Here is a 57671-nt window from a genome sequence, read left to right as displayed (position 1 = left end):
GCCGAACCTGCGTCGCGCTCAGCCGATCGTGCAGCAGTTCTGCCAGGAGAAGGGTGTGTCGTACAGCCAGACGGGGTGGCTGCGGTCCTACCGCTACGTGCTGGAGTACCTGCACTCGCTGGGTGCGCCGCTGCGCGGGCAGGCTGCCTGAGCCAGCTGGGGTGATCCTTCGGGTCACCACCGCGGGACAGGACGACCGGAGACAGTCTGTGCGGTCCTTCGGGCCGCTCGGTCAGGCCGCCCGAGCCGGCCGGGGCGCTCGCGCTTCGGGCCTCCGGGGTCTTCCGGTGGCCCGTCGCACCCGTCCGCCGGCCCGTTCGTGCACTCGTTCGGTGGACGATCGCGGGCGCGGGGCGGCAAGGCCGTTTATCGTCACCGCCGTGGCTGACGACAAGAGCGCGGTCATCGCCGAACTGGACCTGACCAAGGCCCGCTGGCAGCGCCCGGACGGCGGGGAACCGCGTCCCGGCGAGGTCGCGCTGGCCTTCGTGCCGCACACCGACGGCCAGGTTTACGTGGCGATGCGGCAGGACGACACCACGCTGGTGTTCACCCCGACGGAATGGGACGCGTTCGTCAAAGGAACCAAAAAGGGCGAATTCGACCAGCCCTGGTAGCAAATTCCCCACCGCCGTCTCAGCATGTGGTCGAAATTCGGCGACGTGGCGCACATCATCCCAGGTCATGACGTATGCCGGCGATGCGCTCGATAGACTGCGGGCTCAGCAAAGACACGACCTTTCGGAGTCTGTTTCGTGACCACTGGTGATCGTCCCGTAGTTCTTCTCGCCGAAAAGCTTGCTCCGTCCGTGCACGACGTCCTCGGTGACGAGGTCGAGATTCGCCAGGTCGACGGCACCGACCGTCCGGCGCTGCTGGAAGCGGTGCGCTCCGCCGACGCGCTGCTCGTCCGGTCCGCCACGCAGGTCGACGCCGAGGTGCTGGCCGCGGCCCCGAAGCTGAAGGTCGTCGCGCGTGCCGGTGTCGGGTTGGACAACGTCGAGGTGCCCGCGGCCACCGACCGCGGTGTGCTGGTCGTCAACGCCCCGACGTCCAACATTGTCTCGGCCGCCGAACACGCCGTCGGCTTGCTGCTGAGTGTGCTGCGCCGGATTCCGGCGGCCAACCAGAGCCTGCAGGGCGGCGAGTGGAAGCGCAGCTCGTTCACCGGTGTCGAGTTGAACGGCAAGACGGTCGGGGTGATCGGCCTCGGCAAGATCGGACAGCTGTTCGCGCAGCGCGTGGCGGCCTTCGGTGTCGAGCTGATCGCCTACGACCCGTACGTCTCGCCCGCTCGCGCCGCGCAGCTGGGTATCGAGCTGGTGGAGCTGGACGAGCTGCTCGGCCGGGCCGACGTCATCTCCATCCACTTGCCCAAGACGCCGGAGACGCAGGGCCTGATCGACGCCGACGCGCTGGCCAAGACCAAGAAGGGCGTCGTCCTGATCAATGCCGCTCGTGGTGGCCTGGTCGACGAGGAGGCGCTGGCCAAGGCGATCACCGACGGGCACGTCGGCGGCGCAGGCGTGGACGTGTTCGTGACCGAGCCGACGACCTCCAGCCCGCTGTTCGGGCTGCCGAACGTCGTGGTCACCCCGCACCTGGGCGCCTCCACCCGAGAGGCGCAGGACCGGGCGGGCACCGATGTCGCCAAGTCGGTCCTGCTCGCGCTGCGCGGCGACTTCGTGCCGGACGCGGTCAACGTGGCCAGCGGCAAGGTCAGCGACGAGCTGCGCCCGTTCCTGCCGCTCACCCAGAAGCTGGGCATCGTGCTGGCCGCGTTCTCCAGCCAGCCGCCGTCATCGGTGACCGTCGAGGTGCGCGGTGAGCTCGCCTCCGAGGACGCCAGTGTGCTGTCGCTGGCCGCGCTGCGCGGTGTGTTCGACGCGGTGGTGGAGGACCAGGTCACGTTCGTCAACGCGCAGCGGCTGGCGGACGACCTCGGGGTGCAGGTCGCCGTGAAGACCGAGCCGGAGAGCCGGATCTACCGCAGCGAGGTCACGGTCCGCGCGGTGCACGCCGACGGGACGTCGCTGTCGGTGTCCGGTGCCATCACCGGCTTGGACGAGGTGGAGAAGATCGTCGAGGTCAACGGCAGGCACTTCGACATCCGCGCCGAAGGCAATATGCTCCTGCTGGAGTACCCGGACCGTCCGGGCGTCATGGGCAGCGTCGGCACGCTGCTCGGCAAGGCGGGCGTCAACATCGAGGCCGCCCAGATCAGCCAGACCACCGACCGCGCGGACGCGGTCATGCTGCTGCGGGTCGACCGCCCGGTGAAGCAGGACGTGCTGGAACCGATCGGCAACAGCGTCGGCGCGCGGACGGTGCGCGCGGTGACGTTCCCCCGCTGACCCTCGAACGGTCCGACACGGTGATCAATGTCGCCGTGGCAGGGCCGATAGGGGTGGCGAGATTACGCAATGTGGTGCCTGCCGGTAACCTGCCCCCGGCGGGGTAAGGCCCGGTAGTACCCGGAGTAAACCGGCGTACGTGCGAAGACGGAGGTATCGGATGCGGCTCGCGGTGATCCCCGGTGACGGGATCGGTCCCGAGGTCGTGACAGAGGCCCTCAAGGTGTTGGCGGAAGTCGCACCGGGCACCGAGATCACCAACTACGACCTGGGCGCCGCACGATGGCACTCGACCGGGGAACTGCTTCCGGAGTCGGTGCTCAACGAATTGCGGGAGCAGGACGCGATCCTGCTCGGCGCGGTGGGTGACCCGTCGGTGCCGAGCGGCATCCTCGAGCGTGGTCTGCTGCTGCGGCTGCGATTCGAGCTGGATCACCACGTGAACCTGCGTCCGGCTCGGCTCTACCCGGGCGTCGGGAGCCCGCTGTCGGCGCCGGGCGAGGTCGACATGGTGGTGGTGCGGGAAGGCACCGAGGGCCCCTACGTGGGCAACGGCGGCATCCTGCGCAAGGACACCGAGCACGAGGTCGCCACCGAGGTCTCGCTGAACACGGCGTTCGGGGTCAAGCGCGTGGTGGCCGACGCGTTCGACCGGGCGGCCCAGCGGCCGCGCAAGCGCCTGACGCTGGTGCACAAGACCAATGTGCTGACCCACGCGGGTTCGCTGTGGTCGCGTGTGGTCGAGGAGGTCTCGCTGCAGTACCCGGACGTCACGGTCGACTACATGCACGTGGACGCCGCGACGATCCACCTGGTCAACGACCCGTCCCGGTTCGACGTGATCGTCACCGACAACCTGTTCGGCGACATCATCACCGACCTGGCCGCGGCCATCACCGGCGGCATCGGGCTGGCCGCGAGCGGGAACCTGGACGTGACCAGGCAGAACCCGAGCATGTTCGAGCCGGTGCACGGCTCCGCGCCGGACATCGCCGGGCAGGGCATCGCCGACCCGACGGCCGCCGTGCTGTCGGTGGCGCTGTTGCTCGATCACCTCGGCGAGCGGGAGGCCGCCCGCCGTATCGAGGCCTCTGTGGCCTTCGACCTGGCCACCCGCGACCAGAAGAACCCCGGCACCACCCGGGCGATCGGCGACCGGCTCGCGGCCCTGGTCTCGTCGAACAACAAGGTTGCCGGCTGACCAGCGCGCAAGACGACCGACGGCGCCCCGTTCCGATGGTGGAGCGGGGCGCCGTCGTATGTGCAGGGCCGAACCGCCGCGGTGTTCCAGATACTGAGATGGGGGACCGGGTTATGAGATCGCGCCGGGTTGTGGCATGATGCAGCACATGGCTTTCGCCGTGATCATTATTGGCAGGCGCGCCGAGTAGCGCTCGATCATCGAGCTACCGGCGCGCAAACCCTTCGCATCCGTGCGAGGGGTTTTTTGTTTGCCGACCACCGCTCGTCCATCCGGGAGTTGACCAGAAGTGAACCGCACAGTCCCCGCAGGAACACCGCTCGGCGACGCATTCCACGTCTACGACACGACGCTGCGCGATGGGGCACAGCGGGAGGGCATTTCGTACTCGATCGCCGACAAGCTGGCGGTCGCCCGGCTGCTGGACGAGCTCGGGGTCGGCTTCATCGAAGGGGGCTGGCCCGGCGCTTTGCCCAAGGACACCGAGTTCTTCGCCAGGGCGGCGCGGGGTGAGCTGACGCTCAAGCACGCGGTGCTGGTGGCGTTCGGCTCCACGCGCAAGGCAGGCACGGCCGCGGCCGAGGACCCGCAGGTACGGGCGCTGCTGGAGTCCCAGGCGCCGGTCATCACGCTGGTGGCCAAGTCCGACCGCAGGCACATCGAGCGGGCGCTGAAGGTCGACGTCGACGAGGCGTGCGCGATGGTTCGCGACACCGTCTCGTTCCTCGTCGGCGAGGGGCGCAGGGTCTTCTTGGACGCCGAGCACTTCTTCGACGGCTACGCGTTCGACCCGGAGACCGCGGTGCGCGTGCTGGAAGCCGCGGGCGAAGGCGGGGCGGACGTCGTGGTGTTGTGCGACACCAACGGCGGCCAGCTGCCACTGGGCATCGCGGAGACCGTCGCCGAGGTCAAGGAGCGGACCGGGCTGAGGCTGGGCATCCATTGTCAGGACGACACGAGCTGCGCGGTGGCCAACACCGTCGCTGCGGTGCAGGCGGGTGCGACGCACGCGCAGTGCACCGCGAACGGCTACGGCGAGCGGGCAGGCAACGCCGATTTGTTCGCCGTGCTGGGGAACTTGGTGACCAAGCTCGGCATGGAGGTGCTTCCTACCGGGGGCGCCGCCGAGCTGACCCGCGTCTCCCATGCCATTGCCGAGATCGCCAACATCGCACCCGACACCCACCAGGCCTACGTCGGGTCGTCGGCTTTCGCCCACAAGGCGGGGCTGCACGCGAGCGCGATCAAGGTCGACCCGTTGCTGTACAACCACATCGATCCCGGGGTCGTCGGCAATGACATGCGGGTGCTGGTCACCGAGATGGCAGGCAAGGCCAGCCTCGAGCTCAAGGGGCGTGAGCTCGGGGTGGACCTTGCCAGCCGGCCCGCCGCGCTCAGCGGTGTGGTGGAGCAGGTGAAGACGCTGGAGGCGGGCGGCTGGTCGTTCGAGGCGGCGGACGCGTCGCTGGAGTTGTTGCTGCGGCGGGCGATGGACGCCGACGCGGGCGAGGACGACGAGCGGCTGGCCCCGGAGGCGCCGTTCGAGCTGGAGTCCTACCGCGTGGTGCTGGACCACCACAGCGACGGCAGGGTGATCTCCGAGGCCACGGTGAAGGTGCATGTGGCAGGGGAGCGGGTCATCGCGACCGCGGAGGGGAACGGTCCGGTGCACGCACTGGACGCCGCACTGCGCAAGGCGTTGACGCCGTACCTGACCTGGCTGGACGAGGTCGACCTGGCCGACTACAAGGTCCGCATCCTCAGCGGCACGCACGGCACCAACGCGGTCACCCGGGTGCTGGTCGACAGCACCGACGGCGAGCGGGAATGGACCACGGTCGGTGTGCACGAGAACATCGTGGAGGCCAGCTGGCTGGCGCTGTGCGACGCGCTGGTGCACAAGTCGATGCGGGTCTGAGCGAAGCCGTTCCCGGCGGGTGTGCTCGCCGCGCTGACCGATCGCGGCGGGTGCGCCCGCCGAGTCGTGCGACGGGTGTGCCTGCGGGCTCGCGCGGGGTAGGTCTGCCGGCTCATGCGTCGGGCACGCCCGCCAGCTCGCGGGCTAGGTCCGGTGGCTCAGGCGTCGGGCACGCCTGCCGGCTGGCGCGGCGGGACGATCCCGGTCAGGTGCTGATCAGCCCGCGCACCCCGCCCCGGTAGTGTGCGGGGTATGCGTCTGGCTCGAATCGCACATCCCTCTGGTGTCGCCTTCGCCGCGATCGAGGGCGACGAGGTCGCGGAGATCGCTGAGCACCCGTTCGGCCAGCCCCAGTTCACCGGGAAGCGCTGGCCGTTGGCCGACGTCCGGCTGCTGGCGCCGATCCTGCCGACCAAGCTCATCGGGGTCGGCAAGAACTACGCCGCGCACGCCGCCGAGATGGGCGGGGAGGCGCCGAGTACGCCGCTGCTGTTCCTCAAGCCGTCCACCACGGTGATCGGACCCGGCGCGGCGATCAAGCGCCCGCCGAACTCGCAGCGCGTCGACTACGAGGGCGAGCTGGCCGTGGTCATCGGCCAGCCGATCCGCAACGTCCCGGCAAGCCGCGCGCTGGAGGTCATTCGCGGTTACACGATCGCCAACGACGTGACCGCACGCGACCAGCAGCAGGCCGACGTGCAGTTCACCCGCGCCAAGAGCTACGACACGTTCTGCCCGCTCGGACCGTGGATCGAGACCGACCTGGACCCGTCCGACGTGCGCATCCGCACCACGCTGGACGGCGAGACCAAGCAGGACGGCAGCACCGCGCAGATGGTGCACACGGTCGCCGACCTGGTCGCGTTCGTCTCCGAGATCATGACGCTGCTGCCCGGCGACGTCATCCTGACCGGCACCCCGGAAGGGGTCGGTCCGATGCAGGCGGGCCAGGAAGTCTCGGTCACCGTCGACGGCATCGGCACGTTGACCAACCCGGTCGTCGACGCCTGAGTCACCGTCTGGCGAAATCCGGGGCGTGCTCGGGCCGGAAGCCGATCCCGATCAGGCGCGCCGGGACGTAGGACAGCCACGGCGCGCGCCGCATGAGCCGCACCGCGATTTCCGGCGGCCCGGCGACCTCACCGCGCATCACCGGCGCCACGAGCTGCTGCTGCATGGTGCGCTGCATCGTCTGCACCGCAACGGTCGGCAGCCACCTTCTGCGCCGCACCTTCGCCAGATCCGCGGTGGTCAGCCGGCCCTCGCGGAGCGGCTTGGCCAGCAGCGTTGCGGCGGCGACGGCGTCCTGCACCGCCAGGTTGATGCCGACGCCGCCGATCGGGCTCATCGCGTGCGCGGCGTCCCCGATGCACAGCAACCCCGGCCGATGCCACTGCTTGAGCCGGTTGAGTCGCACGTCGAGGTGTTTGACGTCGTCCAGGGAGGCGATCTCGCCGGTCCGTTCGGCGGCCCACGGGAACGCCTTGCCGACCCGTTTCCGGAACTTCTCGATGCCTGCGGCGCGCAGCCGCTCGTCGGTGCCCTTGGGGCCGATGATGGCCATTTGGTAGTAGCCCTCGCGCGGAATGGCCAGCGCGAACTCGCCGTCCTGCAGACCGGGGCTGAGCGCGGTCTGCGGGTCCTCGGGATAGCGCGGTAGCCGGAACCACCACACGTCGAACGGTACCGGGAACTCCGCCACCGGGAGCCCGGCTGCGGCGCGCACGATCGACCAACGGCCGTCGGCGGCGACCGTCAACGTCGCGTACAGCTCGCGCTCCTCGTCGGTCGTCCGGTCGACGAACCGCACGCCGTTGACGGCGCCGTTCTTCGCCCGCAGTACGTCCGTGACCTCGGCGTTGTGCAGCAGGGTGAATCCCGGCTCCTCGGCCGCGGCGTCGGCGAGCAGATCGAGCAGGTCCCACTGCGGAACCATGGCGATGTACGGGTAGCGAACCCGCAGCCGTTTCAGATCCGCCACCACGACGTGGTCGTCGTCCTCGGTGGGGAAGGCGATCTCGGTGATCTTGCTCTGCGGCAGTTTGCCGAACCGCTCGCCGAGCCCCAGCTCGTCCAGCAGCGTCAACGTCGACGGGTGCACGGTGTCGCCCCGGAAATCCCGCAGGAAGTCCGCGTGCTTCTCCAGCACGGTGACCTCGACGCCTGCCCTGGCCAACAGCAAGCCGAGCACCATGCCCGCTGGTCCGCCGCCGACGATGGCGACCGTCGTGGTCAGCTTCATTCCGGCTCACCGCCTTATTCATCGTTTGTTGAATAACTCCACGATGCCCCGACGGATGCCGTGGCGTCAAGCGATTCGCCGCCGGATACCCTGATGGGCGCTATGGCTGAGCTCTCACGTCCGGTTCGCGTTCGCTTCTGCCCGTCCCCGACGGGTACCCCGCACGTCGGCCTGATCCGCACCGCGTTGTTCAACTGGGCCTTCGCCCGGCATCACGGCGGCAAGCTGGTGTTCCGTATCGAGGACACCGACGCCGCCCGTGATTCCGAGGAGTCCTACCAGGCATTGCTCGAGGCGCTGCGCTGGCTCGGGCTGGACTGGGACGAAGGGCCGGAGGTCGGCGGCGAGTACGGGCCGTACCGGCAGAGCGAGCGCCGGGAGATCTACGCCGACGTGATCGCCAAGCTGCTCGACGCGGGTGAGCTCTACGAGGCGTTCTCCACGGCGGAAGAGGTCGAGCAGCGCCGCCGGGAGGCGGGCGAGGACCCGAAGAAGGGCTACGACAACTACGACCGCACGCTCACCGACGAGCAGAAGGCGGCCTTCCGCGCCGAAGGGCGCAAGCCGGTGCTGCGGCTGCGCATGCCGGAGGGCGAGCTGTCCTGGACGGATCTGGTGCGTGGCGAGATCACGTTCCAGGCGGAGACGATCCCGGACCCGGTGCTGGTTCGCGCGAACGGCGACCCGCTGTACACGCTCACCAACCCGGTGGACGACGCGCTGATGGGCATCACGCACGTCCTGCGGGGCGAGGACCTGCTGCCGTCCACGCCGCGGCAGATCGCGCTCTACCAGGCGATGCAGCGGGTCGGCATCACCGATTTCGTCCCCGAGTTCGGCCACTTGCCCTATGTGCTCGGCGAAGGCAACAAGAAGCTGTCCAAGCGGGACCCGCAGTCGAACCTGTTCAACTACCGCGACCGTGGGTTCATCCGTGAGGGTCTGCTGAACTACCTGGCGCTGCTCGGCTGGTCGATCGCGCCGGACCGGGACATCTTCACGGTGGACGAGCTGGTGGAGGCGTTCGACATCGCCGACGTGAGCGCCAACCCGGCACGGTTCGACCAGAAGAAGGCCGAGGCCATCAATGGCACCCACGTGCGCGCGCTCGCGGTGGAGGACTTCACCGAGCGGGTGGTGCCGTACCTGGTCGACGCGGGCGTGCTGCCTAAGGAGCCGAGCCGGCAGCAGCTGGACGTCCTGGCAGCCATCGCGCCGCTGGTGCAGGAACGCGTCGCCGTTCTCGCCGACGCCGTTCCGATGGTGCGGTTTCTGTTCGCCGAGGACGACTTCGAGGTGGAGGAGGCCTCCGCAGCGAAGGCGTTCAAGGGTGACGCGGCGGAGGTGCTCAGGGCCTCGCTGTCCGCGTTGCAGGAGCTCGAGACGTGGGATGCGGCAGGCATCGAAAGCGCGCTGCACAAGTCGCTCATCGAAGGCCTGGGGCTCAAGCCGCGCAAGGCGTTCGCGCCGGTGCGGGTCGCCGTGACCGGCCGCACTGTGTCACCGCCGCTGTACGAGTCGATGGAGCTGTTGGGCCGGGAGAGGTCGCTGCAGCGGCTCACCGACGCGCTCGCGCGCCTCGAAGAGTGAACGAAACCGCCAACCGGCGGCACGGTATTCACACCGTTGGCAGAGTCGCCCGATGGGGTTGAACCTTTAACCTCACGTGGTGGAGTTCGCGCTTGCCCCGACCAGGCCGCGAAACGGAGGGAGCCTTCCCGACCAGGGGGAGGGCTCCGTCGTGCGCGCGGTGTTTCTCGACATCGACGACACGCTTGTCGATTTCACCTCGGCCAGCCGTGCCGCGCTGACGGCGATGATCGGCCGCTCGGACATGTGGTCGCTGTGGGAGCGCATAACCGACGAGTACGTGGGCCGCGTGGTCGACGGGGAGCTGGACTACCCGACCATGCACCGTCGTCGCACAGCGGCCTTCCTGGACGCCCTGGGGGTGGCCGTCGACGAGGCGGACGCGGCGCGTTTCGAGCGGCGACGTGCGGCTGGGATGCGCGCCCGCTTCCGCCTGTTCGACGACGTGCTGCCGTGCTTGACACGGTTGCGCGCCAACGGCCTGCGCATCGCCGCGGTGACCAACGCCTCGGGGAACCACCAGCGCACCAAGCTGGAGGATCTCGGGCTGAGTCCGTACATCGATCACGTGGCCATCGCGGGTGAAGTCGGCGCGGCGAAGCCGGACCCGTTGATCTTCCACTCGGCGTGCGCGGCGGTGGACTGTGAGCCGCACGAGGCCATGCACGTGGGGGATCGGCTGCGCACGGACGCGGTAGGGGCCCGTAACGCCGGTCTGCAGGCCGTCTGGCTCAACCGCGCGGGCGCCGCCGAGTCGGTCCCGGAGGGAGTCACGGCGATCAACTCGCTCGTCGAGCTGGCCGACCACGTGGAGTACTCCGTCGCGGGGACAATCGTGCCCGCGCCGCGCTGACCTGGCACAATGGAAGTGCCGACCCCCGGGGAAACGGCGCGGAGTCGATCCGCTAGCATCGTTTGCGGCACGTGAGAGCGGGCCATTGGGGTATGGTGTAATTGGCAGCACGACTGATTCTGGTTCAGTTAGTCTAGGTTCGAGTCCTGGTACCCCAGCTGCGATCGACGAATCGGCATCCGATAAGATTTCGATCAGTCGCAACGAGCTAGCCCCCGTCGTCTAGCGGCCTAGGACGCCGGCCTCTCACGCCGGTAGCGTGGGTTCGAATCCCATCGGGGGTACAACAAGAAAGCCGCCACCCAGCCGGGTGGCGGCTTTCTTGTTGCTCGGTGACGATCACCAGGTGGAATGTGCCGTTCCTGGCGGCGAACACCGGGCTCGCGCGCGTCACAGGAAGCACGGTCGGCCGAGGTGACAAGCACCACATGCGGCAGCGGATGCGCGCTGAGTGTGGGGCGTCGTCGGCGCGCTCGGCCGAGCGGATCCGGCAACCATGCGCGTTCTCAGGACAGGGCCACGGAATTGCGCGAAGCGGATTCACCGAAGAACCATCCGCCGCCCGTGATCGTGCGCTGACTGGCGAAATCGACGTGCACGATGCCGAATCACCGGGTGTACCCGTAGCTTCACTCGAAATTGTGCAGCAACGATCACGCGAAATGGACCGTGACGTTCGCACCCTGCCGGATCGCCGCATGCACGGCGGCCCAGGCGTTCCCGCAAGTACCCGGGTGCGGGTGATGTCGCGAGCTCTGCCGTCCTCGTTCTCCGCGACGACCAGCGACAGCCTGCCGGGGTGCCGGTCCAGCCAGACGAGCAGGGTGGTCAGTGACTCGTGCTTCTCCCAGCCCATCGCGGTCCGGCTCGCCGCGCGGCGGCGCCACGTCGAGCTCGCGTGGCCTGTGGCACGGGCTCGGCGCAGTCGGATCCGCAAGCGGGGTGATGCGGGTCAGGGTCGAAGAAGTCTCAGCAGCCGGCCCGATGGCGGGGTCACTCTGGTCGACTCGGTCGGACGGGCCTGCTTCGGGTCAATCGGCCACGGGCTGCCGGGGCCACTCCGGGCAGCTCAGGTCTGGCGGGCCGCGACTTGCTCGGGCCGGTCGACCGGGCAGCCGGGGCCACTCCGGGCGGCTCAGCCACGCAGCCGGACATCCCTGGGCGCGCCGGAGCAACCACAAGCACCGAGGAAGAAGGCGCGGCGGCCGACGGACATCCCTGGGCGGGCCGGAGCAACCCGAAGCGGCTCGATCAAGCCGCCTGCGACCGCTGCGGTCCGGTCAGCACGGACCGGAGGTTGTTGAGCGCGTTGTGGATGCGGCTCTTCACGGTGCCGGTCGGGACACCGAGGATCGTCGCCGTCCTGGCGGTGGTCTGGTCCTCGAAGTAAACCTGCATCACGGTGCTGCGGTGCAACGGCGACAGCGTCTCGAGCGCCTCGTCGAGCTCCAGGCGCGTGTTGATGCGTTCCGTCGGATCGGCGACGGTGGCCGCGTTGTGCAGGATCGGGTCGGGCAGGTTGACCTCGGTCGGCCGCGCCTTGCGGCTGCGGTGCTGGTCGATGGCCACGTTGTGGGCGATCCGCCGTAGCCAGCCGCGAATCGAGCCGAAGTCCTCGGTGAGGCGGTCGGCGTTCTTCCACGCCCGCAACCACGTCTCCTGGACCACGTCCTCGGCGAGGTGGCGGTCGCCGCCGGTCAGCCGGGTGGCGTAGGCGAGAAGGGCCGTGCCGTGTTCGGCGATCACCGCGTTGATGTCAGTGGAAGTCATTTCCCTGGCCTTTCGGAAGCCCATCGGCAAAAGGGATCGTGTCCTTTTCCGACAGGAAAGAGTTTCCTCTGTAATTGACGCCACATCGTGTGGCCTGCCCCTCTGGTGAAGGGGTGTCTTCCCGCCTTATTCAAGGGATGTCTCGAAGCAAAAGGTAGAGTTGGTCCCCAGGTTTCGACCGCTATTTACGAGACGTTTTCAGTACGCATTTTCGGGCGGTTCCGTTGTCCGAAAGTGCAGGCATTGCTCGCCGGGTTGCAACGGCGAGAAAAAGGCCGCACTGAGGCCGATGGGGGCAGGACCGGTGGGGTCCTGCCCCCATCGAGGCGCTCGGCGGGCGGGCGGGGTTACCCGACCGAGGCCGTCTCCCGCTGGTGGTCGGTCGAGCTGTCCTCGGCGTGCTCGTCGTCGGGCGGCGTGCCGTGGTGGTCGTCGATCATGGTTGTTTCGTCGAAGGGGTGTCGCCCGGTGAGAACGTGGCGCGCCTGGGTGCGGTCGAGCTCGCCGGTCCAGGTGCCGATGAGGACGGTGGCGACGGCGTTGCCTGCGAAGTTGGTGAGGGCGCGGGCTTCACTCATGAAGCGGTCGATGCCGACGATGAACCCGACGCCGTCGACCAGTTCGGGCCGGTGGGCTTGCAGGCCGCCCGCGAGAGTGGCCAGGCCTGCGCCGGTGACGCCCGCGGCGCCCTTGCTGGCGATGATCATGAACAACAGCAGGCCGATCTGTTCGCCGATACCCAAGGGGCTGCCCTGGGCGGTGGCGATGAACAGGGTGGCCATGGTCAGGTAGATGGCGGTCCCGTCGAGGTTGAAGGAGTAGCCGGTGGGCACGGTGATACCGACGACGGGCTTGCTGACGCCCATGTGCTCCATCTTGGCGATGAGGCGGGGGAGGGCGGATTCACTGCTGCTGGTGGAGAGGATGAGCAGGAACTCGCGGCCGAGATAGCGCAGAAGTTGGAAGATGTTGATGCGCGCGCCGAGCCACAGGACGGCGCCGAGGACGCCGAAGACGAACACCAGGCAGGTGGCGTAGAAGCCGAGCATGATGACGGCGAGACTGGTCAGGGCGTCCCAGCCCGTTTCGCCCACGACGGCGGCGATGGCGCCGAAGGCGCCGACGGGTGCCGCCCACATGATCATGGCGAGGATGCGGAAGACGAGCCGCTGGATGTGTTCGATGCCGCGCAGGATGGGAGCGCCGGCGCGGCCGAGTTTCTGCAGGGCGAAGCCGGCGAGGATGGCGACCAGCAGGGTCTGCAGCACCGAACCCGCGGTGAAGCTGGAGACGAGCGTGTCCGGGATGATGCCGAGCAGGAAGTCCTCGGTGGACTCGCCCTTGGTGGCCGATTCCTGCGCGGCGGCGACGTGGTCGGGGTCCAGTTTCATGCCCTCGCCGGGGTGCAGCACGTTGCCGACGACCAGGCCGATGGCCAGGGCGACGGTGGACATGGTGAGGAAGTAGGCCAGGGCCAGCGCGCCGACCTTGCCGACCTTGGCGGCCTGGGCGACCGAGCCGATACCGAGCACGATGGTGCAGAAGATGATCGGGCTGATCATCATTTTGATCAGCGCAACGAATCCGGTACCGAGTGGCTTCAAATGCTCGGCAGCGAAGTCCGGGAATGCGAACCCGACGATGATGCCCAACAGTACCGCGGCAATCACCGCAATATACAGATAATGCATTCGGTCGCGGCGGGCCGTGCCGCGTCGGTTTGTGGTGGGCGCCTTTGCCACCGTTGCCTCCTACGTCGTCGTCAGGCGAGATTAATGGTGAACTATGGCGGCCGTTGTGGGTCAGGTCACCGATATGGTCATTGCGTTCACGAAACGGTGATGTGGCAACGGAATGAATCGGCATCTGGTGAGTGTTCCGGCCCGTTGTTGCGCACGTGGCGCGCGTCCTCGCCAAGCTGGAGGCGGACTCGCGTGCCGAACTCGAGCGCCAGGTGCTCGGCCGCGTCAGCGGACGATGTCCGACCTCGGGTGGGCAGCGCGTCCACTGACAACCGTTTTATCCGCCGGCGCCCGGTCACTTCTCGCGTCGCCGCCGTGCCGCCAGTGCGATCGTCGGACCGGCGACGAGCAATGCCGCCGCCGTGACCCCGCCCGCCCACCACAAGGCGCGCTGTGCCGGCGCCGGGTCCGGCCGCTCCGGCAGCGGCACCGTCAACTGCTCTGCCGGCGGAGTGACCGGCTGGTCGTTGTCCGGAACGGTGGTCACCGCCGCGTAGGGATTGACCACGCCGTAGCCGAGGGTCTTGTTCGGCAGCGCCGTCGACGGGTGGTCGGCCGAGATGCGCAACTGCTGCAGGACATCCGGTGCGGACAACTCGGGGTGGTAGTCCCGCACCAGCGCGGCCGCACCGGCGACGAAGCCGACGGCCAGCTGCGGCGCCGAACTGACCCGGTGGCCCTCGCCCTCCGGGCCGACACCGATCACGTTGGTCGCGGGGCCCGCCAGCGACGGCTGGGTGCCCAGTGTGCCGTTCGACGTGCCGTCCTCACCGATCGGCGACACCGCGACGACGCCGGGCAGCCGCGCCGGGAACGCGAGCTGGCCGTCCTTCGCCGGCGATGCCGACGCCACGATCAGCACGTCGTGCTCGTGTGCGTAGGCGACCGCGGCCCGCAGTTCCGGCACGCTGACGGTGGCGACCAGGCCGACCGCGATCACCTTGGCGCCGGCGTCGGTGGCGTCCTTGATCCCGACCGCGATCGCTTTCGCCAGCCACGCGTGGTCCTGGATCTTGGGCGGGTCGTCACTCACGCGCACCGGGAAGATCCGTGCCTCCGGCGCCACACCATGGAACGGCACGTCGGGGCGATCGTCCGGACGTGCGGCGATCAGTGACGCGATGAACGTTCCGGTTCCGAAGCAGTCACCGTCACCCCGCTTGCCGCTGCCGGTGAGGTTCGTGCCGGGCAGCACGGCTCCCTTGAGCGAGGGCGCCACCGAGCTGACCCCGGTGTCGATCACGCCGACGATGACGTCGCCCTTGGTCAGGTGCCATACCCGCTCGGGAGCCATCCGCTTCTGCGCCCAGGACTCCTTCTTGATCGGCTTCACCGACGGAGGGGTGCACTGGCCGACCGTCTTGTCGTCGTCCTGAGCGGCCGCGGGCAGCGGCGCCAGCGACAGCGTCAGCCCCAGCGTCGCCGCGACGGCGAACCCGCGTGCGAGTCTTCTCATTCCGGTTCCTCCGTCCACCCCACCTGCACGCCGATGCCGTCGCGCCGGGTGACCAGCACACCCCGGCCCGGCGGCAGCTGCCTGCCCCGCGACCCGTTGAGCAGCGGCATCTCGTTCGGCGGCATCGACAGCACCAGTTCCGGGGTGTTGGACTCCTGCAGACGGCGCGTCACCGGTTCCATCGCGGTGCGGCTCGACCCGACCGCGGCGCGCGCCATCACCATGTGCAGGCCGATGTCACCGGCCTGCGGGATGAGTTCGATCATCGGACCGAACGGCCCGACGCCGCTGCCCAGCAACAGGTCGTAGTCGTCGACCAGCACGAACATCTCGGGTCCGCTCCACCAGTCGCGCTTGCGCAGCCGGGCGGGCGTGATGTCGCTGCCGGGGACGCGTTCCTGCAGTTCGGTGGCCAGTTCTTGCACCAGCTGCTCGGCCGCGGGCCCCGACACCGCGACGCCGCGCCGGTATTCCTCCGGCAGGCAGTCCATCAGTCCGCGGCGCGTGTCGACGAGCAGGATCTGTGCCTGCTCGGGCGTGTACACCGTGGTGATGGCCTTCATGATCAGGCGAAGCGCCGCCGTCTTGCCGCTGCCGCTGTCGCCGACGATGGTCAGGTGCGGCCGGGCGCCGAAGTCGTGCCACACCGGCTGCAGGTCCAGCTCGCCCGCGCCGAGCGGGATCTTCGGGCCCGGCAGTTTCGGCGCGGGCAGCTCGCCGGCAGGCAGCACCGCGGGCAGCATCCGCACCGCCGGTGCGCGCTTGCCGCGCCAGCTCTCCGCGACGGCTTCCGCCAGGTCGCGCGTGGCGTCGGCCAGACCATCGGCGGTGCACATCCCGTCGATACGCGGCACACCCGACAGGAAGTGCTTCTCGTCGGCCGTCATGCCGCGACCGGGCAGCTGCGGGACCTCCCCGGCCTTGCGCATGTTGATCATCGAGTCGATCTTGTCGCCCAGGCGCAGTTCCAACCGCGTGCCGAGCTGGTCACGAAGCGAACTGTGCACATCGGACCAGCGGTTGGTCGTCAGGATGAGGTGCACGCCGAACGACAAGCCACGCGCGGCGAGCTGGCGCAACGTGAAGTCGTACTGCTCGAAGTCGGAGCGCAGTGAGCCCCAGCCGTCCACCACCAGGAAGACGTCGCCGTGCTGGTCGTCGGGGAACTCGCCGGCGGCACGACGGGCTCGGAAGTCGGCCATGCTGTGCACGTTGTGCTGGGCGAACCGCTGCTCGCGCTCGGTCAGCAGCGTCTGGACCTCGGCGATGGTGCGGGCGACGCGCTCTTCCTGCATGCGGCTGGCCACGCCGCCGACGTGCGGGAGCCCGGCGACCGAGGTCAACGTGCCGCCACCGAAGTCGAGGCAGTAGAACTGCACCTCCTCCGGCGTGTGGGTCAGCGCGATGGAGCAGATCAAGGTGCGCAGCAAGTTGCTCTTGCCCGACTGCGGCGCGCCCGCGATGCCCACGTGGCCACCGGCTCCGGACAGATCGACCACGTACAGGTCGCGGCGCTGCTCGAACGGCTTGTCCACGATGCCGACCGGAACGCGCAGCTTGCCGCGTCCCGACCAGCCCACCGCCTGCAGCCCGAGTTCGGGGTGCGTCTCCAACGGCGGCAGCAGCTGGTCGAGCGTGGGTGGTTCGGCCAGCGGCGGCAGCCACACCTGGTGTGCGGGCGGGCCGAAGCCGAGCAGCCGTTCGACGGCCACCGACAACACCGATTCGCCGGTCTCCTCGTCCTCCTTCGGCGTGGTGGGCTGGGCGGGCTTCGCCGCGGGTGGCAGGGCGACCTTGCCGACGCTGAACGGCACGATCTGCTGCCGCACCTCTTCCTGCCGCTGCTCGCGGGTCCGCCTGCGATACGGGCCCGACACGTAGGCGGCCTTGAACCGGATCAACGTCGCCACGTCGCTGCGCAGATAGCCGTTACCCGGGGCGCTGGGCAGCTGGTAGGCGTCCGGCACACCGATCACCGCGCGGGACTCCATCGCGGAGAACGTCCGCAGGCCGATCCGGTACGACAAGTGGCTCTCCAGCTTGTGCATCTTGCCGTCCTCGATGCGCTGACTGGCCAGCAGCAGGTGCACCCCGAGCGAGCGGCCGAGCCGTCCGATCATCACGAACAACTCGCTGAACTCGGGGTGCGAGGCCAGCAGCTCGCTGAACTCGTCGACGATGACGAACAGCGTGGGCAGCGGATCCAGCGGCTCCCCGGACAGCCTGGCCTTCTCGTAGTCGAGCAGCGAGCTGTAGTTGCCCGCCGCGCGCAGGAACTCCTGACGGCGCTGCAGCTCACCGTGCAGCGCGTCCTGCATCCTGGTGACCAGCGTGGCCTCGTCGGCGAGGTTGGTGATCACCGCCGACACGTGCGGCAGGTTCTCCACCCCGAGGAACGTCGCACCACCTTTGAAGTCGACGAGTACGAAGTTGAGGATCTCCGACGAGTGCGTCATCGCCATGCCGAGCACCAGCGTGCGCAACAGCTCGGACTTGCCGGACCCGGTGGCCCCGATCAGCAGGCCGTGCGGCCCCATCCCGCCCTGCGCGGACTCCTTGATGTCCAGCTCGATCGGCGCACCGTTCTCGGTGATGCCGATCGGGATGCGCAACCGGTCCTTGGTCAGCCCGGTGCGGGCCATCGGCGCCGGGTTCCACGTCTCGAGGTCGGTGATGCCCAGCAGGCCCGGCAGTTCGAAGTTGGCCACCATCGGTTCGGCCACGTCGGCCGTCCCGCCGAGCCGGTACGGCGTGATCGTCCTGGCCAGCGTCGCCGCCTTGGTGATGCTGAGCTGGTCGGGGACGCACATCTTGGTGCGGATCTCCTGTCCGGTGCGGTCGGTGCGCACCATTTCGACCTTGTCCGCGGTGACGTCCAGGCGCAGCGTGGTGCGCCCGGTGCCGGACAGCGACCCGGCGACGTCGAGCACGACGGTGTTGCGGTAGCCCGTCCCGGCGAGCCGCGACTCCTGCGACACCTCGACGCCGTCGAGGACGATGACCACGTACGGCTCGTCGGCGCTGGGCGCGGCCGCTGCCTCGAAGCGGCCGCGCTCGCTGAGTTCGGTGTCGAGCATCTCGGTGAGCGTGTCGATGCCGTCGGCCAGCAACCGGACGTTGCCCGCGCCGTCCTGCTCCACCGGGTGCTGGGCGTGCGGGAGCCACTTCACCCAGTCCCACAGCTCGGCCCGCTGCGGCGTGGTGCACACGGCGATGCGCAGGTCCTCCGGTGAGTGGAACGTGGCGAGCTGACCGAGGATGGCCCTGGTCATCCCTCGGATGACCTCGATGTCGCCACCGAAGCGGATCTTGGCGAACCCGCGCAGGAACAGCGACGTCGGCAGGTTCGCCACCGAGCTGTGCGCGTTGATGAACTTCCGCAGCGCGCGAGCCGACAGCGGTTCGAGGTCGGAGATCGGTTTCGAGCTCACCGGCGAGATCCGTAGTGCGAGGCGCTGCGTGCCGGTGCCGATGCGGACCTCCGCGAAGTCACCGTGGGCGGCCCGCCGCTCCCACAGCCTGCCGGACATGGCCACCGACCACAGCCCGTTGGGGTCCGGGTGCCGCCACGCGAGCGACTCCCGCTGCTTGTCCGCGCTCTTGCGCACCTGGACCCGGATCTGGCTCAAATAGCGCAGGTAGTCCCGGCGTTCCCCGCGCATCTTGATCCGACGGTCCACGCCGCCGCGCAGCATCTGCACGATGAACATCAGGATGCCCATCGTGATCATCAGGCCGAACATGCCGAGCGCGAGGATCGGGTTGCGCGGGCCGATGTAGATCAGCATGAAGACGCCGCCGCCGAGCATCATCGGCAGCATCATCAGCGACGTCATGTAGTCCCGGCCGGCGAGTTCCGGCAGGGCAGGCGGTTCCTGCAACGACAGCTCACCGCTGGGCATCTCCGGTGGTTTCTCCCGGCTCGGCCTGCGGAAAATCGTGGTCGTCATCGCGGCTCCTCCGTGATCGCCGGTTCCTCGCACGCGGTCGTCCGTGGTGGACACGGAGCGGGGAGGGCCAGGTGTTCATCTGCGACGGCCGCCGGTGAACAAATGGGGAAGCGCTGAACCTTTCCCCAGCCGCCTTCCGTACAGGTGGCATGGCAGGCACACATGTGAATGCTGCGGACCCCGTGGCTCGCGCGGCCGCGACGCCGTCGAACGCGGGTGAGGTATGCCGGCTGACCATCGTCGGGCCGACCAGCCGCGTCGAGCTGGCGGTCCCGGTGCACGTGCCGATCTCGGATCTGATGCCGACCGTGCTCGGTCATCTCGACCCGGCGCTGGCCACCACCGGGCTCGGCCACGACGGGTGGGTGTTGCAGCGCCTCGGCGAGGAACCCCTCGACGAGAACCACGGCACGGCGGCCGCCGGCCTCTACGACGGCGACATCCTGTACCTGCGTCCCCGCGACGACCAGCTGCCGGTGGCCGACTTCGACGACCTGGTCGACGGCATCCACACCGGGTTGTCCAAGCGCAACGACTCGTGGCGGCCCGCGCTGACCAGACGTCTGTGCATCGGGCTCGCCGCGTTCTTCAGCCTGCTCGGGGTGTTCGTCACGACGTTCACCGGTACCGGCACGGCGATCGCCATCTCCGCGGGCGTGGCCGGGGTCCTGCTGCTCATCGCCGGGGTGGTGATGGCGAAGTTCGTCGAGGACACCGCGGTCGCGACGACGCTCGGTGTCGTCGCGATCGTCGCGGCCGGTCTCGCCGGTCTCGCCATGCCCGCCGGATCGGCGACCGTCACGACCTGGCTGACCGCTCCCGGAGTGCTGGCGTTCGCGGTGGCCCTCGCGGTGGCAGGCACCCTGGCGCACGCCGCGATCGGCGTCTCCCGGCCGTGGTTCCTCGCCGTGGCCGTCGCCGGTGTGTTGCTCACCGGTGGCACCACGATCTCGGTGCTGATCGGGCTCGACGGCGCGCAGCTCGGCGCGGTGATGACCGTGATCATGCTGATCTCGACCCGGATCGCCCCGTCGTTCGCCGCCTGGCTGGCGGGCTTGGCGCCGGAACCTGTGCCGCTCACCCCGGAGGAGTTCCAGGAGAACCTCGACCCGCTGCCGAGCAAGGACGTGCTCGACCGGGCCAACCTCGCCGACGAGTACCTGACGGCGTTCCTCACCGTGCTCGCCGTGCTCGGTGTCGGCTCGATGCTCGCGTTGGCGTCCGAACTCGCCTGGGCGCCCAGCACGTTGGCGGCCGTCGTGGCGGGCGTGCTGCTGTTGCAGTCGCGTGAGCTGAACGGCATGTGGCACCGGCTGGCCACGATGGCGCCCGCGCTGGTCGGTCTGGTTGCCGTGGCGCTGGGCTGGACCGCGCAGCTGCCGTTGCTCGGGCAGCTGGCCGTCGTGGTCGCGCTGCTCGCGCTGGCCGGCAACTTCGTCGCCGGCGCCATGGTGCTGCCGGGACGACGACTCGTCCCGCGGTGGGGCCGCTGGGGCGACATCTTGCACTGGGTGTTCGCGCTCGCGGTGATGGCGCTGCTGCTCGTGGTCACCGGGTTCTACTCGTGGGCCGCCACCTGGCTGTGAACCAGCACAAGATCGTCAGCCGTGTCTCGATGCAGAAGGGGAGGTGGCCGTGTACGACAGGCGTGAGCAGGTAGACGCGCACAAGTTCACTGCCGGACGGCTTCTTGCCGCCGTCCTGCGCACCGACCCCGACGCGCAGAACAGACCGCTTCGCCGGACCGCGGTCGGCGTCGCAGGTGGCATCGGCATCGCCATCGTCGTGCTCGCCGGTGTGCTGATCGTGACGTTCCTGCTCGGCCGCAGCGGCGACAGGTGGCGCGAGCCAGGGACGCTCATCCTCAACGAGGACACTGGCAGCCGGTACATGCTGATCGGCGGCCGGTTGCGGCCCGTGCTCAACCATGCGTCCGCGCGGCTGCTCGCCAAGGGCGAGCCGGCGGTGGAGACGGTGAATTCCGCCGACATCGCCGACGTCCCGGAGGGCGCGCCGATCGGCATCCCGGGCGCGCCGGACACCATGCCGCTGCCGGGCATCGCGGGCCAGCCATGGACGGTGTGCGCGGGTGTCGCCGACGGTGACCCGAAGGTCTCGGTCGCCGTGGGGGCGGCGACGGGCAGCCGTCCGTTCTCCCCGGACGAGGCGGTGTTGCTGCGCAACGGCGATCAGTTCTTCCTGGCCTGGAACGGCACGCGGCTGCGGATCACCGAGACGTGGGTGCCGCAAGCGCTCGGGTTCGACCCGAAGAAGGCGGTCTCGGCCGACTCCACGTGGTTGAACACGCTGCCCGCGGGCCCCGACCTGGGCGTTCCACCGGTGAAGCGGGGCGGCGCAGGTCCGACCATCGGCGGCAACGCAACCACCCGCGGGGAGGTCGTCGTCGTGCCCGAGGCCGTCGGGGACAAGTACTTCGTGGTCGACTCCGACGGGCTGATACCGGTCTCGGAGACCGTGGCGACGCTGCTGACGGCCAACCCGGCGAGCGAGAGCGCCTCGCCGCTCACCCTCACCCCGGCACAACTGGCTGCGGAGAAGGTGCTGGCCGGCCCGGCGTGGCAGGCGGGCATGCCGCCGAAGCCGCCGAAGGCGCTCGACACCGGGGCCGAGGTGCCGTGCGTCCGGTGGCAGAACGACCACACGACGCTGGTGGCCGCCCCCGGCCCGGTCGGTGCCCCGGTCAGCGATGCGGTCGGTATCAGCCGTGACGGCCGCGTGGCCGACGCGGTCGCGGTGGCGCCCGGCGGGGGCATGCTCGCCCGCACCCAGCCGGCGCCGGGCCAGTCGGGTGTCGGCATCTACCTCATCACGGAAGCCGGTGCGAAGTTTCCCGTCGCCAGCAGCGAAGCAGCTCAGGCGCTCGGGTATGCGGTCGAATCCGCCGAACCGGTCCCGGCGGAGCTGCTCGCTCTGTTGCCGACCGGTCCGGTACTCGACCTTTTCGAGGATAAGAAGAAATAGCAGAGGAGTGGCCAGTGTCGCAAAACACCGGTGGTGACGTGCCAATTCTGGACAACATCATCCAGAAGACGGCACTCGTGAAGCAGAACATGCAGGCGTTGGACCTGCAGGTGCGCAGCATCGGAGATCAGATCCCGGCGGTCGCCGATTTGGATGCGGGTCGGATTCTTTCCGACTCGGTGGGCGACTGGAACCAGCGATTCCAGCTGATTCTCAATCAGTTGGAAGAGATGAACGGTCGCGTGATCGGTGTGCGTAACCAGCTCATCCAGACCGGTTCCGACTCGGTCCAGACGGCGAACAGCTAAGCCGGGGATTCGGTCAGGACATCGAAAGGACTGCCATGACTTACATCAACGTAAACAATCCCGCGTTCGCCGAACTGAACAACCGGTTCATGAAGTGCGTCCACGAGCTGGGTGCCGAGCTGGACAGCCTGAACCACCTGTTGAACTCCAAGGAAGAGGCTCTGTTCGGCAACTCGGTCGCCATCTGGGAGAAGAATCAGCGCGAGTGGACCAGGCTCTACCTGGAGATGCTGGCCGACATCGAGAAGGAGGCCGGCAAGGCCTACAAGGTTCACGAGATCGTGCTGGAAGGCGACCGGCGCGGCCAGCAGATCATGCTCGGCAGCGCAGCCGACATGGGTTACCAGCTCAATCCCTGATTCGGTTCGTACGGGTATCGGCATTCCCATCAGCGGTGGCTGACGTTTCTTGGTAGCGAAAGGAGAGTTCGGTGGAGGGAACTGATCCGGAGCGGATCGCTCGCTCGCGGAAACCAGACGCCGAGTCGGCACATTCGGCTAACCCTCTGATGGGAATGCCGATGTCCCCTTATGCGAATCGGATGGCGGACCCGGATCAGGAGGGGTTCGCGACCGACAAGGTACCGGCGACGCCGGTGCAGGATTTCGCGGTCGACGGTGAGAGCACGCCCGCGGGCAGTATTGGTGAGACAGCGGGACATTTCGCCGAACTTGCCAACGAGTTCGACGGGATGTCGGACTTGTTGGACGAAGCGGCGGAGGAGTTCCACCGGCTGGCCGTCGACCACAAGAAGGGCACCGGGCACGACTTCTTCGGTGGTCACGGAGGTGGTGGGTCGTCCGGAGGCGGCGGTGGCTCCGGCAGGGGATCAGGAGACGACGACCAGACCGACCCGGGGGCACGGCAGCTGGCGCTTCGTCGCCGCCGGCGAGACGACGAGGACGGGCGCGACGACGAGCGCGGTTCGCGTGGCGACGACGACCACCGCGACCGGAATGAGCGTGGTTCGCGTGGTGACGACGACCGGCGCGACCCGGACGATGTGTCGGCGCGAGGTGAGGACAGCGACGCGGAGGACGCCGAAACCTTCGAGGAGATCTCGGACCAGTTCGAGGAGCTGGCCGATGACTTCGACGAGCTGGCAGTCAAGTTCGACAAGCTGGCCAAGAGGGCCGGCGACGATGACGACGACAACGTAAGGCAGACGTCGAACAGCGACGACGACTCCGACTCGCGGTCGAACCGTCGGGGCGACGACTCCGACTCGGATTCGACCGGGGACGGCGCAGGCGACGACGAGGACCTCGACGAGTTGTTCGAGGATCTCGCCGAGGACTTCGACGAACTGTCGGAAAAGTTCGACGAGCTGTCGGACACCTTCGACAAGCTTGCCGGGCGCGACCCCGACGACGACTCCGGCACCGGATCGGGCGACGACGAAGGCCGGGGCGGCCGCAACGATTCCAACGACCCCGACGACCCCGACGACCCGGACGACCCGGACGACAAGGGTCGGCACACCGGCGACGACGATCAGCCGGGCGGTCGCGGTGGTCGCGGAGACCATGACCAGCCCGGCGGCGACAGCGGCTCCAGCAGCAGTGGTGGCAACCCGGGTGCCGGTCATTACGGCAAGTCCGGCAACGGCGAGGGCATCAATTTCGCGGGAAACCACGGCAACGGCAACCGCGGCGACGAGGCCAACCAGTCACCCGGCGACACCCAAGGCGACGACGACTCGGACAACGGCTCCGACAACGACTCCGGCCAGTCGACCGGCAACAACACCGACGACGACTCTGACAAGTCGACCGGCGGCGACGACACCGGGAACTCCACCGGCGATCAGTCCGGCGGTGGTGGATCGGGTGGTGGCGGGGGCAACCCGGGGACCGGCCACTACGGCAGCTCCGGCGGTAACCCCGGCGGTGGTAGCGGCAATGGCTCCAATCAGTCGTCCGGCAACGGCAACGGTCAGGGCGACAACGACTCCGACAAGTCGACCGAGGACGACACCGACGACGACTCTGACAAGTCGACCGGCAACGACGACACCGGGAATTCCACCGGCGATCAATCCGACGGCGGCGGATCCGGAGGCGGGTCCGGCGGAGGTGGCGGGTCCGGCTCCGGCAGCGGCTCCGGGACGGGTGTCGGCTACGACACCGACACCGATTCCGACAGCGATACCGACACCGATTCCGACACCGACAAGTCGAACACGGGCGACAGCCACACGCCGGCCAAGACGTCGTACGGCGAGGAGGTTCTGGACAGCGACGGCAACCCGGTGGTCGACCCGGAAACGGGCGAGCACCTCTACGTCGACGACGACGGCTCGGGTGAGCCCGTCTACCGATGGGGGCCCTCGCCGGACGAGCTGGAAGCCGGAGAGCTTCATCAGCGGGAACTCGCGCCGGTGCACTTCACCGACGAGAACGGCAACCCGGTCGTCAACCCGGAAACCGGTGAGCACCTCTGGAAGGTCTACCTCCCGTCGAAGGACGGAGAAGGCGAACCGCTGCTCGACGCCAACGGGGATCCGATCATCGACCCCGAGACCGGGAACAAGTTCTACCCCAACTACGTGTGGGGACCGCCCCCTGGGTCCGAGACGCCGGACGGCGAACCGGTCGCGTCGCACGTCAAGCCGGATCCGGTGACGGCTGCTGACGGCACGCCGGTGATCAACCCGGACACGGGCGAGCACCTCTACCGGACGTACAAGCCGGCGCCGGACGAGGGGCAGACCGAGGAGCCGCTGCGTGACGAGAACGGCAACCCGGTCGTCGACCCGAGGACGGGCCAGCACCTCTATCCCACCTACACATGGGCGCCACCGCCGGGCACGTTCACCAAGTCGACCAAGCCGGGAGAGAACACCGAACCCGGTGCGGGCCCGCTGGGCGAGCCGATCCTGGACGAGAACGGCGACCCGGTCACGAACGAGGACGGCGACTACCTCTACAAGACGTACACGCCGCAGGACTCCGAGGGTCAGACGGACCCGCCGCTCATGGGGCCCGACGGCAAACCGATCGTCGACCCGGTGACCGGCAAGAACTTCTACCCCAGCTACACCTGGGCGCCGCCACCGGGCAAGGGAGACGGCGAAGGCGGCGGTAGTGGCACCGGCAGCGGTAACGGTGCAGGTAACGGCGCCGGGGACGGGGACGGCAACGGGTTCCCAGGAAGTGGATACGGCAGCGGCAACAACGAGGGCGACGAGGACAGCGAGAGCAAGGGCGACGAGGACGAAGACGAGGACGGCGAAGGCAGCGGCAAGGACGACGAGGACGAGGACAGCGACGGCAAGGACGACGACAAGGAAGACGAGGACAGCGACGGCAAGGACGACGACGAAGACAGCGATTCCAGCGGCAGCGGCGACGGCGAAGGCGGTAACAACGGCAACACGACCGGCGACCCGAACGTCACGTTCGACGAGGCTTCGTACCGCCAGCTGATGGCCGCCATCGATGAGCTGGAAAGCACGATCCTCAAGGCGATCTACAGCGACACGACGCACATTCACCTCGACAACAGCCTGCTGCTGCAGCCGAAGGGGCAGACGTTCGACCCGGCCGAGAACCTGAACTCGTGGGCCAACGAATTCGGCAGCTCGGTCAAGTCCAACACGAAGAAGCTGCAGCTGGCGTTCGACAAGTTCCATCGTGCGCTGGAAAACGCGGTCACCGTGTTCAACGACACGAACGACCTGGCTGCGTACACGGCTTCGGCGTTCACGAGTGAGTTCCCCGGGTTCGGCAGCAGCGGCGGTGGTGGCGGCGGCTTCACCGGTGGCGGTGGAGGAAACAACGACTCGAGCGACTCCGATTCGGCTTCCGACTCGGACTCGGACAACGATTCCGACTCGGACTCCGACTCCGACAAAGACGACTGACGGACGTTGAACTGGCGGTGAGCGACTATGGCCGAGGGGAATTCAGCGCCGGGAGGTGATAACCGCCGGCTGACCTTCTTCGACATCTTCAGCGAGGTCACCGGAATGGAGACCGTCGACCTCTCCGGTCTGCTGAAAAAGGGCAGTGGCAACGGCGAGGGCAGTGAGGGCTGGCTGTCGTTGTCGAACGCCATGACGGAATCCGGCAAAAGCAGTTCGGACGATTCGGACAACAAAAAGCCGGACGGCGGCTCGACGAGTAGTGCCGCGTACACCTACACGGCGTACGGCGCCGTGTGGATCGGCATCAACGCCGACTGGGAGCTGATCAGACAGTGGAACGACCAGATCGAAGAGATGGACAGCATGGTCGGCGATCTGCTGGGGGGTCGGCTCGGCCTGGTCGACATCACGCAGTTCTACGACGTGCAGATGGTGCTGGACGAGTACCTGGCCTGGCTGCGTTCGGCAGATGCGGTACTGCAGACCTGGGTCGACAAGCTGACCAGCGACGACGACTCGTTCAAAGGTAAAGCCGCGAACGTCATCTACCAGCACGTCAAGAACTTCCAGTTCATCGTCAGCGACATCCTCGAACAGATCGTGGAGGATCGCGAGACGCCGCAGAAGATTCTCGAACTCGCCAGCGCCCTGCAGTCCTTCATCCGGATGATGGCGACCGCCTGGTACACCGTGCGTGATGCGCTGTACGACTTGCCCGGGAAGCTGGTCGGCAACCTCGTCAAAAACGTTGCTTTGTACGTTCGGCAATTGGGGCTGGCGCACGGCGAGCCGAACTACCTGCTCGATCTCATCAATTATTCCCATGTCAGCCCGTGGGAGCGCGACTTCAAATCGGGGTTCTCGGCTGATCCGGCCAAAGAATATATACGCGGGGTGGTCGCCGCCTGGAGTTCGACCCACAATCAAGGCGCGCGCATCGCGAACTTCAAGATGAACAACGGTTTGGATGATTATTTTCGCGACATCTTCAGCGATGTCAGCAGTGTTGAATTCGATATTGTGAACGAGCCGTATGATCCCGTTCCCATCGCTCCGGTCAATGGCGTCGAGACCTTCCCGAAGATCACCGGTCCACTCAATTCGGCGGCAACGTGGCAGCAGGCCAATCGTTACATCAACGATTACATCGAGGAAATCATGGACTTGCTGCACGAGTCGGCACGCGAGGCGATGAGCTACCTCGAGGACTCCTACCTCAGCGCGAAGCCGAATTTGGCGGCGCTCGACGACCCGCAGCCGCTGGAGGGCGGCGGTGGCGGTGGCGGCCTCGGCGGCGGGAACGGCGGCGGCAACACCAATGTCGACGACATCCTCAAGGACCTGTTCGGTGACGGGGGCGGCGGCAAGACCAAGATCGACCTCAGCGGCCTCTTCGGCGACGGCAAGGGCAACAGCGATCTCGACGACCAGCTGAAGAAGTTGTTCGAGGGTGGTCCGAACGGTGGTGGTGGTCCGAACGGCAACGGCAATGGTGATCTGAGCGATCAGCTGAACAATCTGCTCAACGGTGGCGGGGGCCCGGGCGGTGGTGGTCCGAACGGCAATGGTGATCTGACTGATCAGCTGAACAATCTGCTCAACGGTGGCGGGGGCCCAGGCGGCGGTGGACCCAGCGCCAACGGCACCGGCAACCTGACCGATCAGCTGAACAACCTGTTCGGCAATGGTGACGGCCCCAATGCCAACGGCACCGGCAACTTGACCGATCAGCTGAACAACCTGCTCGGCCCCGGCGGCTTGCCGATCACCCCAGGTCCGGGAGGCATCGGCACCTTCAAGTCGCCGCTGGACAACAACGGCAAGCCGACACAGCTGTTCGACGCCAACGGCAACCCGATCCCGATGAACGGGGACGGCACCCTGAACCTGCCGTTGGACGCCAACGGCAATCCGTTGCCGGTGTTCGACGCCAACGGCAACCCCGTCGACCTGCAGCGGCTCAGCCCGCCACCGATGTACGACGCCAACGGCAACCTGATCCCCCTGGACGGGGACGGCACGCTGAATCTGCCGTTGGACGCCAACGGCAATCCGTTGCCGGTGTTCGACGCCGACGGCAACCCAGCCCTGTTCGACGCCGACGGCAACCCGATCCCGATCAACCGGGACGGCACCCTGGACCTGCCGTTGGACGCCAACGGCAATCCGCTGCCGGTGTTCGACGCCAACGGCAACCCGGTGGCCCTCGACCTCGGCGGAAACGGCGCCAACGGCACCGGTTCGTCGAACATCCCCGATCTGTCCGACCTGCTCGACGACGACCGCAACGAGTTCCCGGTCGGGGGCTTGGACGACGAGACACTCAAGGACCTGCTCAACGGCGGCGGCAACGGTTCGACGAACATCCCCGACCTGTCCGGCAAGCACGACCCGCCGAGCGCCTCGACGAACATCCCGGACGACCTGCGCGACCTGCTCGGCGGTGGGAACGGCAAGGAGGTCGCCGCCGGTGCCAATTTCCCCGCCGGGGGCGGCGGTGCCGGTGGAGAGGGCAGCGTCGGCGGCGACACGGGCGGCGCCGGCGGGTTCAGCGGCGAGGGATGGTCGAACTGGTCCGGCACCGAGCAGAGCCAGGGCGGAACGGGCACCGGCATCGGCGGCGTCGGCGGCCGCACGCCGTTCATGCCACCGATGATGCCACCGATCATGCCGCCGAACGGAGCGCAGCAGAACAAGGATCGCGAGCGGCAGACCTGGTTGTCCGAGGACGAGGAGATCTGGGGCACCAAGGGCGCCGCCACGGCGGGCGTCATCGGCCTGCCGGAAGGTCCTGAGGTGGAGAACGAGGAGCAGCGCGCGCCCACTCACGTGCACGTGCGCTCGAAGGCTCCGAGCAGCAAGGGCAAGGACCGCCAAACCCAGGAACAGACCGCGGAGCAGTCTTCGGAGGGGACGCGATGACGAGTCCGAACGGCGAACTGCCCCCGGTGGGCACGTTCGAGCACGCCCTGCGGATCACCACCGGGCTCGGCCCGAACCTGCAAGCCGTCCTCGACCGGGGTGCGACACCGGGCAAAGGGTGGTTCATCCAGGCCGGGGGAGACCTCGCGCCCGGGTCGGCGCAGGTCGACGGCGGCCCACGCGCCACCGGCTTCAGCTACCACGCGTGGGACGTGTGGTACGTCTCGGTCAACAAGAACCTCGAGGAGATCGAGAACTGGACCAGCGGCGTCACCGAGGTCGACGGGATGATCGGCGGGCTCGCCGCCGCCGACATCGGCAAGATCGATGTCAACTACTTCCTGAACACCAAGGAGCTGCTCGACGGCTACATCAGCTGGCTGGCGAGCGCGCACGAGACGTTGGCGCAGTGGGCGGGCCGGATCGGAGCGGGTGATTCGGCCTTCCACGGTCTGGCCGCGCACGTCATCGCGAACAGGGTGATCCAGCTCGGGACCACCGTGGAGGACCTGCACCGGCAGCTGACCACCGACAAGAACCCGCCACCGTCGCAGGCCTTGCAGCAGAACGCGGACGCGCTTTCCCGGTTCGGACGTGAGATGGCCGAGCTGTGGAACGAGTACAGCGGCACGCTGCACACCGCGGTGCACGACGCGATGGACGCCGTGGTGCGCAACATCTACCACTACATCGTGAACATGGGGTTGGACGTGTCGACGTCGAATCCCTACGTGCTCGACACGCTGGCGGAGAACGGCCGGGCGCGGGCGGAGGAGTACATCCGGACCGTCATCGCCGGATATCACTCGAACGCCGGCTCCGCACCGGAATTCCGGCGAGACGTCCGGGCGATCGCCGGGAGCTACCAAAGTCACGTGGTGATCGAGGAGACCGGTGAGTCGCGCACGTTCGAGCCCTATCCGCTGCCGGAGGGGATGGAGCCGTTCGGTGGTCCGCTCGACAGCCAGGCCACGTGGGACCTCATCAACAGCCGGATCAGCGACTATGTCCGCAAACAGATGAAGCCGCTGAACGAGCGCGCTGTCGAACTGCTGGACAATCTCGGCCAGGCCTACCTGGATTCGAAGCCGGCGTTCGTCGCGATCACCGACCCCAACACCCCGCTCGGGGGCAATCACGGCGAGAACCACGGCAGTGGCGGCGGCAACGGCGAAGCCGGAGGGAACGGCAACGGCCCCGATGGTGCCGACGGTGCCGGCGGCGAGAACGGCAGCAACGGCGACGGCAGGAACTTCGTGCCGCCGCCCGCGGACGGACACGACGAGGTCAACTTCGGACCGCAAGGCGGGGACGGCGAGTCCACCGGCAACGGCCAGGGCGGCCCGGACAACGGCAACGGTCAGGGCGACCAGGCCTTCGTCGAGCCACCGTCGGACGGCGCAGGCGGGGGAGACCGGTCCACCGGACCGAACGCGTTCGGCCCGGTGGACATCCCGAGCGCCAACGGCAACGGTGAGGTGAACCTCGGCAACGGCGAGGGCAACTTCGCCGGCGGCGGAGGCGGCCAGGGCAGCTTTCCCGGCGGAGGCGATGTCTTCGCTGCCGACTTCACCGGCGGTGACGGCGCGGGCGGCGCCGACGGCTTCGCGGGCGCGAACGGCGGGGACGGCCCAGCGGGTGCCAACGGCGATGCCGGCGCCACGGGCGTCAACGGTGGTCGGAGTGGGATGGGCACCGGCGTCCTGCCACCGTTCCTCCCGCCGGGCGGCCTTTTCGGCGGCCCGGGTGCCGGCACGTCGAACCTCATGGTGCCGCCGTCGATGCGCAACAACCTTCGTGGTGGGGCGGCCGACGACGACGGGTCGGTGATCGTTCCGGACGAGCTGCTGTTCGCCCCGGAAGAGGAGGGGGACGACGCCGAGCCGACCGATCTCGATTTCGGCAACGTCGCGCCGGAGTCCGCCGACGGCATCGAGGAAGCGGCGGTGCCGGACTCCGAAGCTTTGCTCAAGGGCCTCACCGGATCGGGCCGACCGGACGGTGCAGTCCATGTGCCGGGGTTGACCGACCAAGGCAGCTGGACCGGCGGTGACTTCGACGCCCTGTCCGAGCAGGCCATCGACCTCACCGCTGGGCCGGACGGCACGGGCCGCGACTCGACCGTGCTGCCGCCCGGAGGTTCGCTCCGCGCGCCGGAAGCCGGGGAGAGCGTCTTCCCGAACGGCGGCCTGGACGGCGACGCGCTCGGTCTGGGTCCCGACCACACCCCGATCCACGCCTTCCAGGGGCAGGGGTGGGCCGAGTGGTCCGAGGACCTGCCGGAGCAGCTGTACGACGGTGCCGAGACGGGTTCCGGCAACGGCCGCGACCCGCAGATGCCGATGTTCCCGATGATGCCGCCCGGCGCGGGCATGGGCGGCGCGGGCGCCGCGAGTGCAGCAGGTGCCAACGCTGCCGGCGTCGGCGCGCGCGGCTCCCACCTGCCGTTGATGCCGATGACGCCGGCCGGCGCGCCCGGCGGCAGGAACCGGGAGCGTCAGCGATTGACCTGGCTGTCCGAGGACGCCGAGGTGTGGGGGACCCACGGCAACGCCCGCCTCGGAATTCTCGGGCTGCCCCAGGAAACCGGCGCGGATGCCGAGGGCCGGGAGGTTTCGCCGGACGTGTACGAGCCGGTGGCGGTCCCGCACAGCATGGCGACCCCCGACGTCGCAGGGGACGAGAAGAACGGCGAGCAAGGAGTAGTCGGTAACCAGAGAAGGGACCAGTCGTGACTTCGGAGAACCAGCGAGAGGCCTTCCGGCTGGCACTGGACGAGCTGCGGGACAAGAGCAGCTCGTTCCAGCAGACGATGGCCGAACTGCAGCAGATCAACGAGAAAGCGACCACCAAGAACAGGCAGATCGAGGCGAGCGTCGACTCGGCGGGCCGACTGACCAGTTTGACGTTGCGGGGCGATCGTTGGCGTCAGATGCCGGCCAACGAACTCTGCACGAAGATCATCGAGGTCGTCACGCGGGCGCAGGACAAGGCCGTGGCGAAGATGAACGAGAAGGTGAGCGGGTTCCTGCCGGGGTCCATGGACCTCGCGGACATGCGCAAGAGCGCGCCGGATGTCGACGCCGTCATCGAGGACGCGATCGCGAGCGCGGAGAAGTGGTTGAACCGCTATGAGTGAGAACATCACGGTCGACACCGAGCTGCTCCGCGATGCGCTGAAGTTGCTCGGCAAGTATTCCGACTTGTTCGCGGACGCCGAACGCAACGTCAGCTTTTCGGTGGCGGACAACCTCGAAACGGCGGGAAGGACCGAACTGGGCAAGGTCTACGCCTCCGGGATCAGGCCAGGCGCCATGGGTCTGCAATACCTCCTGCGGATGCTCAAAGAAATGCTCGAAAGCGCACACGGCAACGGGATCGACGCGACGACGTACCTGGAGGGCGTCGAGAACATCGTTACCGGCATCGCCCGCGGCGGTCGCGGTGGCGGCGGCGGTGGTGGTCGCCGCTGACGGACGCGTTGTCCGGACGGGTGTGGAACTGGCAAGAACCTGCGGCGGCCCGACGGCCGCCGCAGGTTCTTTGTTCGGCACGGGTGGGCTGGTGGTCCTGCTCGCTCGTGGCCGCGCATCGACGGGCGCGGGCGAGCCGGGTGAACAAACGTGAAACGGATGAACTGTTGGCGCCCCGGCGTCCGTATTGGGGGTATGGCAGGGGCGAACGTGGACGCGGCGGGCGACGCCCGCGTCGTGGCCGGACCCACCGCAGGCTCGTTCTGGGGGAGCCGGCGGGACGGGCAAACGGTGTCTGCCGTTCCACTGCCGTGCTCAGCGCGGGCTGACGCTGGGTACGACGGAAGGAGCCGCCTCGCGGAGATCGCGCCTCGTGCCGGTCGTCTGTGGATGGGTGCCGCATGAGTTGGACAGTTCCCGAGGGCGTCGCGTGGCTCTTCCGGATCCTGACCGGTGAAGAGTTCCCGTACGACCTCGACGAGGCCAAGGCGCGGGCGCTGGCGATCGACTTCCTCACGTCGTCCACCGCGGTCGAGACGTTGGATCCGCGGCTACGCCAGTTCCTGGCGAACCTCGTCATGGACATGGACGGCGAGACCGTCATGGCGCTGTACGCGATCCTGGCGCCGCTGACCCGCGACCAATACCTCCTGCAGGCCTCCGAATTCATGCGGGAGCTCGCGAAGAACCTCGACCAGATCGGCTACGAGGGCGAACACCTCAAGCTCGTCACCGTTCTCCAGTTGCCCGCCCTGCTGGTGGAGATGGTTCTCGCGTACGCGATGTCGTCCCCCACCGGCGGGGTGTCGATGCTGCTGTTCGGTGCGCGTGCTGCCGCGATCCGAGCCTTCCTGCAGACCAAGATCGGCTTCATCGTCGGCATGGTGCTCAATTCGCTCATCGTCGGCGTCGGCATGCAGGTCCTCGTCGAGGGCCTGGCCCAGTTGATTCAGGGCAAGTTCAACAAGGAATACATGCTGCAGGCCGTCTACATCGGGTTGACCGGTGTGGCGCTGATGCCGTTCGTCGCGGGCCTGGCCAAGCTCGTCGAGTCGATGATCATCAAGACGGCCATGAAGTTCGGGCTGAACCAGGCGCAGACCGCGACGCTGCGGAACTGGGTCTCCAAGATCAACGTCCTGCCGACGTCGGGTGGCCACGAAATGGGCACCGAGGGTGCCTACACCGGCATAACCGAGGGCGAGATCAAGCTCAACCCGTACGCGTTCACCGCCGGGATGTTCTCCGGCGTGATGGAACTGATCGGTCACAAGCTCAGTGACTTCGTCGACAGCGGGAAGCAGATCCAGAACGACGTCGCGAACACGTTGAACGAGATCGCCGACCGCGTCTACGAGCAGACGATGGCCGAGGCCAACAAGTACAACAACGACATCGGCGACTTCGACGACGACACCGTCGGCGGCTCGGACACCGAGAGCAACTACAGCGCGGACGACTTTTACGCCGACGTCGACACCGACAGCGATGCCGGCAGTGACGACGCCAGCATCTTCGACCGCCCGTTCGTCAACAACCTCCCCGGTGGTGGCCGCGACACCCTCGAGATCACCGCGGGCGGCACGCGTGGCGACAACACCGCCGCCACCACGAACAACGAGGTCAGCGGGGACAGCCGGGACGACGGGGTCAGCGACGTCAGCGAGTCGGACGAGCGGTTCACCGTCAGCGATGTCTCCGACTTCGACGACTGGGGCAGCGACCTCATCGACTTGCGCAGCAACGCCGGGGACAACGTCGGGCAGACCCGGCCCGACGTGGGGCCGCCGCAGTTCGGGTACGGCGAACAGGGTTCCGGGGGCCCGGGGCAGACCGACCAGAGCAGCAACGGCCGGACCCCGGTTGGTCAGCCACAGCCGGAGTTCCAGTCGCCCGATGTGGCGACGAACGGCCAGGGCACCAATGGTCAGGGCCCCAATGGCCAGGGCGCGAATGGTCAGGACTCGAGTGGTCAGGTGCCGCCGGGTCAGCCGCGGCCGGAGTTCCAGTCGCCGGACGTGGCGACCAATGGTCAGGGCACGAGTGGTCAGGTGCCGCCGGGTCAGCCGCGGCCGGAGTTCCAGTCGCCGGACGTGGCGACCAATGGTCAGGGCGCCAACGGCCAGGCACCGGACGGTCACGGCCAGACCGGCCAGACCACGAACGGTCAGGGCACCAACGGGCACGTCCCGCCCGGACAGCCCCAGCCGGAGTTCGTGCCGCCGAGCAACGGCGCGGAGTACGCCTACGGCCAGCAGAACGGCCAAGGAACCAATGGCCAAGGTGCGAACGGCCAGGGCACGAACGGCCAGGGCACGAACGGCCAGTCGAATCAGCCGGGCACGCGGTTCCGGGACGCGGTCGCGGACGGAGTGGTGGCCCGCGAGCAGCTGGCCAACCTCCACGAGCAGCTCTCGGTCGCCGAGGTTCAGCTGCAGTCGTTCGAGGACCACTACGGCAAGCAGTTCCCGCCGAACAGCGAGCAGGCCGCGGAGCACGCCCGCCTGAGTTCGCAGGTGGACAACCTGCGGGTGCAGGTGACGGAGTCGACGGCGGCGCTGCAGCGGGCCGAGCAGGCCGCCCGCCAGGCCGACCCGGAGGCATGGAGCCTGGTCCCCGGCCTGGATCCTGCCGGGCTGCAGCGGTTCACCCAGAACGTGGACCGGCAGTGGAACTCGGTGGTGTTGTCGAACGCGCCGGTGGAAACCCAGGGCTTCACGCAGCGGTCGCTCACCATCGAGAACGCGCTGCTGCGCCGCGGCGTCACCCCGCAAGTGGCGGACACGATCGCGAAATACGCCGCACTGGAGCTGAACAGCGATCGTCCGAACAGCCAGCGGGTGCGCAACGTCGTGCTGGCGGCCGCGACGGTCGACGTGGTCCGCAGGTCAGGACCTGGCCGGGTCGACCCGCAGCGGGTGCGCGACGAGGCTTCCGCGATCGCCGACGTGGTGCAGCCGCAGGTCGCGCCGCCCGCGTTCAGCCACCAGCAACCGCCCGCTGTGCGGCGGCCGGTGCCCGTGGGCGGGCCCCCGTACGGTCCCGCCGGACCCACCAGACCGGGCGGGCCCACCTGGTGGGACAACGGGCCGGCCAGGCAGACCGGGCCCACCGGTCCGTACGGCACCCGTGGTCCAGGCCCGGTGCCCAACACGTTGCGCGTGACACCGCAGTGGCGTACATCCACGGAGGCCCTGTGGGCGTGGCGAGCGTGGCTCAATTTCGCGCAGGCGCGGGTGGACCAGGCCAGATGGCAGCTCAGAGCCGCGCAGCAGCGGGCACACACGTCGCCCGGCTTGCGCAGCTTCTCGGGGCTCCGCGCTATCAACGACGAACTGGCGGCGGCACGGTCGGCGCTGTCCGACACCCGCGTTGCCGTGCAGCGGGCCGAATTCCAGGTGTATCGGGCGGACCCGGCGGCGTGGGGCGAGGTTTCGCGGTTCATCGAGGCCTCCAGCGGCCACAACCCGTTCGCCTGGCGCCGGTTCGCGCAGAACGTCAACACGATGTTCCGCGACACGCTGTTGCCTTCGCTGCCCCCTCGGTCGCGGCGGGCAATACAGCAGCAGGTGCGCGACATTCGCCGGACGCTGGCCGCGGCTGCCCGGCCCGACCAGCCACAGGCGCGGTTCGACGTGGCGGCGAAGTTCCTGGTCTTGCAGAAGATGCGACTGGGCGCCGACAACGCGCAGAGCTTGGCGCACGTTGCGTCAGCGGCGGTCCGTGCGCTCGGCCTGAACCTCGACCCGGCGACGGTGATCCGGCCGCCGCAGAACCCGTCGTTCGACCACCGCGTGGTCGATTCGGTCATCGGCATGGGCCAGCTGCGGGGGTCGGGGCCGGTGCCGTCGTCTCCGCAGCAGATGATGCCCGAGCAGCGTCGGTTCGTCATGCTGATGGACCAGGCCGACCAGATCATGCGCGCGACCGGCCACGACGTTCCGCCGCACACCGATGGCGATCCGGCCAGCGCCGCCGACATGCAGCACGAGACGCTCGTGGACAGCATCCGCGTGACGCTGGCGTGGCAGCTGCACCTGGCGACACCGTCGAACGCAACCACCGTCCCGCCCGCCGCCGTTCAGCAGGTCACGCAGCTGTCCGATCGGCTGCGCGTCGAGCTCGACAACTCGGCGTCCGGAGGCAGCCGGCCTGCGCCGTCACGGGCGACCAACTCGTTCCAGCGGGCCGTCGAGTGGCTGCGTACGCCGCCGTTGCGCCACTTGCCACCGGTGCCTGCCCCGGTGACGCCGCGTGGCACCTCGGCGACCACGCAGGCGCCACCGCAGATCGTCCTCAACCAGCGCCTGGCTGCTGGGCAGACCCAGTTCCGACCCCAGGCCGGGCCGGGGTGGAACGGCAATGGCTACGCGCCGGGGTGGAACGGCAACGGGTACGCGCCGGGGCGGAACGGCAATGGCCATGCACCTGGATGGAACCGCAACGGCTACGCGCCGACCACGAACGGGCCGAGGCCGACGCCGATGCCGCCGCGCGCTGCCGCTCCGCGTGCCGCCGCGCCGCCGGCGCTCAGGCCCGTGCCCCACAACAACCCAGGCGGCTTGTCGCGTGTCGACACCGTGCGTCCGTGGGTCTCGAACTGGTGGCGGACGGCTTTGGTCGATCTGTTGGTCGTGCGTGGGCGTCACGAGTCCGCCGAGAACGCGCTGCGTGAGGCCGAGTCGAACCTCGCGTTCGTGGAGCAGGCCAACGAACGTAACGGTGACGCGCCGAGTCAGGTTCAGCAGCAGCTGGCCAGGCTGCGGCGAGCGGTCGAGTCCGCCCGCGCTCGGGTGCGGCTGGAGCAGGCTGCCCTGCAGCATGCCGAGCAACGGGTGCGCGGTATCGACCCGCTCGCCTGGCAGCAGGTGCAGCTGTTCGCCGACTCGTGGCAGAGCGAGGCGTGGGCGACCTTCGCCGAGGACGTGAGCTTCACGCTGCAGGACGTGATCCTGCCGTCGCTGCCCCCGGGCGCCAGGGCAGCGGTCGACCAGCAGGTCGGTGCGGTGTTCGAGCAGCTGCGGCACCGAGCGCCTCGGCGGATCGACGACGCGACGTTGCACGTGGTGGCGGAGTTCCTGCTGGTGCAGAAGGCGATCGTCGGGCCGGACAACCAGCAGGGCATGCACAACGTGGCCACCGCGGTCGCCGAGATCCTGCACCTGAACTCCCCGCCCAGCGTCGAGTTCGTCGGGCCGCGGTCCTCGTTCGAGTCGTGGGTCGCCGAAGCGGTCATCGGCATGGACCGGATGCGAGTGGCGCCGGGAGCACCTGGGCTGCGGCAGCCGATGCAGAGCCGCTACGTCGTGTTGATGCAGCAGGCGGCGCAGATCATGCGCAACACCCGACACGACATCCCGTTCCGGCTCAACCAGGACCCGGATGAGCTGTCCGCGGAACAGATCGCGCACGACACCCTGCTGGACCAGATCCAAACGGTGCTGGCCTGGCAGATGCACATCGACGCCGAGATGCCGCAGGACGCCACGCGGGTTCCGGAGTCGGTGCAGCACCGGGCGGTGTTGACGTCGACGCGGTTGCGCGACGAGTTCGACAACCTGGCCGTGCGGGTCGGGCTGCGCGGTGGTGCGCCCGCCACCGGGCCCGAGGACACTGGCAACGGCGAGTCGTCCGACCCGGCGGTGAACCAGCGGCGCGCGGACGCGGCAGCGGAACAGCAACGCCAGGCCGAGGAGATCGAGCGGCGCCACCGCACGGCTTTGCTGTCGCGCGGGCCGCTGCGTCATTTCCCCTCGTACCTGCCCGCGCTGTGGCGGTCGGCCACCGAATCTTCCGCCGACAGCGACCCCGCCGAGTCGTCGGGCAAAGCCAAGGGCAAGGAGCCCGTCAGGTTCGAAGCGACGACTGGGACGGACACGGTTGCGCCGGAGGTGGAGACCACCACGGCGCCTCGGGACACGGACGACGGGGTGACGAGCCGGCCGGCGACCATCGACGTCGACCAGGCATGGCGGGCGCTGAACCTCGACGCCGAACACGCCGAAGCCACCTCCTACCTCGACAACGACATCGACCAGGCAGCCGCGCAGCGGGAGCGGACGAAGTCGCGGGAGCTGCTGAACACGCTGTCGTTCCCGGAGCTGACCGCCACTCAGCGCGAGAAGCTGGTCGACATCGTCGCGGCGGTGCGGCATCAGCAGTTCAAGACGGCCGCCGAGCAGCGCGCGCTCGAATTGCAGCGGCAGCTGGGTCGCGAGTCCCACGTGCGCCGCATCAACACCCCGGCCAACCTGACCGAACGTGCCGCCGAGCTGCCGCCGTTGAACGGCCGTGGCGGTAGCGCGGTCACCGAGGCCGTCGAACTGGTCGTCGGCGCGACGAACGCGGCCGACCAGCTCACCGGTCCGCTGGCCGCCGACACCGACCTGGGCAGGTCGGTGCGCCGGATCGTCGCCGAGTCCTTGGTGCGGCCCAACGGCACGCTGGACTTCGTGGCGGCCACCCGCCAGGCCGTCGAGATCGCGCACGACCTCGACACCCGGGCGGACGGCTACACCGAGACGCGGCTCAAGCTCGACGCCACCGTCGCGGAGCAGACGTTCAACCAGCTCGCGCGGTCGGCCCCGGACACCGTCGCGCAGCTGCGCAAACAGGCACACGCGATCGCCGTCCGCCGGTTCAACCCGCTCGCCGTGCATCACGATCTGGACCTCGACAACGCGTTCGTCAAGATCCGCGACGCCATCGCACTGCAGCTGCACGAAACCCCTGGGACGCCGCAGGACAAGCAGACCGCGGCGGAGAACTACGCGACGACGCTCGGCGACGCACTGGACATCAACTGGTCGCAGCAGGCCTACGACGACATGGCCGAGATCATCACCGGACCGGATGTCGGCAAGGTGTCGGACGAGGACCTGGCGTCGGCCGTGGCCGCGGTGACCAAGGCGACCAGCGCGCTGAGCCTGCGGGTCCACCGGTACGACTCGACCGTGATGGCCAGGATCGTCGACGACCTCGTGCTCTTCGACGCCGAGCGGGGCGACGGCTCGCTGACGCTCGACGAGATCGCGAACACCGTCGCCGAGGTGCTCGGGGTCTCCCGGTTCACCCCGGCCAAGATCGACGACCTGCTGCAGGTCGCGCCGCCGTTGGTGCAGGTGCGGAGTGAGGTCGCCGACGCGGTGCTCCGGGACCACGGCGGGCTGACCACCCCGCTGACCGGCCACTCCCGCCACGACCTGATGCGCGTGGTCGAACATCTGCTGCGGGCTTCCGGCGGCCGGCCCACGGCGGACGAGATCTCCGCGGCGCTGGCCGCCGAGCTGGGCACCGGCCCGATCACGACCGACTCGGTCCGCAGGATTGTGGACAACGCTCCGCCGCAGGCGGATGTGTCGCAATCGGTCTCCGACGCCGTGACCGCCAACCACAGCCCGACGCGGCTGGCCGAGCACGGCTTGACCGTCGACGACATGAAGCGCGTGGTCGAGAGCATCGTGCGCAAGGGCGGGCCAGGGATCTCGGCCGGAGCCATCAGCACCTACGTGGCCCGGGCGCTGGGCACCGAGTCGTGGACCCGCGGCAAGCTGGACGAGATCCGCCAGAACCAGCCCGCGGTCGAACAGCTGCCGCGGGAGATGGAACACGCGGCAGGCCAAAAGGTCAGCAAGTTCGAGGCGAAGCGGCTCGGTTTCGACTTCAACTCCGTGGCCGAGGCCGCCCTGATCGCCGTCGAGCAGACCGTCGCGGACGACACCGGCACGGCGGAGGTCAGCTTCGACACCGTCGTCGGGAACATGGCGGTCGAGCTCGGTATCGAGCACCTGACCGACGCGAAGTGGCAGCGCTACCTCGACGCCGCACCGCCGGTCGCCGCCGTGCCGGAGTCGACGGAGGTGATCGTCGGCGAATGGATCGATGCCGGGCTGATGGAGCACCGGGGATCGACGTTCGAGGACACCGTCCGCGTCGTGGAGCGCATGACGTCGGAGAGCAACGGCCGGGTCACCACGGTCGAGGTCGCGGACTTCGTCGGCAAGGTTCGAGGTGCGGCCCGCTGGAGCGCCGAGCGGTTCGGGCTGGCCAGCCTGCGCGGTCGGGACGTGGCCGCCCCACGCCGTGTGCTCAACACCGCAGTGAATGTCTTCCAAGACTCGAAGCTCACCGGCCTGGTCGACCCGCTGCGGTTCGTCTCCGCGGTCGACGACGTGGTGACCCGGAGCAACGACGAGCTGTCGCCCGAGGTCGTCGCGACGAACCTCGCTCGGTGGCTGCGACCGGAACTGGCCGCGCAGAAGAAGATCCTGCAGACCGCCGATCCGGGGTCCCGGTTCGCCGAGGACCTGCCGGGGTCGGGGGCACGGCCGGAGATCTCGGTGCCGAAGTTGTCCGGGCTGCAGGCGGACATCGCCCAGCTGACCTCCGGCGCCACCGACGTTCCGGCCGTCGACCCGGTCCTGCACGAGTTCGCGCTCGAGGTCGTCGGATCCGTGTTCGACCAGCGCAAGATGGGCCTGCTGCGGTTCGACCCGGAGGACATCGCGTCGGTCGTCGAGGCACAGGCTGCCCGGCGCGGTCCGGGTACGTCACTGGTGACCGTGGCCAAGGAGATCGCCGAGGCGAGCAACCTGACCCCCGAGGCCTCGATCGACAAGCAGGTCGCCGCCACCGAGACCGCCGCGCGGGAGGCCAAGCAGGCCGCGAACGAAGCCGCGGTGGAACTGGCCCGGGCGAAGAAGGACGTCACCGCCGCGGAGCGGGCGCTGCGGGACACCAAGGCGTCGCTCGATGCGGCGGAAGGTGGCGTAATCGCTGCCACCACCGCATGGGAGCGCGCCAAGGCGCGGCGGGCCGAGGCGCAGGAGCTGCTGCACCAGGCACGCGAGCGGCTGCGCCAGTTCCTCGCCGAACACGGTGAGGCGCCCGCGCCGGCTACGACGAGCACAACAGCGCCGTCCTCGCCGGAGCAGCCAGTCGTGCTGCCGGCGCGCAGGGCCGACTGGGGTTACCCCACCGACACGTCACCCAGGACGGAGACCAAGCGCACCTGGTGGGGCCGCAAGAAGACCGTCGTCGTCGACCCCGGCCCGCAGCCGATCCTGGCGTCCCGTCCCACCGGCGACTCGGGTTACGAGTCGATGGCCTCGACCGACACCACCGAGTCGAGCGGCAAGCGCACGTGGTGGGGAGGACGGAAGAAGAGCGCCACCGGCACGGACTCCGCCGCGCGGGAGGTCTCCGGGACCACGTCGGGCCCGACGGTCGAGACCAGCGACGTGACGCGTCAGCGGGCCGAGATCGAGGCGCAGATCAAGCGTGCCGAACACCTCGTGCAGATCGCCACCGAGGACGTGCACGCCACCAACATCAGCAAGGGCCTGATGCGCGTCGCGCACAGCCAGGCCAGGGAGCGCATCGCGCCTGCGGAGGCCGCGCTGACCGCCGCGCAGAACGCCTACGAGCAGGCACGGCGCAGCGCCGCTCGAGCCAAGGCGCTCGCGGACGACGCGGCCACCACCCACGAGGCCCAGGTCATCGCGGCCGCGCAGATGCGAATCCAGCTGTCCGCGGCCGAGCAGGCGCTGCGCGACGGCGAGCCGTCGGTGCGCCGGTTCGTCGACTCGCGGAACGAACTCCGGCACGCGCAGCAGCTGCGTCTGACGCCGGACCAGCGGCAGGAACTGCAGGATCGGATCAGCACGCTCCAGCAGGAGATCTCGGACGCGGCGGTGATCGGCGCGCACGGTCGTGACGCCGCCGAGGCGGGCCGGGAGCTCGCGGACATGCGCCGTCAGCTGGAGGACGCGCTGGCGCAACAGCGGGCCGACGAGGAGCTCGGCGCCCGCATCGAGGCGTTGTCCGACGAGGTCACCAGCACCGAGCCGACGCTCCACCCGCGCGTGATCGAGCCGCTGCACGGGCGCAACGACGGCCTCGCCGGCCTTCGTACGGACCTCGGAACCAACGTCGAGAAGGTAACCCGCGACGTCGCCGCCGCGCGTGACGCGCTGAACGACACCAAGGCGCACCGCGATGCCGTGAAGACGGCATTCGACGACCTCGGCAAGCACAAGGCCGCGGCCGCGAAGGCCGCCAAGCGGGCGGCCGACGAAGCCGGCCTCATCGCGCTGTCCAGCCTGCCCTCCGGTGCGCTGGTCAACCTGGAGAGCCTGGCCAACTTCGACATGTTGCTGGACGCCATCACGAGCATGGCGAGCAACGTCGCGTCGAGCACCGGCGCGAACCGTGCGGACATCGAGGCGCAGTTCCGCAACATGGAGGACTACCAGCTCGCCGAGGTGTTCAACGGTCGGCCGGTCACGTTCCAGACCCCCGACGGACCTGCCACGTTCCAGCTGACGTTCGAGGAGCTGCACCGACCGACCGGCCCGGCGAACCGGCCGTCGTGGCTGACGCCGTTGAAGTATCGGCGGCGCGGCGCGCTCAACGACACCGGCCGTGGCGAGCAGGGACCGTTGTCGGTGGAGACCGCGCTCAGCAAGCTGGAAGCGCGGGTGCCGCTGACCCTGTTCGAGCCGATGACCAGCGTCGACGTCGCCGGGATGGTGACCCGCCCGCTGGTGTTCGTCGGCGGCACCCTGAAGAAGCTGCTCAAACTGGAGACGCTGTCGACGGACACCCGCGAGGTCGCCACCGGCGACCGCAAGGCGATCGCCACGACCGCGGTGGTGTCGGTGCGGCGTGTCGACGACCCGTCCCGCAGCCCGGAGTACGCGGTGGTCGACGTGGGCCTGCGGATCGCGGACATCACCCCCGGGAAGGGCACGCTGCCGAGCACACCGGAATCCGCCGAGACGGGCACCACGTCACCGGCGACCGTGCCGGACATGCCGGAGTCCTCCCGCCCGAAGGTCCGGATCACCCCGCAGATGCTGGAGACGATGGCCGATCACGGCCTGCGGTTCCCCAGCGAGCTCGCCGAGTCCGCGACGGTGTCCTACGTCGGCGGGACGTCGGAGGAGCTGCGGACGAAGGTCAAGCAGAGCAACGCGGTGACCGAGGCCGAGGGCAGCGACGCCACCATCGGCGGCGGCGTGTACTTCGGCAAGGTGTGGAAGTCGCTGAACATCGCGCTGCTCGGCGGCGCGCACGCCGAGGTCTCCTACGGCTCGTCCAACGACGGCTTCTACACGATCATCGACGTCGAGCAGAACCGCACGGCGATCTCGTCCACCCAGGTCTACCGGGTGGAGCGCGGCGGATCGCACAACGACTCGCACCTGGTGACCGTCCCGGTGCACATCGCCCGGCGGCTCGGCTGGCCGCTGCCGGAGAAGTTCCACCAGGAATTCAAGCTGGACATCCCGGAGTCCGAACGAGCGTTCTCCTACCCGAACGGGGCGGGCGACGAGGTCGTCGACATCCCGGGCAAGGAACAGATCATCAAGATCGCCGCCAAAGGGCTGAGCCCGCAGGGCAAGGAGGCGGTGCGCAGGGCACTGGCGACCCCGGGGCTGGCGAAGTGGGCCTACCTCAACGCGTCGCGGGGCTGGGGCTTCACGGTCGACTGGACCGAGGGGCACGGCAGGCACACCCGCGACCACACCGTCCGGGTCAAGATCCGGACCTTGCCGCCGACGTCCTACCGGGAGTCGGGTCAGCAGAAGTCGCGCGACGAGGACAAGGGCATCATGTACCTCCGCGCGTACAACGCCGTGACCCGGAAGCTCAAGGTCGGCGCCGGCATCGTCTTCCGGCGATTGAAGAACCCGAGCGGCACCACGTCCAGGAACGCACCGACCATCGGCGGCGAGATCAACGTCGACTTCTCCGCGATCGGCAAGCACGGCGCGGCGCGCAAGGACGGCCGGGTCGCGTGGAAGGCCGACATGGTCGACGTCGAGGTGGACATCGACGTCACCGCGATCCACACGTCCTCGATCGCGCCGAACCGGTGGCAGCGGATCTTCCTCGGCGGGACCCAGCTGGGCTCGAAGGTGGACAACCGCCTGGCGGCGCCCTCGGACGCCGAGATCCAGAAGGCGCTGACCACCGACCACGACCCGGTTCCGGTGCTGCCGTCGGCTGTGCTCTCCCTGCAGGAGGACGCGGTCGTCGCGGGGCGGCAGCTCACCGAGCTGCACCCGAACCGGCAGGTGTCGCTGCTGGAGTCGGCCGCGCAGCGGATGGCGCGCACCCGGACGCTGATGGAACAGCTGATCGGCCAGGGCACCGCGGAGCAGAAGCAGGCCCGCCGCGAGTGGGCGTTCGACGACGTGCTGCGGCCGGGGCAGCTGGTGGTCGCCATGGCCGAGGCGAACCCCGCGGACGGTCGGGTCTCGGAAAGCGTCGACAGTGCGCTGCGGCGGGTGGAAGACGCGGTGCGGTCCTGGGCGGCGGAGAACGGGTTCACCGGCCCGGAGACGACCGCGACGACCACATCGGACACCGACAGCACGACCACCGACCGGGTCGCCACCGTCGCCGAGATGGAGCGGTTCCAGCAGCAGGCGCGCGACGCCGAGAACCGCTTGGGCAGGCTGGACCCGGCCTCGGGGGAGTGGCTGGTCAATCGGGCGGTCACGGCCACCGAAGACGTCCGGGCCGTGCTGGACATGGTGGTCGGGCCGGACGGTTCGGTGGCCGACGCGCGGCGGGACTGGGCGCGGACGAACCTGGTGCGGCCCGCGGAGTCCCTGGTCGCGGACGCGTTCAGCAGATCCCGCTCCGAGGAAGCCGGTCCGGACGGGCTGACGCAGGACGTGCGCGACGTCGTCCAGCAGGCGACGAACATCATCCGGTCCTGGGCGGACGCCGGCTTCCCGGGCGTGCCGGAGGATGCTGGCGGCCCGACCACCGCGCCCGTCGACGGCACGCCGACCGACTCGACGGCCACCTCGACGATCGATTCGACGACTACCTCGACGATCGATTCCGCGACCGAGTCGCCGACCGAAACGGCACCGAGGCGCCCGCGCAAACTGCGCAAGCGCCGGCCGATGGTGCTGAGCGAGACCCACGGTCTGTCGAAGGGCCGCGTCAAGAAGGCGGTGCTGCTGACCGTTCCGAGGGCGAAGGTCACCACGTGGGGCAGCAGGAAGCTGCCGCCGAGCCCGATGCGCGAAGGGGTGTTCTACGGCACGGCGCCGGACACGTCGCAGTTCACCAAGCTCGACCCGAAGACGATCACCGACTACGCGGCGGTCCACGACGCGGTGATGACCGAGGCCGACTACAAGGCCATCAAGCTGTCCGCCGCGCGCAGCGTCACACCGCTGCCGAACGGCCGGCCCGGTGCGCCGAGCCACAAACCGCCGTGGTTGACGCGCGCGTGGTCGTCGCCAGGGGTCGAGCACATCACCGAGGTGCGGGACGGGATCCCCACCACGTACCGGGTGGAACTGCCGTCGTTCATGCGGCCGGGAGCGGTGAACCGGTTGGTTCACGGTCTCGGCAGCCAGGCGGCCGCCCGGTGGGGTGCGGGCCGTGGGCTCAACGAGCAGTTCGAGCCGCTGCCCCAAGTGGGTGTCGGCGGCACGTGGTCCCGGCTGCTGGTCAAGCTGTCGCAGCAGCACGAGTTCTACAACCTGCGTTTCGTCGGCATCAACGAGGACGGCAACTCGCAGCGCAACGCAAGCGGCCAGCGGCTGGGCAGCAACACCGAGACCGCGACCACGGGTGTGGCGTTCCGCTTCCTCGGCTCGCTCATCCCGAACCGCGTCTCCGACTGGGCGGCGCGGATCAAGTCGGCGCTGGGCTTCGGCGTCGAGTCGGAGAAGGGTCTGATCGAGGACATCGGCCCCGGTGAGAAGCAGGTCAACCAGCGTGGCGCGCCGATGGTCTACATGGTCGCCGACCGCGTGTCGACGTACCGGACGTCGCTGCGGGTGGCCAACTGGGTGTGGAACAAGGCGATGCGTACCTCGCCCGCCATCGTGCACGCGCCGAACGCGGCCGTGCTCGAGATGCCCGCCGAGCACGCCTACGACCTGCTGATCCGCAACGGGATGGAAATCCCGCCGGAATTGCAGGCGGCGATGCCGAAGCCGAAGCCGAACGCCGCGGTGGTGCAGACGCTGCTGCCGCCCGAGGGCGGGTACGTCGCGCACAACGGCTCCACGGTGCTCTACTCCGAGCTGCACAAGATCGACGGCCAGGAGCCGCTGTCCGACCTGGGTCGGGCCCTCGACGACCTGCACGTGGACGGCGAGTTCAAGCAGAAGGTCCTGGAGCGTGCCCGGATCGCCCTGGCCACGCCGTACGGCTACGTCGGGCTGCGCGACGCGCTCGCCGCGCGAAGCCTGGAAGACGGCGACATGTACACCATCGCCGACCCGAACACCAAGAAGGGCCGCTCCGTGGTGCTGCGGATCGTCGCGGAGCGATCCGACCACGTCGCACCGGACGCGACCGACAAGAAGGTGCTCGGCCCGGACAGCGTGCTGAACATCCGGTACGCGACGATCCTGCGCACGATCACCAGGGCGCGGAACGGGTGGTTGAGCTTCCTGCCGGAGTTCGGGGCGTCGAAGGCCAGTGGCGGGGACGGTGCGCTCAACGAGTCGACCGAGCCCGGCCGGTCCAGCGACGGCACCCTGCACGGCGGCCCGTCGGTGAACAAGTCGAGGAAGCGGCTCAGGATCAAGCCGGGCAGCATCGGGCTGAAGCTGACCTCGCAGCTGCGGCACGGTCACGCCGGCGCGGTCGACGTGAACGTGCGGTACCGGATCGCGGTCGAGCTGCACGAGACGCCTGGTGTGGTGCGTTCGGCGCTCGGCGGGAGCGAGCGGCACCTGGCGCCGCAGGCGACCACGCCGAGGCACGAGGTGGGCGTGCTGCGGAAGGCGCCGCCGGCCCCGGCGAGGCCTGCACCGAGCACCGACGCCGAGACGGCATCGACGACCAGTACCGACTTGATGTTCACACCAAGGCCGCCGGCGGCCGGCTCCGAGACCACACCGGCCAGTGGTACGGACACCACCCCGGCCCGCGGTGCTGACAGCAGTTCGGAGACCGGGATCGAGACCGATTCGGCGACCGGGGCGGAGACCGACTCGGTGACCGGTGTCGAGACCGACGCGGCGACCGGTGCCGAGACCGACTCGGCGACCACCCCGGACACCGACCCGGCGGAGCGGCGCCCGAACAAGCCGCGCAAGGAACCGCCGAGGGCGAGCGTGGCCACCGTGCTCGGCAGGGTCACCCTCACGGCGCCGCGGGAGAGCCTGGTGCCGCCGCTGCAACAGCCGGAGCGGGCGCCGGTGGTGACGATCCACAAGGAGAAGCCGGACATCTCCGGCCAGCAGCTCGACCCGCGGGAAGGCGTGCACATCCACGCCGAGGGCAGCATGCTCATGGACATCATCCGCAAGGTCGTGATGGCCCAGATGGGCGCGCGGCCACTGGCACCGGGTGAGGTCACGCTCGAGCAGCTCGAGTGGGCGCGCAACCAGATCTCCGACTACACCAAGCCGGGCAGCCCGGCCTGGCATGTGCTGTACGCGCTGACGTCCGACACCGCGATCTACGGCGGGTCGCACACGATGTTCAGCACGGAGAACTACCGCAGCACGAACGTGCTGGTCAAGCGGGGCTTCTTCGGTAACAAGCGGATGTCGATCAGGCTGACCGCGAAGCCGAACTTCGACGGAGCCACGTTCGTGAAGAAGCTCCCGGCGGGCATCGAGCTGCTGAAGCTGGCCAAGATGTCCGACCTGGTCGGCAAGACCGACTCGACGACCAAGGGCATCGGCGCGGTCGCCTCCGGGGAAGGTGCGGGCACGCACGCCGTCGATGGTGACGAGCAGGGCACGGCCCGCGCGATGCCGGTGCTGATCGCCTCGAACGCGTTCGACGATCAGGTCGACGCGTGGTGGGGCCGCGACATCAACGTCGAGAGCAACAAGTACCCGGGCCCGTTCTACGCGTTCGTCATCGACGCGTCGTTCTTCGTCGAGTTCGAGACGTCGATGTCGAACCGGGTCGCCACCGCGGTGAGCAACGGGGTGCGCAGGCTGCTGCGGTCGTCGACCGACTCGTCGGAGTCGATTCCGCCGACGTCCACGGGCCGGAACCGGACGGTCTCCGTGCCGGTGAACGACCGTAGGTCGACGGCGCAGATCGACTCGTTCCAGGACGTGATGATCTTCGCCGACCGGGACTTCGCGCTGCGCAGAGGGCTGCTCGATCTGGGGCGGGTGTGGGCCGAGGACAAGGTCACGCCGCCCGCAGGCGTCGTGGTGCAGAGCGCGCCCGGTGGTGCGGTGCTGCACCGCGACGGCGACGCCGTGCCGACTCCACCGTCGCTGAGCCAGAACGACGTCACCCGTGGCCGCAACCTGCACGTGGGGCCGGGAGTGACCCAGCAGCAGGTCGTCGACTTCATCAAGAAGCTTCCGGCCGCGGTGCGCCCGGTGACCTACTCGTTCCACGACGGCGTGACGTTCGACGAGGCGAGCATCCGCGACGCGCTTGCGGCTGCCGACCGGATCTCGCAGGCGGCCGACCAGATCACGGGGACGGCGTTCGACGCGCGCGCCCTGCTGGACAAGATGTTCCCGCGGGGTCCTGTCGGGGAGGCCGACCGCGCCGCGCTCGTCGACCGCGCCGACGCGATCGTCCGCGGCACGATCGACGTCGAATCGGACCGGGCGAAGAGCCTTCCTGCGGGGATCTTCGACGATGTGCGCGACATCGTGGCCCTCGAGCTCGTCGCGCGTGGCGCAGACGTCGCGGAGGGTTGGGCGAATGCCGGACTCAAAGCCGACGAGATTCGTGCCGCGCTCGACCTGCCGCGCGCAACCACGTCCGTTTCCCCGGCCGACAGCACGGTCTCCGACATGCTTGCCGAGACCTCGGACACCCGGCCGCCCACGGACCCGGGTGACCCGAGCGCACAGACAGCGCGCGACATCCTGGACTGGGTGAGCAGGCCGAACAAGCTTGCCTCCGACGGCAGCTACGACGCCGTGTTCACCGCCATCAAGCAGGCCATCGACAGCGGACGGCGCGTCGCGGACGTCACCGCCAAGGCCATCGACGTGGTGGTCGACCTCAACGCCGCAAGCCAGGATGTGCAGCCGTCGCTGTCGACGACGCAGCGGGTGACGACACCGCCACCAGGTCCGACCGCGCGTCAGGCGGAGCCGCAGATCTTCCAGAGCCGCCAGGACATCACCGCGAAGGCCGACTCGCTCCGCGGCGAGACGTTCAGTCCGGTGGTGCAGAACCAGGCGGTGCAGGTGGTGAACGAGGTGCTCGCGCCGAGCGCCGCGAACGACGACGTCACACTGCTCGCCGCCGAGGCCATCGCCAACGGTTCCCGCCCGCAGGACGTCCAGCGTTACGTCGAGGACCTCGGCAAGGTGGTCGGCAAGCTGAACCCGGCGTGGGTGATCAGGCGGCACTTCGCCGGCCCGGGTGCCGAGACCGCGAGCGAGACGGCCGCGATGACGACGCCGGCGACCGAGGTTCCCGGGTTGTCGACGACCGCGCCCGTGGGGGACACAACTGCGCCTGCGACGTCGGTTGTCGGTGATTCGCCGGTGTCGCTGGTGGATTCGGCTCCCGCCGCGAACACGACCGGGCCGGGGACGGTCACAGTCGAGGACACGACGGCACCCTCACCCGTGGACTCCGGGGCCGACTCGGCCCGAGCGACGGGGCGGGACGGGGACTCGCCGGCGTTCGACAACGCCGACGTCACCGTCGGGCACGAGCGTGGCGGACAGACCGGTGATCGGTCCGAGCAAGCTGTGGCGACGCAGCCCGACACGACCGAGGTCACCGAGCAGGATGCCGCCGCGCGCGCCGCGGAACAGCGCCGCGACCGCCTTGCCACCAGCGCGCCGGAGCCGGTCCTGCGGCAGAGCATCCCGCTGTCCGAGTTCCGCCAGATCCTGCCGACCCTCGAGCGGACGAAGATCAGGCTCGCCGACGGCAGGGTGTTCGACCTCCCGTGGCGGTTCGTCGAGAACTACTGCTGGCTCCGCGCCCACATCGTCGCGCACCGGCTGCGGACGCTCGGCGTCGAACCGCGGAAGATCTTCGTCTCGCGCGACGGCCTGCGCGGCCGATCCGAGTTCGCTTTCGGTGGACGTCGGGGCCACCCGGCGACGTTCACGATCGGATACCACATCGCCACGGTGGTCAACGTGACCCCGGACGACGGTGGGCCGGCGTTCGACGTGGTGGTCGACTTCATGCCGCGGTATCTGGTGAAGGAGGACGGGACACCGGCAGTGGACCCGTCGACGGAGTTCCTGACCCCGCGGGAGTGGTTGACCGCGATCGGCGTTCCGGACGGTTACACCGACGCCGATCTGCAGACCAAACCACACCTCGGCTGGCCGGACGCCGGCCTCCGGCCCGGCGAGACGCGAGTTCGCGTCACCACGGACGCCGTGGTTGCGCCGCCGTGGCTGCCCGCCGAGCTGTTCATGACGTTCGAAGAGGCCGATCGTGACATGGTCGCCAACGTCGCCGCCGCTCCGTTCTGGGAAGCCCAACTCCAGGAACGTCAGCGATTCCGGGCCTGGTACGACGGGCTGCGGCCGGCCGCCCGAGAGCGTTTCGACGCGCTGTACGAGCAGCTGACGGTCACCCAGAGGTTCCACCTCGAGGACTGGTTCAACCACATGCGCGAGCGAGACCGCGCATATTTCGAAGACAGGCTCGAGCATGTCGCGAGTAGGCCGGAAGACCTCCAGCCGGGTCTGTTCCAACACATCGGCATGGCGATGGCCAACCGGCATCGCATCCCTGCGGAGGCCCTCAGCGCTGCCTGGCGGATGGTGAACGACCTGCTCGGCGGCGACACCCGTTCCCTCGGAAATCTCGACGACCTGGTGACCACCGTCGCGTACCGGTGGGTTCGGGACGGGATGTTCCACACCCTGTTCAGGGGTGGCACCTGGGGTGAGATGGGTAGGGCGTCGGCCCGCAAATTCGCGGTGGCGGCCATCCAGTTGCTGAGGCAGCAGGCCGCGACCACCCGCGGTGACCGGAGCGTGGACGCGGGCGGGGTCGAGACGACCGCCGTCGCGCAATTGCCACCGGAGACCTCGACGCCTGCGCCGGATGTCTCCGCGCGGGTGGCGCAACTGAAGAACGACGCACAGACGGCCGCCGAGGAGCTGTCGACGCTGGGCGAAGAGCAGCGCCGGCATGTCCTCCGGATCGCGACGGAGGCGCTGCGGCCGACGCACGAGTTCATCCAGTTGCTGGCACCGGTGGGGCAGCCGGAGAGCGCCACCGCGGACCGGGGCACCGCGATCAGCGACCTGCTGATCCCCGCCCTGCAGGTGCTGCGGAACGAGGCCCGCATGGCGTTGGCCCAGCCGCAGACCGACCCGACCGTGGTGCCGGAGAACGTCGCCGACAAGGCGCGCGAATACCACCAGCTGGCCAAGGACTGGGCCAGGCAGCATGGGCTCACCGAGGTCACCGCGCCGGAGACCGACGTGGTGAAGCTACGCAGCAGCCTCACCGCCCACGTGGCGTTCTTGAAGAAGCGGGCGGAGGTCGCCACCAGCGCACTGGACGTCGTGGCACGGCCCGGCCAAAGCGCGTGGGCGCGGGACATGGCCCGGGAAGCGTTGCTCTACCAGCGGTCGTTCGTGCAACAGGTCGAGGACGTCATGTCGCCCGGACGGACCGAGGCTCGCCGGACCTGGGCGATGGACGAGATCATCAAGCCCGGCCTCGAGCTGGTCGCCGCGACCTTGTTCCAGACACGCCAGGGTGGCGCGGAGTGGCTGGGGCACCCGGACGCACTGCCTGCCCCGGTCGCCGACGTCGTGCAGCAGGTGGACGCACTGGTGCGGGCCTGGGCGGCGAACAACGGCATGCACCCGGCACAGGGTGGGATCAGGCTGCCGTTGCGGGGTGGGGCGCCCGGCGGCGGCCGTCTGCGTCGCCTGTTCCGTGGGTTCGGACGCCGCAACGCCGAGGCGTCCTCGTCGCAGGTGCCGGAGCAACCCGTGCTCACCGCGCAGGCGGGCCCGGTCGACGTGCCGGTGGTGCCGCAGCGGACGGAGATCGCCGCCGGCCCGCTGGCCACGATCCGCGGCGGCAGCCAGGCCCTGCAGAACGTTCACCTGGCGATGGGCCCGAACCAGCTCGTCGTCTGGCCGCGGACCTTCCTCTCGGTGTGGGGCAAACCGGATGTCTACGAGATCCTCCGCAGCGCCGGTGGTCGGCCTGCGGTCGGCATCTTGCGTGGCACCTGGCCGGACGGCGAGCACGCGGTGTTCCTGTACGCCGATGTCAACGGTTCCATCACCGTTTACGACGAGATCGGCCCCAGGGGAGAGCTGGCGGACCCGTCGATCTTCGTCGGGGCCCCGGAATCGACGTCTCTGTGGGCGGTGACCCTGGACGGCCATCCGCTGCTCGGGCAGACCGACGTGGCCCAGCCCGCGCCCGCCGCGCAGCCTGCGGTGCCGACCGGCCACGCGCCCGCTGCAGCGCAGGGTCAGTCGTGGGGTCCGGCTTCGGTCCAGATGCAGGGCCCGTTGGCGGCTCAGCCGACGGTCCAGCCGCCGAGTCGGATGCCGGGGTTGCCGTCGGCAGCGCACGTCAACCAGCCGCCGGCCCCGGGCGTCGCCGGTCGTGTCGTGCCGCCCACGGCGCCTGCTGCGGTTCCGCCACCCGGTCCCCAGAGCTCGGTCGTGGACGAAGTCGCCATGACCGAGTTCATCGAAGACCTGGCGGAACCCGACCGTAACTGGATCTCGCAGAACTGGCGTGGCCCGGTCTGGGTCCGGACCGCGCGGCGGGTGGCGGGCCCCACAGCCGTGGTCGACTTCCTGCTGAGCGTGCCGTTCGACCACGTCGAGGCACTTGTCGGCGGCTACGTCAACGGCCAACCCCGGGCCTGGATCGTCCGGCGGGACTACGGGCAGGTGCTGGCCGTCCAACGCTTCACCCACGACATGATCCCCGTCGACCGTGTGAACTTCGGCGACCCGAATCGCATGGTGATGTTCGCGGTGAGCCGCACGGGCCAGGTCCTGTACGGGTCCGGCGACGCGCCGATGGTGCGCGACACCAGCAGCTATTGGAACCCGGTGCGCGTACCGACCTTGCCCCGGTACACCGCGATCGACAGGATCCCGCTGAGCCGTATCCACAGCTACAACGCGACGGGTGCCGCGGCCGTCAACGCTCTGCTGGATCTGCAGAGTCGTCACCTGCCGACCGCGCAGAGCCTGGGTGTTCGTACTCAACAGCGGCCCGTGGCGCGCCACCTCGCGGACGACCCGTACGAGGCGTGGCATGCCCTGGACAGGCTGAAGACCGCAGAAAGCAGTCCGGTCATCGCGGTCACGCTCGTACGACTGGACCTCGACGCGCGGACGGTCGGCAACGCATGGACCATCGGGCCGAACGACCCGATGCCCAGTGGCTTCATCGGCAACGGCAAGTTCTACGCCTTCGTGCTGCGGCAGAACAGTCGGCCGATCGATCGGGCGGCGGTTCTCGGACCCGAAGACTCGCAAGGATCACGGATCGACGATTCCGAGGACGACCGCGTCGATCTGCCGGTCGCGCCGACCCGCCCGGTCGAACTGCGTGACCTGCTGGAGCAGGCGCCGAACGGACGGGATGCCATTCGCGCTCTGCGAGCGATCGAGAACGCCAACGGCTGGCCGCCGACCGTACTCACCACGACCTTGGACGAGTTCAGCGGTAACGCGCGGGAAGTGTGGCAGCGCTTGCGCAACCTGCAGGCCAGCGCCGTTCCGTTCGTCGCTGTCACGGTCGTCAGGCTGGGCAACAACCCCAACGAGTCGGGCGCCTGGACGATCACGCCCGACCGGATCGACAACGACCGGCAACCCAGAGGTTTCCAGGGCCCTGGTCGGTTCCACGGTTTCGTGCTCGGCGCCGATGGAGCGAGGGTGGCGCACGACGTCGTCATGGATCCGCCCGCGCCGCCTGCGGCGACCGAACAAGCGGCGCCCGTCGACGGTGGATTGCCGGCACCGGAGGCGACGGCGGCCGAGCAAGCACAGGCCCAGGCAACGGCGCCGGTCGAGCAGCAGGTGCATGAGCCGGTGGGCGACCAGCACTCGCAGCAAACGGAGCGGGGCATCGAGCAGCAGGCGCAGGAGACACCGCCCGCCGGGCAGGCGAGCACCGAGCCCGGGCCGACCGATGCGCTGTCGAACCTGCTCACGCGGTACCGCGGCATCGCGGGCTTCGACCGAGTCCTGGAGACCAACGTCGAGTTCCTGGGCGCGAACACCGAGCAGTTCCTCGCGCAAGCGCCACCGCAGGTGTTCCACGGCGAGATGGGCTTCAACGAGCTCGGCTTGCGGCTCATGGACGGCCCGGACGTGGTCTACACCGGCTTCGCGATCATCTACCCGGTCGGCGCCGAGCCGTACGCCGCATGGTTGATGAGAAATGGCGGACCCCCGCACTTCGAGGCGCCCGCACCAACCGTGCGAGGCCTGTTCACGCTCGACCGCGTCGAAGCGGTGCTGATCCGCGTGGACGGTTCGCCGATCGTCGTGCAGGAGAGCACAACCATCGACCCGGTCGGGGACGCGACCCGGAGCGTTGCGCAGCAAGCGGGCACGACCCCGGCCCCGGTGGCCGAGACCGCCGAGCAGGTGGAGACCAGAGAGCTGGGTCCGGACGAGCGGTTGGTGTGGGACGCCTCGGTGGTCGACCAGGTCGCGGCGCTGCTGGTCGACGACGCCGGCCGGTTGCAGGACGCGGATCCTGACGTCGTTGCGACGATCAACGAGCTCGCGCGCGAGACCTACGCGGGCATCGAGATGCCTGCCGGCATCGCGCAAGAGTTCGAGCGGGCCGGTGTCCCGGAGGCGGTGCGCAAGATCGCGCTGCATGCCTGGTTCGGAGACGAACTGGTGCAGCACATGCTCCCGCCGAGGACGACCGACGACATCACCGCGTTCGTGCCGGACGTCGTACGCATGCTCGTCGGCGACCTGATCGTCACGCGCGCCGGCGACGAAGCGCTGAGCCCTGTGCCGAACGACTTCCGGTCGCAACTGCAGCAGTTCCATCAGCAGGTGGCGGAGGCCGAGAGCCGCTTGGCACAACTGCCCTCCGAGGCCCGGCTGCGGGCGCTGGGCACAGCGGTGCGCGCCATGCAGGACCTGCGAAGCTACGTCGGCAGGCTGGAGTTCGCGGACGAGTCGTTCACCAGGCTGCTGCGTCAGATGGCCGGTGAGGGTTTCCTGGTGCCGGGACTTCGGCTGGTGGCCGACGCGGCGCGGATGTCGTGGCCGGACGGCGTCCCGCCGGCGACGAACCCCGAAGTGCTGCCGGAAGCCGTGCAACAGGCCGTAGCCACGGTGCGATCCCTCCTTGACGCCTGGATCGCGACGACCCCGAGACCGCAACCGAGGATGCGGCTGCGTGGTGGTGCCCCCGGTGAGAATCTGTTCCGGCGTCTCGCCGGTCACTTCTCGCGCCATCGCAACGAGGGCGAAGGGGCGCCGAACCGCTGGCGCCGCATGGGACAGCGGTTCAACCGGCTGCGTCGCGGCGAGTCCGTCGTCGAGGCCGGGCCGTCGGAGCCGGTGACATCGCGATCGACGGGAGCGCAATCGCCGGAAGCGGAGGTGCGCGAGCGAGTGCCGGTCCGGCTTCCCGGCACCGTGCTGGCGGAGTCGGCGGACGGCCAGTGGGTGCTCGAGCGCTTGCGCGACGTCACCGCCGCGAACCACCCCGACCTGCAGGTGGGGGAGCTGTGGCAGACCACCGGGTTGCACGACGTCGAGACGCTGGTCAACGGTGCACCGACGGAACACGTCAACGGCATTCTCCACGACAGCACCGACGGGTCTTCGGTTTTCGTGTATCGCCGGGGCACCGGGGTGATGGTCTTCGCGCCGGGTGACGGCCAAGGCCACCCGCTGAGAGTGCTGGACCCGACCCACGAGTACCACGCGTTCCTGGTGAACGGCGACGGCCGAATCTACTTCGGCAGCGAGCACCCGACGGCGGACGCCGACGAGTCGAGCTCGTCGACCGATGCCTTCCCGAACATCGTGATCTCGGAGGCCGGTCCGTCGGCGGCGGAACAGCCTGCGGCTCGGCCGGCATCGCCGCCGTCCTCGGCGGGTTCGCGTGTGGACCACCTGCTGAGTCGGCTGTCGCTGAGCCGTACGTCGTCCCGTGCGAGTTCACACCGGGAGCCGCCGGACGGGCGGCTCTTCGTCCCCGGCGACGTCCTGCGTCATACCGCCGACAGCTCAGGCGAGGTCGTGCTGATGAGGCTCCGCGGACGTTCCGGCGACCCGCGCAGCAACGTGACGGTTGGTGCCCTCACGTGGATCCCGCGGCTTCGGGCGATCGAGGGGATTCTGCGTGACACCCGTGGGCTCGACGTCTACGGCGCGCTGTACGACGCCACCGACAACACCGCGAGGCTGGTGCGTCGGAGCAGGGACCACGTATGGGGCTTCGACACCGCTGACGAGTCGCACGACTACTACCTGTTCGTGGTGAACGACGAGGGTCACGTGCGCTACGGGACCGAGGAACCGCTTCCCGTGGGCGGTGCCGTAGAGGCTCCCGGCACCGAGGTGAACCTCCTGTCGCCGGAGGCGGCTCGCGGACCGCGGCACCGTCGTTCGCCGTCGGGTGCGACGGTCGCTTCGGACGGTGGAGCGCCGCGATGGCGGTGGAATCCGGCGTCGCTCAGCGATGTGCTCGCTGACCTGGGGCTTGCGGGTGTCGCGCCGTCGGCCGAGGCACTCGGCGAGGCGCGCTCGGTGTGGGTCGGCGTGCATTTCTCGGTTCGGGAGCTGTTCCAGAACGCGGGCGCTGTGGAAGCTCTGGAGCAGCTCGTGGCACACGCCTACGACGGCTCCGAGCAGGTGCTGTCGTTGCTCGAGCAGGTGCCGGAGCTGGCCCACTTCGCCCGGGCAGACAGGCTCGATCACGTGGCGTTGGTGAACGCCATCGCCAGCGGCATGGTGCGGCGTTCCATCGAGCGGATGGGGCTGAACGCGGCGCCCGCGTACGAAGCCGTGTCCGACAGTCCGGACATTCGGCAAACCTCAGCTGGGCCGCGTGGTGGGCGGTTCGGTGATCCGGGTTTGACCGAGGACATGGCTGCGTTCATGGCGGCGGG

23 protein-coding genes and 2 tRNA genes (1 of these 25 running past the window's edge) are annotated in these 57671 nt (G+C 69.0%); 20 read left to right on the top strand and 5 right to left on the bottom strand.

The genetic code is table 11. The annotated features are described in order from the left end of the window. From YWM_RS0108710 to YWM_RS0108685, 6 genes are all read left to right on the top strand, one after another. Positions 1–151, top strand: partial view of a fatty acid desaturase family protein gene (locus YWM_RS0108710; protein ID WP_245565978.1) — the 3' end only. It extends 881 nt beyond the left edge of the window; 151 of the gene's 1032 nt are visible here — the last part of the coding sequence; its start codon lies off the left edge, out of view; it ends in the stop codon at positions 149–151. Positions 152–380: 229 nt separating this feature from the next. Next, positions 381–617 carry a DUF397 domain-containing protein gene (locus YWM_RS0108705; protein WP_245565977.1) on the top strand — a complete coding sequence of 79 codons (237 nt, stop codon included), beginning with the start codon at positions 381–383 and terminating at the stop codon, positions 615–617. A 138-nt stretch (positions 618–755) separates the two neighbouring features. Continuing rightward, complete coding sequence (gene serA, locus YWM_RS0108700) at positions 756–2354, top strand: phosphoglycerate dehydrogenase (protein ID WP_028850405.1); 1599 nt, start codon at positions 756–758, stop codon at positions 2352–2354. A gap of 160 nt (positions 2355–2514) precedes the next feature. After that, positions 2515–3555, top strand: a complete 1041-nt coding sequence (locus YWM_RS0108695) for a 3-isopropylmalate dehydrogenase (RefSeq protein ID WP_028850404.1) — start codon at positions 2515–2517, stop codon at positions 3553–3555. A 289-nt stretch (positions 3556–3844) separates the two neighbouring features. After that, entirely contained in the window at positions 3845–5473 is a 1629-nt protein-coding gene (gene cimA, locus YWM_RS0108690) for a citramalate synthase (protein WP_028850403.1), read from the top strand. A gap of 252 nt (positions 5474–5725) precedes the next feature. Further along, positions 5726–6484, top strand: a complete 759-nt coding sequence (locus YWM_RS0108685) for a fumarylacetoacetate hydrolase family protein (RefSeq protein WP_028850402.1) — start codon at positions 5726–5728, stop codon at positions 6482–6484. A 1-nt stretch (position 6485) separates the two neighbouring features. Here the strand turns inward: YWM_RS0108685 and YWM_RS0108680 are convergent, their stop codons facing one another. Beyond that, a complete protein-coding gene (locus YWM_RS0108680) occupies positions 6486–7715 on the bottom strand; it encodes an FAD-dependent oxidoreductase (RefSeq protein WP_028850401.1) in 1230 nt (409 codons plus the stop codon). A 102-nt stretch (positions 7716–7817) separates the two neighbouring features. On the opposite strand from YWM_RS0108680, the gene gltX reads away from it, so the two are divergent. The 4 genes from gltX (at position 7818) to YWM_RS0108660 (ending at position 10442) form a co-directional block, all read left to right on the top strand. After that, a complete protein-coding gene (gene gltX / locus YWM_RS0108675; RefSeq protein WP_028850400.1) occupies positions 7818–9305 on the top strand; it encodes a glutamate--tRNA ligase in 1488 nt (495 codons plus the stop codon). A gap of 160 nt (positions 9306–9465) precedes the next feature. Beyond that, the gene (locus tag YWM_RS22740; RefSeq protein WP_052344724.1) at positions 9466–10158 is read left to right on the top strand and encodes an HAD family hydrolase; all 693 of its coding nucleotides are present in this window, start codon (positions 9466–9468) and stop codon (positions 10156–10158) included. 86 nt (positions 10159–10244) lie between these two features. Beyond that, a tRNA-Gln gene (locus tag YWM_RS0108665) sits at positions 10245–10316 on the top strand. Between the two features lie 53 nt (positions 10317–10369). Next, positions 10370–10442 (top strand) — tRNA-Glu (locus YWM_RS0108660). Positions 10443–11409: 967 nt separating this feature from the next. Here YWM_RS0108660 and YWM_RS0108655 read toward each other — a convergent pair. From YWM_RS0108655 to YWM_RS0108640, 4 genes are all read right to left on the bottom strand, one after another. Further along, the gene (locus YWM_RS0108655; protein ID WP_156914711.1) at positions 11410–11928 is read right to left on the bottom strand and encodes a sigma-70 family RNA polymerase sigma factor; all 519 of its coding nucleotides are present in this window, start codon (positions 11926–11928) and stop codon (positions 11410–11412) included. A 347-nt stretch (positions 11929–12275) separates the two neighbouring features. Further along, on the bottom strand, positions 12276–13619 hold the full coding sequence (locus tag YWM_RS22735; RefSeq protein WP_043660251.1) for a cation:dicarboxylate symporter family transporter: 1344 nt from the start codon (positions 13617–13619) through the stop codon (positions 12276–12278). Positions 13620–13965: 346 nt separating this feature from the next. Continuing rightward, entirely contained in the window at positions 13966–15126 is a 1161-nt protein-coding gene (locus tag YWM_RS22730) for a S8 family serine peptidase (protein WP_052344691.1), read from the bottom strand. Continuing rightward, entirely contained in the window at positions 15123–19076 is a 3954-nt protein-coding gene (locus YWM_RS0108640; protein WP_028850398.1) for a type VII secretion protein EccC, read from the bottom strand. The genes YWM_RS22730 and YWM_RS0108640 overlap by 4 nt, the downstream gene beginning before the upstream one ends. A 149-nt stretch (positions 19077–19225) precedes the next feature. Between YWM_RS0108640 and eccD the strand changes: the two genes are divergently transcribed. From eccD to YWM_RS22715, 10 genes are all read left to right on the top strand, one after another. After that, positions 19226–20662, top strand: a complete 1437-nt coding sequence (gene eccD, locus YWM_RS22725) for a type VII secretion integral membrane protein EccD (RefSeq protein WP_084612271.1) — start codon at positions 19226–19228, stop codon at positions 20660–20662. Positions 20663–20711: 49 nt separating this feature from the next. Then, positions 20712–22058, top strand: a complete 1347-nt coding sequence (gene eccB / locus YWM_RS0108630) for a type VII secretion protein EccB (protein WP_028850397.1) — start codon at positions 20712–20714, stop codon at positions 22056–22058. A gap of 14 nt (positions 22059–22072) precedes the next feature. After that, complete coding sequence (locus YWM_RS0108625; protein ID WP_028850396.1) at positions 22073–22366, top strand: hypothetical protein; 294 nt, start codon at positions 22073–22075, stop codon at positions 22364–22366. A gap of 35 nt (positions 22367–22401) precedes the next feature. Then, positions 22402–22725: a hypothetical protein gene (locus YWM_RS0108620; protein ID WP_028850395.1), complete on the top strand. Its 324-nt coding sequence runs from the start codon at positions 22402–22404 to the stop codon at positions 22723–22725. Positions 22726–22907: 182 nt separating this feature from the next. Beyond that, positions 22908–26231, top strand: coding sequence for a hypothetical protein (locus YWM_RS0108615; protein ID WP_028850394.1), 3324 nt, complete (start codon positions 22908–22910; stop codon positions 26229–26231). 27 nt (positions 26232–26258) lie between these two features. After that, entirely contained in the window at positions 26259–29156 is a 2898-nt protein-coding gene (locus YWM_RS0108610) for a hypothetical protein (protein WP_028850393.1), read from the top strand. Beyond that, on the top strand, positions 29153–31891 hold the full coding sequence (locus YWM_RS27055; RefSeq protein WP_043660249.1) for a hypothetical protein: 2739 nt from the start codon (positions 29153–29155) through the stop codon (positions 31889–31891). The genes YWM_RS0108610 and YWM_RS27055 overlap by 4 nt, the downstream gene beginning before the upstream one ends. Then, positions 31888–32295: a YbaB/EbfC family nucleoid-associated protein gene (locus YWM_RS0108600; RefSeq protein ID WP_028850392.1), complete on the top strand. Its 408-nt coding sequence runs from the start codon at positions 31888–31890 to the stop codon at positions 32293–32295. Before YWM_RS27055 ends, YWM_RS0108600 begins: the two co-directional genes overlap by 4 nt. Next, positions 32288–32629, top strand: coding sequence for a hypothetical protein (locus YWM_RS0108595; RefSeq protein ID WP_028850391.1), 342 nt, complete (start codon positions 32288–32290; stop codon positions 32627–32629). The genes YWM_RS0108600 and YWM_RS0108595 overlap by 8 nt, the downstream gene beginning before the upstream one ends. A gap of 401 nt (positions 32630–33030) precedes the next feature. Further along, positions 33031–57671: protein-glutamine glutaminase family protein (locus tag YWM_RS22715; RefSeq protein WP_043660247.1), on the top strand; the 24641-nt coding region annotated here is incomplete at its 3' end.

Source organism: Thermocrispum municipale DSM 44069 (assembly GCF_000427825.1).
GTDB classification, from domain to species: Bacteria; Actinomycetota; Actinomycetes; order Mycobacteriales; family Pseudonocardiaceae; genus Thermocrispum; species Thermocrispum municipale.
Note: the sequence above shows the minus strand (reverse complement) of the source record. Positions and strands in the feature narration are given on the sequence as shown.

Excerpts from the sequence above, each read along its gene's own strand:
- YWM_RS27055 (WP_043660249.1), top strand. The coding sequence starts at position 29,153 with ATGACGAGTCCGAACGGCGAACTGCCCCCGGTGGGCACGTTCGAGCAC.
- eccD (WP_084612271.1), top strand. The coding sequence starts at position 19,226 with ATGGCAGGCACACATGTGAATGCTGCGGACCCCGTGGCTCGCGCGGCC.
- gltX (WP_028850400.1), top strand. The coding sequence starts at position 7,818 with ATGGCTGAGCTCTCACGTCCGGTTCGCGTTCGCTTCTGCCCGTCCCCG.
- YWM_RS0108685 (WP_028850402.1), top strand. The coding sequence starts at position 5,726 with ATGCGTCTGGCTCGAATCGCACATCCCTCTGGTGTCGCCTTCGCCGCG.
- YWM_RS0108595 (WP_028850391.1), top strand. The coding sequence starts at position 32,288 with ATGAGTGAGAACATCACGGTCGACACCGAGCTGCTCCGCGATGCGCTG.
- YWM_RS0108655 (WP_156914711.1), bottom strand. The coding sequence starts at position 11,928 with ATGACTTCCACTGACATCAACGCGGTGATCGCCGAACACGGCACGGCC.
- YWM_RS22735 (WP_043660251.1), bottom strand. The coding sequence starts at position 13,619 with ATGCATTATCTGTATATTGCGGTGATTGCCGCGGTACTGTTGGGCATC.
- YWM_RS0108640 (WP_028850398.1), bottom strand. The coding sequence starts at position 19,076 with ATGACGACCACGATTTTCCGCAGGCCGAGCCGGGAGAAACCACCGGAG.
- YWM_RS0108680 (WP_028850401.1), bottom strand. The coding sequence starts at position 7,715 with ATGAAGCTGACCACGACGGTCGCCATCGTCGGCGGCGGACCAGCGGGC.
- YWM_RS0108695 (WP_028850404.1), top strand. The coding sequence starts at position 2,515 with ATGCGGCTCGCGGTGATCCCCGGTGACGGGATCGGTCCCGAGGTCGTG.
- YWM_RS0108615 (WP_028850394.1), top strand. The coding sequence starts at position 22,908 with ATGGCGGACCCGGATCAGGAGGGGTTCGCGACCGACAAGGTACCGGCG.
- YWM_RS0108620 (WP_028850395.1), top strand. The coding sequence starts at position 22,402 with ATGACTTACATCAACGTAAACAATCCCGCGTTCGCCGAACTGAACAAC.
- YWM_RS0108610 (WP_028850393.1), top strand. The coding sequence starts at position 26,259 with ATGGCCGAGGGGAATTCAGCGCCGGGAGGTGATAACCGCCGGCTGACC.
- YWM_RS22730 (WP_052344691.1), bottom strand. The coding sequence starts at position 15,126 with ATGAGAAGACTCGCACGCGGGTTCGCCGTCGCGGCGACGCTGGGGCTG.